Consider the following 57,528-nt stretch of genomic DNA (forward strand, 5'->3'; position numbering starts at 1 on the left):
GGTGCGCAGCGCCACCAGGGCGGACACCACGACGTCGCACAGTTCCTTCTCGACGTCGTCCCAGCCGTTGGTGACCCCCTTGCGCGGGTTCTGTCCGGTTGCGCCGATCACCGCCTGGGCGACCTCGCCGGCCTCCTCGGAGAGCTTGAGGATGCGCAACAGCCGTTCCTCGCCCGGCGGCAGGGCGCTCGCCCCGTCCAGCCAGCCGACCAGCCGGTCGATGCTGTCCCAGCTGCTGCTCTCCATACGGGCGGCTCCTGTGCGGTGCGGTGGTCGCGGGGGCTCCCACCGTACGGGAGGCGCACGGCCGCGGGGGAGGGCGCAGGGGTGCCGGGGGGCGCCGGGAAAGCCGATTGATCGGCCTAGGCCCGGTGCGCGAGGATGGCCCGCCGGCACTGCGCCGGATCCGTCCGACGGCGTACGGGACTCCACCGCCCCGCCATCCCGGAGGATCCGCATGCGTGTCACCCCGCAGTCCGTCCGCGACCTGCCCGTCCTCGCCGTCGCCGTGGTGTGGGGGTCGAGCTTCCTCGCCGTGAAGCAGGTCGCCGACCCGGGCACGGTGGTGGCGGTGCTGGTGCTGCGCTTCGCCCTGGTGCTGCCGCTGCTCGGGGCCGCCGCGTGGCGCCCGCTGCGCGGGCTGAGCGCCCGCGAGTGGCGCGGCGGGGCGCTGCTGGGGCTCGTCCTGGCGGGCATCTTCCTGCTGGAGACGTACGGTGCGGTGCACACCTCGGCGACCAACGCGGGCCTGATCATCAGCCTCACGATGGTCTTCACGCCGCTCGCGGAGAGCGCGCTGCGGCGCACCGCGCCGTCGCGGGTGTTCCTCGCCGCGGCAGGGCTCTCGGTGCTCGGCGTCGCGCTGCTGACCGGCGGCGGGGGCCTGGAGGCGCCGGGCCCCGGCGACCTGCTGGTGCTGGGCGCGGCCGTGGTGCGGACGGTGAACGTGCTGGCGACGGCGCGCAGCCGGGCCGTGGCCGGCACCGACGTGCTGGCGCTGACCTGGGTGCAGCTCGCGACGGCGACCGCGGTCTTCGCGGCCGTCGCGCCCTTCGCGGGGCCGTCCCCGCTGGCGGTCGCGGCGTCCTTCGGCCCGGCGCAGTGGGGGTACCTGCTCCATCTGTCGCTGCTGTGCACGCTGTTCGCGTTCTTCGTGCAGATGTGGGCGGTGCGGTCGACGTCGCCGTCGCGGGTGAGCCTGCTGCTGGGCACCGAGCCGCTGTGGGCGGCGGTGTTCGGGGTGGCCCTGGCCGGCGACCACCTGGGCGTGGCCGGCGTGCTCGGTGCGCTGTGCGTGCTGGCGGGCACCGAGTGGGGCCGCCGTTCGGCGCCGGGTGCCGCGCCGGTGACGGACGCCGCGCTGCCGGAGGCCGGGGACGGCCGGGGCCACCGTCACGAAGTCCTGGCCGGCGTGCGGCACCGTGAGGCCGTGGCGGGCGGCAGCGGTGCGGACCGGCAGGCCGATCACGCCCGCTGAGCGGTGCGGGCGGGCCCGCACCCGCGGAGTGCCCCGCCGCGGTGTGCCCCTCCCCGGCGGCCGGGGCCCCGGCTCCTGGCTCCTGGCCCCCGGCTTCCGGCCCCGGATCCCGGCCCCGGCCGCCGCTCCGGGCCCCTGGAAGAGCCGCCGCAGCGCCGAGTTGCCGACGGGCCGGCCGATCACCCGGGGGCCGTCCGGCGGGCCGCCGCCGTCGCCCTCCTCGCCCTTCACGATCACCCTGCCGCGGGCCCGTCGGAGGGCCGCTTCGTGCGCTTGTGAAGGAAAGGTCAATCGGGCGCCGCAGCCCCACCCCCGGGAGGGTGAGTGGCTATATCACGTCAACTGGATCATGCAGAAATTTGCGGTAGGCGCTGCATGATTGATATAGCCGCAACGCTCTGACCAGTCGCTTCACCGGTGAATGCGACTGTTTGTGACCATTCGTGCCCTATGGGTGTTTGAGGTGCGACTCAGCCCGCTTGGTGGGTGTTTGCGAGGTGGCGCAGATCACAAAGATCGTTCAGAACCGCGTGTCGCAGATCACAAGCCGACAGGCATAGGATGCGGGCGATCCGGGCTTTGTGAACTGCCTCACATGGAGGTGATCTCACGAAGTGGATCACGGGTTCACCGCAGTGTGACCTGGTAGTTCCTATCTGCAGTCAAGGACGACTGGACGGAGGGAGCGGGGGCTATGAATGCCTACGCGCCGATCCTCGTACTCGGTGCCATCGCGGCGGCGTTCGCGGTCGGCTCCGTCGTGATGGCCTCGCTGACCGGCCCGAAGCGCTACAACCGGGCCAAGTTGGAGGCGTACGAGTGCGGTATCGAGCCGACCCCGCAGCCGGTGGGCGGCGGTCGGTTCCCGATCAAGTACTACCTGACGGCGATGCTCTTCATCGTCTTCGACATCGAGATCGTCTTCCTCTACCCCTGGGCGGTCAGCTTCGACGCCCTGGGGATCTTCGGGCTGGTCGAGATGCTCCTGTTCATCGCCACCGTCTTCGTCGCGTACGCCTATGTCTGGCGTCGCGGCGGTCTGGAGTGGGACTGACCGCTGACTTTGTGAACGGGCGGACAAGCCACCGGACTTGAGGGCATTGAGAGGGATCTGATGGGTATCGAGGAGAAGCTGCCGAGCGGCTTTCTGCTCACCAGCGTGGAGGCCGCCGCTGGGTGGGTGCGGAAGGCGTCGGTCTTTCCCGCCACCTTCGGTCTGGCCTGCTGCGCGATCGAGATGATGACGACCGGCGCCGGCCGCTACGACCTGGCCCGGTTCGGCATGGAGGTGTTCCGCGGCTCGCCGCGGCAGGCCGACCTGATGATCGTCGCCGGACGCGTCAGCCAGAAGATGGCGCCGGTGCTGCGGCAGGTCTACGACCAGATGCCGAACCCGAAGTGGGTCATCTCGATGGGCGTCTGCGCCTCCTCGGGAGGCATGTTCAACAACTACGCGATCGTCCAGGGCGTCGACCACATCGTCCCCGTCGACATCTACCTGCCGGGCTGTCCGCCCCGCCCGGAGATGCTGCTGGACGCGATCATCAAGCTCCACGACAAGATCCAGCACGAGAAGCTCGGCGTGAACCGCCGCCGCGAGGAGGAGCAGGCCGAGGAGTTCGCCCTGCAGGCCACCCCGGTCAGCGAGATGCGGGGGCTGCTGCGATGAGCGAGCCCGGCACCACCCCGCCCGGCGGCACCCCCGAGACCGTGCCCGCCACCCGCAAGGAGATCCCGGTCGAGGTCGTCGGCCGCCGCCAGGGCATGTTCGGCGCCCAGGGCACCGGTGACACCTCCGGCTTCGGCGGCCTCGCCCGCCCGATCGTCCTGCCGCCCGCGAGCACCCGCCCGTACGGCGGCTGGTTCGACGAGGTCGCCGACGAGCTGGAGGGCGCCCTGGAGGAGCAGGGCCTCGACCCGGCGGAGGTCATCGAGAAGACCGTCGTCGACCGCGGCGAACTCACCTTCTCCGTCGCCCGCGAGCACCTCCTGCAGACCGCCCGCACCCTGCGCGACGACCCCGCGCTCCGCTTCGAGCTGTGCCTCGGCGTGAGCGGCGTCCACTACCCGGCCGACACCGGCCGCGAACTGCACGCCGTCTACCACCTGCGTTCGATCACCCACAACCGGCTGATCCGCATCGAGGTCACCGCGCCGGACGCCGACCCGCACGTGCCGTCCGTCGTCAGCGTGTACCCCACCAACGACTGGCACGAGCGCGAGGCCTACGACTTCTTCGGCCTCGTCTTCGACGGCCACCCCGCCCTCACCCGGATCATGATGCCCGACGACTGGCTGGGCCACCCGCAGCGCAAGGACTACCCGCTCGGTGGCATCCCCGTCGAGTACAAGGGCGCCCAGATCCCGGCGCCCGACCAGCGGAGGTCGTACAGCTGATGACCACTCAACACTTCGAAGAGGCCGGCGCCCGCGACACCACCGAGGGGCGCGTCTTCACCGTCACCGGCGGCGACTGGGGCGAGGTCGTCGACGCCGTCGCCCGCGCCGACGACGAGCGGATCATCGTCAACATGGGCCCGCAGCACCCGTCCACGCACGGCGTGCTCCGGCTCATCCTGGAGATCGACGGCGAGACGGTCACCGAGGCCCGCTGCGGCATCGGCTACCTGCACACCGGCATCGAGAAGAACATGGAGTTCCGGAACTGGGTCCAGGGCACCACCTTCGTGACCCGCATGGACTACCTGACGCCGCTGTTCAACGAGACCGCCTACTGCCTCGCCGTCGAGAAGCTCCTCGGCATCACCGACGACGTACCCGAGCGCGCGAGCGTCGTCCGCGTTCTCATGATGGAGCTCAACCGCATCTCCTCGCATCTCGTGGCGCTCGCCACCGGCGGCATGGAGATCGGCTCCACCACCCTGATGATCTACGGCTTCCGCGACCGCGAGCTGATCCTCGACGTCTTCGAACTCGTCACCGGCCTGCGGATGAACCACGCGTACATCCGCCCCGGCGGCCTCGCCCAGGACCTGCCGCCCGGCGCCGTCGACCAGATCCGCGAAGCGGTCAAGCTCTTCCGCTCCCGCATGCACGAGTACGACAAACTCGCCACCACCAACCCGGTGTTCAAGGCCCGGCTGGTCGACGTCGGCCACCTCGACCTGGCGGGCTGCCTCGCCCTCGGCGCCACCGGCCCGATCCTGCGCGCCACCGGCCTGCCGCACGACCTCCGCAAGTCCGACCCGTACTGCGGGTACGAGAACTACGACTTCGAGGTCGCCACCGCCGACACCGCCGACTCCTACGGCCGCTTCATCATCCGGCTGGAGGAGATGAAGGAGTCGCTGCGGATCGTCGAGCAGTGCCTCGACCGGCTCGCCCCCGGCCCGGTCATGGTCGGCGACAAGAAGATCGCCTGGCCCGCCCAGCTCGCCGTCGGCCCCGACGGCATGGGCAACTCCCTCGACCACATCCGGAAGATCATGGGCACCTCCATGGAGGCCCTGATCCACCACTTCAAGCTGGTCACCGAGGGCTTCCGGGTGCCCGTCGGCCAGGCCTACGCGGCCGTCGAATCGGCCAAGGGCGAACTCGGGGTGCACGTGGTCAGCGACGGAGGCACCCGGCCCTACCGGGTCCACTTCCGCGACCCCTCGTTCACCAACCTGCAGACGATGGCGGCGATGTGCGAGGGCGGCCAGATCGCCGACGTCATCGTCGCAGTGGCCGGGATCGACCCGGTGATGGGAGGCGTGGACCGGTGACCAACGTCGAACTCGGGCTGCCGGCACTGCCGGCCAAGCCCTACCCCGCGGAGGTGCACCAGCGCCTCGCCGCCGACGCCGCCGAACTCGTCGGCCGCTACCCCCAGGCCCGCTCCGCACTGCTCCCGCTCCTGCACCTCGTGCAGGCCGAGGACGGCTGCGTCACCCCGACCGGCATCCGCTTCTGCGCCGAGCAGCTCGACCTCACCACCGCCGAGGTCACCGCCGTCGCCACCTTCTACACGATGTACCGCCGCCGGCCCGCCGGCGACTACCACGTGGGCGTCTGCACCAACACCCTGTGCGCCGTCCTCGGCGGCGACCAGATCTTCGACGAGCTCAAGCAGCACCTCGGCGTCGACAACAACGAGACCACCGCCGACGGCGCGATCTCCATCGAGCACATCGAGTGCAACGCGGCCTGCGACTACGCCCCCGTGGTGATGGTCAACTGGGAGTTCTTCGACAACCAGACGCCCGACAGCGCCCGCAAGCTCGTCGACGACCTCCGGGCCGGCCGCGAGGTCAGCCCCACCCGCGGCGCCAAGCTCTGCTCGTTCAAGGAGACCTCCCGCATCCTCGCCGGCTTCGCCGACGCCCGCCCCGGCGCCGTCGACGAGTCCGGCGCCGGCGGGGACGCCTCCCTCGCCGGCCTCCGCCTCGCCAAGGGCGAGGCCCTGCCCGGTACCCCGGGCGCCAAGGTGGTCGCCCCCCGGCACGAAGGGACCGAAGCGTGATGACCTCCGCCGAACCGGCCGAGAAGCTCCTGACGCCGGTCCTCTCCGCATCCTGGGACGACGACCGCCCCTGGACCCTCGCCACGTACCTCCGCCACGACGGCTACGCCGGCCTGCGCGCCGCCCTCGCCATGCCGCCCGACGACGTCATCGCCCTCGTCAAGGACTCCGGTCTCCGCGGCCGCGGCGGCGCCGGCTTCCCCACCGGCATGAAGTGGCAGTTCATCCCGCAGAACGACGGCAAGCCGCACTACCTCGTCGTCAACGCCGACGAGTCCGAGCCGGGCACCTGCAAGGACATCCCGCTGCTCTTCGCCAACCCGCACAGCCTGATCGAAGGCATGATCATCGCGTCGTACGCGATCCGCTGCAACCACGCCTTCATCTACCTGCGCGGCGAGGTCGTGCCCGTGCTGCGGCGCCTCCAGGCCGCCGTCGCCGAGGCCTACGAGGCCGGCTACCTCGGCAAGGACGTCCTCGGCTCCGGCACCGACCTCGACATCACCGTGCACGCCGGCGCCGGCGCGTACATCTGCGGCGAGGAGACCGCCCTCCTCGACTCCCTGGAGGGCCGCCGCGGCCAGCCCCGGCTGCGCCCGCCGTTCCCCGCCATCGCCGGCCTGTACGCCTGCCCGACCGTCGTCAACAACGTCGAGTCGATCGCGTCCGTGCCGCCGATCCTCAGCCGGGGCAAGGAGTGGTTCAAGGGCCTCGGCAGCGAGAAGTCACCCGGCTTCACGCTCTACTCGCTCTCCGGCCACGTCACCAACCCCGGCCAGTACGAGGCGCCGCTCGGCATCACCCTGCGCCAGCTCCTCGACATCACCGGCGGCGTCCGCGCCGGCCACCGGCTCAAGTTCTGGACCCCGGGCGGCTCGTCCACCCCGATGTTCACCGACGCCCACCTCGACGTGCCCCTCGACTACGAGGGCGTCGCCGCCGCCGGCTCCATGCTCGGCACCAAGGCCCTCCAGGTCTTCGACGAGACCACCTGCGTGGTCCGCGCCGTCACCCGGTGGACCGAGTTCTACGCCCACGAGTCGTGCGGCAAGTGCACGCCCTGCCGCGAGGGCACCTACTGGCTCGTCCAGCTCCTCAAGCGGATCGAGGCGGGCCAGGGCCACGAGGGCGACCTGGAGAAGCTCCTCGACATCGCCGACAACATCAACGGCAAGTCCTTCTGCGCGCTCGGCGACGGCGCCGCCAGCCCCATCGTCTCCTCGCTCCAGTACTTCCGCGAGGAGTACGAGCAGCACATCACCGAGCGCCGCTGCCCGCTCGACCCGGCCGCCTCCACCGTCTGGGCCGGCCGGGCCACCACCCACGAGTCCGCCACCGAGAGGGAGGTGCACGCGTGACCGTCACCGAGACAAGCACCGACCTCGTCACGCTCACCATCGACGGCGTCGAGGTCCAGGTGCCCAAGGGCACCCTGGTCATCCGCGCCGCCGAGCAGATCGGCACCCAGATCCCGCGCTTCTGCGACCACCCGCTGCTCGACCCCGCCGGCGCCTGCCGCCAGTGCATCGTCGAGATCGAGGGCCAGCGCAAGCCGGTCGCGTCGTGCACGATCCCGGTCGCCGACGGCATGGTGGTGCGCACCCACCTCAGCTCGCCCGTCGCCGAGAAGGCCCAGCGCGGCGTCATGGAGCTGCTGCTGATCAACCACCCGCTCGACTGTCCGGTCTGCGACAAGGGCGGCGAATGCCCCCTGCAGAACCAGGCCATGTCGACCGGCGACACCGACACCCGCTTCGACGGCATGAAGCGCACCTACGCCAAGCCCGTGCCGATCTCCGCCCAGGTGCTGCTCGACCGCGAGCGCTGCGTGCTCTGCGCCCGCTGCACCCGCTTCTCCCAGCAGATCGCCGGCGACCCCTTCATCGACCTCGTCGAACGCGGCGCCCTCCAGCAGGTAGGCACCGGAGAGGGCGACGACTTCCACTCGTACTTCTCCGGCAACACCATCCAGATCTGCCCGGTCGGCGCACTCACCTCCGCCGCCTACCGCTTCCGCTCCCGCCCGTTCGACCTCGTCTCCTCCCCGAGCGTCTGCGAGCACTGCTCGTCCGGCTGCTCGCTGCGCACCGACCACCGCCGCGGCAAGGTCATGCGCCGCCTCGCCGGCGAGGAGCCGGAGGTCAACGAGGAGTGGAGCTGCGACAAGGGCCGGTTCGCGTTCCGCTACGCCCAGCAGCGCGACCGCCTCGGCACCCCGCTCGTCCGCGACCCCGCCAGCGGTGAACTCGTCACCGCCTCCTGGCCCGAGGCCCTCGCCCGCGCCGCCGAAGGCCTGCGCGGCGCCCGCACGGGCGTCCTCGCGGGCGGCCGCACCACCGTCGAGGACGCCTACGCGTACGGCAAGTTCGCCCGGGTCGTGCTCGGTACCAACGACGTCGACTTCCGGGCCCGCCCGCACAGCGCCGAGGAGGCCGACTTCCTGGCCGCCGCCGTCGCCGGGCACGGCGTCGACCTCGACGGCACCGGCGTCTCCTACGCCGCACTGGAGGACGCCCCGGCGGTCCTCCTCGCCGGGCTGGAGCCCGAGGAGGAGTCGCCGATCGTCTTCCTGCGCCTGCGCAAGGCCGTCCGCGCCAAGGGCCAGCGGGTGTACGCGATCGCCACCCACGCCACCCGCGGCCTGACCAAGCTGCGCGGGGCCCTGCTGCCCGCAGCCCCCGGCACCGAGGCCGAGTGGCTGGCCGCGCTGGCCGGCGACGAGGTGCTCGCCGACGACGCCGGCCGGGCCGCCGACGCGCTCCGCTCGCCCGGCTCGGTGATCCTCGTCGGCGAGCGGCTCGCCGCCGTCACCGGCGGCCTCACCGCCGCCCTGAAGCTCGCCCACGCGACCGGCGCGACGCTCGCCTGGATCCCCCGCCGGGCCGGCGAGCGCGGTGCCGTCGAGGCCGGCGCACTGCCCGGGCTGCTGCCCGGCGGCCGCCCGGTGACGGTGCTCGCCGCCCGCGCCGAGGCCGCCGCCGTCTGGGGCGTGCCCGGCCTGCCGTCCCGGCTCGGCCGCGACACCGACCAGATCCTGGCCGCCGCCGCCGGCGGCGACCTCGACGCGCTGCTCGTCGGCGGTGTCGGACTCGACGACCTGCCGGACCCGGCGCTCGCCGACGAGGCGCTGACCCGCGCCGCGTTCGTCGTCTCCCTGGAGCTGCGGCCGTCCCCCGTCACCGCGCACGCCGACGTGGTGCTGCCGGTCGCCGCGGTCGCCGAGAAGGCCGGCACCTTCCTCGACTGGGAGGGCCGGGCCCGGATGTTCGAGTCGGCGCTCAAGCCCGACCAGCTGATGCAGCGCCAGCTGCACTCCGACATCCGGGTGCTGAACATGCTGGCCGACGCGCTCGGCACGCCGCTCGGCCTGCCGGACGTCCGCGCCGCCCGCCTGGAGCTCGACCGCCTCACCCCCTGGACGGGCGACCGCACGGCGGCCCCCTCCACGCATCCCGCCCCGCTGCCCCGCCCGGCCACCGGCCAGGCCGTGCTCGCCGGCCACCGGATGCTGCTCGACCACGGCTCCCTCCAGGACGGCGACACCCACCTCGCCGCCACCCGGCACCCCGTCGTCGCCCGGATCTCGCCGACCACGGCCGCCGAGATCGGCGCGGGCGCGGCACTGCGGGTCACCGGCCCGGCCGGCTCCCTGGTGCTGCCGCTGGAGATCACCGACGGGCTGCCCGACCGCACCGTCTGGCTGCCCCTCAACTCCACCCCGGGCGGCGCGCGGCGCACGCTCGGCACCACCGTCGGCCACCTGGTCACCATCGCCCCGGCACAGGAGGCGTGATGCACACTCTCGCTGCCTACGAGACCCTCGGCTTCTTCGGCCGCGACCCCTGGTGGCTGGTGCTGCTGAAGGCGGTCTTCTGCTTCGCGTTCCTGGTCGGCACCGTGCTGATCGCGATCGTCTGGGAGCGCAAGGTCGTCGCCTGGATGCAGCTGCGCATCGGCCCGAACCGGCACGGCCCCTGGGGCCTGCTGCAGTCGCTCGCCGACGGCATCAAGCTGGCCCTCAAGGAGGACCTGGTCGTCACCGGGGCCGACAAGGTGGTCTACGTCCTGGCGCCGATCGTCGCGGCGATCCCCGCGTTCATGGCCTTCGCGGTGATCCCGTTCGGCCCGGCCGACAACGAGGTGTCGATCTTCGGCACCCGCACCCCGCTGCAGCTCACCGACCTGCCGATCGCCCTGCTGTACATCCTGGCGACCGCCTCCGTCGGCATCTACGGCATCGTGCTGGCCGGCTGGTCGTCCGGGTCGACGTACCCGCTGCTCGGCGGCATCCGTTCCTCCGCCCAGATGATCAGCTACGAGATCGCGATGGGCCTGTCGTTCGCGGCGGTCTTCATCTACTCCGGCTCGATGTCGACCTCGGAGATCGTCGCCTCGCAGCAGCCCACGTGGTTCGCCGTGCTGCTGCCGGTGTCGTTCATCGTCTACGTCGTCGCGATGGTCGGCGAGACCAACCGGGCGCCGTTCGACCTCCCGGAGGCCGAGGGCGAGCTGGTCGGCGGCTTCAACACCGAGTACTCCTCGCTGAAGTTCGCGATGTTCATGCTCGCCGAGTACGTCAACATGGTCACCGTCTCCGCGGTCGCGGCCACGCTCTTCCTCGGCGGCTGGCGCGCCCCCTGGCCGATCTCGACCTTCTGGGAGGGCGCCAACCACGGCTGGTGGCCGATGCTGTGGATCGTCCTGAAGATCCAGCTCCTGCTGTTCTTCTTCATCTGGCTGCGCGGCACCCTGCCCCGCCTGCGCTACGACCAGTTCATGAAGCTCGGGTGGAAGGTCCTCATCCCGGTCTCGCTGGTGTGGCTGGTGATGGTGGCCAGCGTCCGGGCGCTGCGCAACGAGGGCTACGACTTCGCCAACGTGGTGCTGTACGTGGGCGCGCCGATCGCCGCGGTGCTGCTGCTGGCCCTGGTCCGGGACCTCGTGCGGCGCAAGCCCGAGGCCGAACAGCCCGCCGTGCCCGCCGCGTTCGACCCGATGGCGGGCGGCTACCCGGTGCCGCCGCTGCCCGGCCAGGAACTGCCGCCGGTGCCCCGCCGGCGCAGTCGCGCCCCGCAACTCCAGGACGCCCTCAACGGGGCCGACCATTCCGAAGGGAGCTGAGCCGGTATGCCGTCCGACGACACGGACAAGCCCTCGATCCTCGGCCCGGCCGCCGGCTTCGGCGTGACCTTCAAGGCCATGTTCAAGAAGCGGCTCACCGAGCAGTACCCGGAGCAGAAGAAGGACACCGCTCCCCGCTTCCACGGTCGCCACCAGCTGAACCGGCACCCCGACGGCCTGGAGAAGTGCGTCGGCTGCGAGCTGTGCGCCTGGGCCTGCCCGGCCGACGCCATCTACGTCGAGGGCGCCGACAACCACGACGACGAGCGGTACTCGCCCGGCGAGCGGTACGGCGCCGTCTACCAGATCAACTACGCCCGCTGCATCCTGTGCGGCCTGTGCATCGAGGCCTGCCCGACGCGGGCGCTCACCATGACCAACGAGTACGAGCTGGCCGACTCCTCCCGGGCCGACCTGATCTTCACCAAGGAGCAGCTGCTCGTCGGGCTCACCGAGGGGATGGTCGACAGTCCGCACGCCATCCACCCCGGCACCGACGAACAGGCCTACTACCGGGGCGAGATCACCGCGGCGGCGCCCGGCACGGTGCAGCAGGAGCGGCACCAGCACGAGAAGGAGGCGCAGTCATGACCTCCACCGGAGAGGCCGTCCAGTTCTGGATCCTCGCGGTGATCGCCGTCGGCGGTGCGCTCGGCATGCTGCTGATGAAGAAGGCGGTGCACAGCGCACTCTGCCTCGCCGCGACGATGCTGGCGCTGGCGGTCTGCTACCTGGCGCAGGGCGCGGTGTTCCTGGGCGTGGTGCAGATCGTCGTCTACACCGGCGCGATCATGATGCTCTTCCTGTTCGTCGTGATGCTGGTCGGCGTCACGAGCGCCGACTCGCTGAAGGAGCAGCTGAAGGGCCAGCGGGTCGCCGCGGTGCTCTGCGGGCTGGGCTTCGGCGTGGTGCTCGTCGCCGGCCTCGCCAACGCCAAGCTGAAGGACTTCACCGGCCTCTCCGAGGCCAACGCCGAAGGCAACGTGCAGGGCCTGGCCCGGCTCATCTTCACCAAGTACGTCTGGGCGTTCGAGGTGACCGGCGCACTGCTGATCACCGCGGCGATCGGCGCCATGGTGCTCACCCACCGCGAGCACGTGAAGGCCCCGAAGACCCAGCGCGAGCTGGCCGCGCAGCGCGTCCGCGACAACATCCAGGTGCCGCCGATGCCCGCCCCCGGCGTGTACGCCCGGCACAACGCGGTCGACGTGCCGGGCCTGCTGCCCGACGGCACGGTCGCCGAGGACTCGGTGATGGCCACCCTGCGCGAGCGCGGCCAGATCCGCGACGTCAGCCAGGAGATGCTCCGGCGGATGGCCGAGCTGGAGGAGACCACCGCCGACCGGCTCGGCCGCGCCCCCTCGTCCCGCCCGACGCCCCCCGAGCCGCGCAAGGCTCTGGAGACCGTCCCGAAGAAGGAGGAGGGCGAGGCGTGAACCCGGTCAACTACCTGTATCTCTCCGCCCTGTTGTTCACCATCGGCGCGTCCGGTGTGCTCGTCCGGCGGAACGCGATCGTGCTGTTCATGTGCGTGGAGCTGATGCTCAACGCCTCGAACCTCGCCCTGGTCACCTTCTCCCGGATGCACGGCAACCTGGACGGCCAGATCATCGCCTTCTTCACCATGGTGGTCGCGGCGGCCGAGGTCGTGGTCGGCCTCGCCATCATCGTGAGCATCTTCCGGACCAGGCACACCGCCTCGGTCGACGACAGCAACCTGATGAAGCTGTAGGCGGAGGGCCACGGTGAACTCACTCATTCCGCTGCTGGTCGCGGTCCCGCTGGCCGGCGCCGCCCTGCTGCTGCTCGGCGGGCGCCTGCTGGACCGCACCGGCCACTGGATCGGCACACTGGCCGTCCTGGCGTCCTTCGGGATCGGCCTCGCGCTGTTCTCCGACATGCTCGGCCGCCCCGGCGAGGACCGGGCCGTCACCGAGCACCTGTACAGCTGGATCCCGGTGAACGGCTTCCAGGCCGACGTCGCCTTCCAGCTCGACCAGCTGTCGATGACCTTCGTCCTGCTGATCACCGGTGTCGGCACGCTGATCCACGTGTACTCGATCGGCTACATGGCGCACGACGAGCGCCGCCGCCGCTTCTTCGGGTACCTCAACCTCTTCCTGGCCGCCATGCTCCTGCTGGTGCTGGCCGACAACTACCTGCTGCTGTACGTCGGCTGGGAGGGCGTGGGCCTCGCCTCGTACCTGCTCATCGGCTTCTGGCAGCACAAGCCCGCCGCCGCGACGGCCGCCAAGAAGGCGTTCATCGTCAACCGCGTCGGCGACATGGGCCTCTCGATCGCGATCATGCTGATGTTCGTGGAGTTCGGCTCGTTCACCTTCGGCCCGGTCTTCGGCGCGGCCGACACGGCGAGCGAGGGCAAGCTGACGGCGATCGGCCTGATGCTGCTCCTCGCGGCCTGCGGCAAGTCGGCCCAGGTGCCGCTGCAGTCGTGGCTCGGCGACGCGATGGAGGGCCCGACCCCGGTCTCGGCCCTCATCCACGCGGCGACCATGGTGACCGCCGGCGTCTACCTGATCACCCGCTCCTCGGCGGTCTTCGACCTGGCGCCCGACGCCCGGCTCGCCGTCGTCGTGGTCGGGGCGGTCACGCTGCTCTACGGTGCGATCGTCGGTTGCGCGAAGGACGACATCAAGAAGGCGCTGGCCGGCTCGACCATGTCGCAGATCGGCTACATGATCCTCGCGGCGGGCCTCGGCCCGATCGGCTACGCCTTCGCGATCATGCACCTGGTGACGCACGGCTTCTTCAAGGCCGGGCTCTTCCTCGGCGCCGGATCGGTCATGCACGGCATGGGCGACGAGGTGAACATGCGCCACTACGGCGGCCTGCGGAAGTACATGCCGGTCACCTTCGTGACCTTCGGCCTCGGCTACCTCGCGATCATCGGCTTCCCCGGCCTGTCCGGCTTCTTCTCCAAGGACAAGATCATCGAGGCGGCGTTCGGCGCCGGCGGCACCGAGGGCTGGATCCTCGGCCTGTGCACCCTCGTCGGTGCGGGCGTCACCGCGTTCTACATGACCCGCGTGATGATCCTGACCTTCTTCGGCGAGAAGCGCTGGCAGCCCGACCCGGAGACCGGCGAGGAGCCGCACCCGCACGAGTCGCCCGCCGTCATGACGCTGCCGATGGTCGTGCTGGCCTTCGGATCGGTCTTCCTCGGCGGCCTCTTCACCTTCGGCGAGGGCTTCCTGCACTGGCTGGAGCCGGTCACCGGCTTCGAGGAGGGTCACTCCCCGCTCTCCGCGACGACCGTCACCCTGATCACCACCGTCTGCATGCTGGCGGGCGTCGGCCTCGCGTACACCATGTACGGCCGCTCCCCGGTGCCGGTCGTCCCGCCGGTCGGCTCGGCGCTCACCCGCGCCGCCCGCCGCGACCTCCTGCAGGACGACATCAACCACGCCGTCCTGGTCCGGCCGGGCACGGCCCTCGCCGCGACCCTGGTCTGGTTCGACAGCCGCGGCCTGGACGGCTTCGTCAACGGGCTCGCCGCCGCCGTCGGCGGGATCTCCGGCCGGCTGCGGAGGGTGCAGACCGGCTTCGTCCGCTCCTACGCCCTCTCCATGTTCGGCGGCACGCTGGTGCTGGTCGCCACCACCCTGCTGATGAGGTCGGTCTGATGGGAAATCACATGAGTGCTGAGGGAGGCCGGCCGTGAGCTACCTGCTGACCGCCACCTGCGCCGTCCCCGCGGCCGGCGCGGTGCTCACCGCCGCCCTGCCGGCCGGGTCCAGCGAGTCCCGGCGGCGCACCACCAAGGGCGTCGCGGTGGCCGTCGCCGCGGTGACGCTGGCGCTGGCCGCCGTCGTCGTGGTCCGCTTCGACCCGGGCGGGCCCCGCTACCAGCTGACCGAGTCGTACAGCTGGATCCGCTCCTTCGGCATCAGCTTCTCGCTCGGCGTCGACGGCATCGGCGCCGTGCTGGCCCTGCTCACCGCGGTGCTCGTGCCGCTGGTGATGCTGGCCTCCTGGCACGACGCCGACCCGGCGCCGGCGCCCGAGGGCACCTTCGAGAACAAGCGCCGCACCCAGGGCTTCTTCGCCCTGATCCTGGCCGTCGAGGCGATGGTGCTGGTGTCCTTCCTGGCCACCGACGTCTTCGTGTTCTACGTGTTCTTCGAAGCCATGCTGATCCCGATGTACTTCCTGATCGGCGGCTTCGGCGACCGCGCCGGCGGGCCCGACTCCGCCCGGCAGCGCAGCTACGCCGCGGTGAAGTTCCTGCTCTACAACCTGCTCGGCGGCCTGGTGATGCTCGCCGCGGTGATCGGCCTGTACGTGATCGCCGCCGACCAGAACCTCGCCACCTTCGACCTGCCGACCCTCACCGGGGCCGTCGCCGACGGCAGGCTCGTCATCGACCCGGTCGCGGAGAAGGCGCTGTTCCTCGGCTTCTTCTTCGCCTTCGCGGTGAAGGCCCCGCTGTGGCCGCTGCACACCTGGCTGCCGAACGCGATGGGGGAGTCCACCGCCGGAACGGCCGTGCTGATCACCGCGGTGGTCGACAAGGTCGGCACGTTCGCGATGCTGCGGTTCTGCCTCGGCCTCTTCCCCGACGCCTCGAAGACCTTCGCCCCCGCGATCCTCGTGCTCGCCCTGGTCGGCATCGTCTACGGCGCGCTGGTCGCGATCGGGCAGAAGGACATCAAGCGGCTCGTCGCGTACGCCTCGATCTCGCACTTCGGCTTCATCATCATGGGCATCTTCGCGATGACCAGCCAGGGCCAGAGCGGCGCGACCCTGTACATGGTCAACCACGGCATCTCGACGGCCGCGTGGATGCTCGTCGCGGGCTTCCTGATCTCCCGGCGCGGCTCGCGTCTGATCGCCGACTACGGCGGCGTGCAGAAGGTCGCGCCGGTGCTCGCCGGCACGTTCCTGATCGGCGGGCTCGCCACCCTGTCGCTGCCCGGCATGGCGCCGTTCGTCAGCGAGTTCCTGGTGCTGGTCGGCACGTTCAGCCGGTACCCGGCGATCGGCATCGCCGCGACCTTCGGCATCGTGCTCGCCGCGCTCTACGCGCTGCTGCTGTACCAGCGCACGATGACCGGCCCGGTCAAGCCCCGCATGGAGGGCATGCCCGACCTGAAGGTCCGCGAACTCGCCGTGGTGGCACCGCTGGTGGCACTCACCCTGCTGCTCGGTGTCTACCCGAAGCCGCTGACCGACATCGTCAACCCGGCGGTGGACGCGACGCTGTCGCAGGTCCACCGGACCGACCCGGCACCGGCCCACCCGGTCGCCGCCACCACCGGAGGTGAGCACCAGTGAGTCCGACCCATTGGCTCGCTGCTGCGGGCGGCAACAGCCCCAGCATCCCGGCCCCGCACGTCGAGTACGCCCAGCTCTCCCCGATGCTGATCGTCTTCGGCGCCGCGATCGCCGGCATCCTCGCCGAGGCGTTCCTGCCGCGCCGGGCCCGTTACGGCGCCCAGCTCGGCATCGCCCTGCTCGGCATCGGCGCCGCCTTCACGGCCGTGGTCGTGCTCGCCGTGCAGGGCCACGCCACCACCAGGGCGGGCCTGCTGGCGATGGGCGCGGTCGCGATCGACGGCCCGGCGCTGTTCCTGCAGGGCGTCATCCTGCTCACCGCCGCGCTCGCCGTCCTGACCTACGCGGAGCGCCGGCTGGAACCCCGCCTGAACGGGTTCGGCGTCGACGCCTTCACGGCGCAGGGCGCCTCGGTGCCCGGCGGCGAGCAGGAGCGCGAGGCCGTCCGGGCGGGCTTCACCACCACCGAGGTCTTCCCGCTCACGCTGTTCGCGGTCGGCGGCATGCTGCTCTTCCCGGCCGCCAACGACCTGCTGACGATGTTCGTGGCGCTGGAGGTCTTCTCCCTCCCGCTCTACCTGCTCTGCGCGCTCGCCCGGCGCCGCCGGCTGCTCTCGCAGGAGGCCGCGCTCAAGTACTTCCTGCTCGGCGCGTTCGCCTCGGCGTTCTTCCTCTTCGGCATCGCCCTGCTGTACGGCTACGCGGGCAGCGTCCAGCTCGGCGACATCGCCGACGTCGTCTCCGGCGTCGCACCGGTCACCCCGGCGCTCGCCGTCACCACCCAGAACGACGTCCTGCTGCTCATCGGCCTGGCGATGGTCTCGGTCGGCCTGCTCTTCAAGGTCGGCGCCGTGCCCTTCCACTCCTGGACCCCGGACGTGTACCAGGGCGCCCCGACGCCGGTCACCGGCTTCATGGCGGCGGCCACCAAGACGGCGGCGTTCGGCGCCTTCCTGCGGCTGTTCTACGTGGCGTTCCCCGGCCTGAAGTGGGACTGGCGGCCGGTCATGTGGGGCGTCGCGATCCTCACCATGGTGGTCGGCGCGATCCTGGCCGTCACCCAGCAGGACGTGAAGCGGCTGCTCGCGTACTCGTCCGTCGCGCACGCCGGCTTCATCCTGACCGGTGTCATCGCCACCAACCGGCAGGGCCTGGGCGCCGTCCTCTTCTACCTGCTCGCGTACTCCTTCGTGACGCTCGGCGCGTTCGCCGTGGTCACCCTGGTGCGCGACTCGAAGGGGGAGGCGACGCACCTGTCCAGCTGGGCGGGGCTCGGGCGGCGCTCGCCGCTGCTGGCGGCGGTCTTCGCACTGTTCCTGCTGGCCTTCGCGGGCATCCCGCTGACCAGCGGTTTCACCGGCAAGTTCGCGGTCTTCCAGGCCGCGGCGGCGGGCGGCGCCACGCCGCTGGTGATCGTCGGTGTGCTCAGCTCGGCGGTCGCGGCGTTCTTCTACATCCGGGTCATCGTGCTGATGTTCTTCTCCGACCCGCAGCCGCAGGGCGCGTCCGTGGCGGTGCCCAGCCCGCTCACCGCCACCGTCATCGGTTTCGGTGTGCTGGTCACCCTGGGTCTCGGCCTGCTGCCGCAGTACTTCCTGGACCTCGCGTCGAAGGCGTCGCTCTTCGTCCGCTAGGCCCGTCCGCGGTCCCGTCCGTGCCCGTCCGGCCCCCGCCACCACGGCGGGGGCCGGACTGCTGTTCGGGGGGTGAATCCGCACCCGGTGAAACGGTTCGCCGTTCGTCGACCGTTCCAGGCTCGGCCCATACACTGGGCTCAGGGAGGTGACCATGACCGCCGAACCGCTCGACTGGATGTACCCGCCCGCCGACGGCTGGACGTACGACCAGGTCAAGAACCTCGATCTGCCCTTCGAGTTCGACCTGGTGGACGGGGCGATCGTGGTCCGCGGCATGACCGATCAGTGGCACGACACGGTGCGGGACGAGATCTTCTTCGCCCTGCGCGGCTCCCGGCGTGACCCGTACGAGGTGAACTCCGAGCGCTGCGTCCTCGTCGACGCCTACAACCCGCCGAAGCCGGACGTCGTGGTCTTCGACCGCACCGGGCTCGACTTCTTCACCCTGGAGTGCGTCCCCGTCGCCTCCGTCGCCCTCGCCGTCGAGGTCGTCTCGCACGGCTCCCGCGGCGACGACCGCTTCCGCAAGCCCGGCCTGTACGCCGAGGCCGGCGTCCCCTTCTTCTGGCGGGTCGAGCGCGGCGAGGACGACCTCCCGGCGGTCCACGAGTTCCACCTCGACGAGGAGACCGGCGTCTACGCCCCCGCCCCCGGCACCGCCGTGCACACCGGCAGGCTGAGCACCGCGCACCCCTTCCCGGTCGAGATCGACCTCGCCCGGATCTTCCCGTCCTGACCCGGACCCGGCCGGTCTCCTGACCTGCACACGACGGGCCGGGCCCCGCCGGACCCGCACGCCCGTGCAGTGATCCACTCCCGACCGGATACCCTGCCTAGTACGTGCAGGAGGCGGCGACCAGGGACCAGGCCGCTGGGATCGACCAGGGACAGGAGTGGTCTTCGTGACCGTCGTGGGGCCCTTCGGGCTGACCGTGCAGGACCGCGATCTGACCCGGGACGTCCAGGCCGGGATGGACGCCGTCGAAGCGGCGCTCGCCGAGACCGTCAAGAGCGAGGTCCCGTTCATCACCGTGACCGCCAGCCACCTCATCGAGGCGGGCGGCAAGCGGTTCCGTCCGCTGCTGGTGATGCTCGCCGCGCAGTTCGGCGACCCGTACGCGCCCGGCGTCGTGCCGTCCGCCGTCGTCGTCGAGCTCACCCACCTCGCGACGCTCTACCACGACGACGTGATGGACGAGGCCCCGGTGCGCCGCGGCGCCCCCAGCGCGAACTCCCGCTGGGACAACTCCGTCGCCATCCTCACCGGTGACTTCCTCTTCTCCCGCGCCTCCCAGGTGCTCGCCGACCTCGGCCCCGAGGCCGTCCGCATCCAGGCCGACGCCTTCGAGCGGCTCGTCACCGGCCAGATCCTGGAGACGGCGGGCCCCCGCCCCGGCGACGACCCGCTGCAGCACTACCTCGACGTCATCGCCGGCAAGACCGGCTCGCTGATCGCCGTCTCCGGCCGCTTCGGCGCCCTCATGGCCGGCGCCGAGCCGTGGATCGTCGAGATCCTCACCCAGTACGGCGAGCGCATGGGCACCGCCTTCCAGCTCGCCGACGACGTCCTCGACATCGCCAGCGACGGCCACGAGTCCGGCAAGACCCCCGGCACCGACCTCCGCGAGGGCGTCCCCACCCTGCCGGTGCTCCTCCTGCGCCAGACCCCGGCCGACCAGGACGACCCCGAGGACGCCCGGCTGCGCGAGCTGCTCGCCGGCGACCTCGCCGACGACGACGCCGCACACGCCGAGGCCCTGCGCCTGCTGCGCCGCCACCCGGCGCTGGAGCGGGCCCGCCGCGAGACCCTCCGCTACGCCGAGGAGGCCCGCGCGCTCCTCGCCCCGCTGCCGGAGTGTCCCGCCAAGGCCGCGCTGCAGGGCCTGTGCGATGCGGTGGCCATTCGTACCATGTGACCGCCGGGGATGCGGAAGACTGGGCCCGGTCCCGTCCCGCTCCACCGAAGGGCCACCAGCCATGCTGCGCGTCGTCATCGCCGAGGACTCCGTACTCCTGCGGGAGGGCCTGACCCGGCTCCTCACCGACCGCGGCCTGGAGGTCGTCGCCGGCGTCGGGGACGGCGAGGCGCTGCTGAAGGCCGTCCACGACCTGGCCGCGGCCGGCGCCCTGCCCGACGTCGTCGTCGCGGACGTCCGGATGCCGCCCACCCACACCGACGAGGGCGTCCGCGCCTGCGTGGCGCTGCGCGGCCTCTACCCGGAGCTCGGCGTGCTGGTGCTGTCGCAGTACGTCGAGGAGCAGTACGCGGGCGAGCTCCTCGCCGGCTCCACCCGGGGTGTCGGCTACCTGCTGAAGGACCGGGTCGCGGAGGTCCGCGAGTTCGTCGACGCCGTGGTGCGGGTCGCCGGCGGCGGCACCGCGCTCGACCCGGAGGTCGTCCAGCAGCTGCTCAGCCGCAGCCGCCGCGGCGACGTGCTGCAGGGCCTCACCCCGCGCGAGCGGGAGGTGCTGGGGCTGATGGCCGAGGGCCGCACCAACGCGGCCGTCGCCCGGCAGCTGGTCGTCTCGGACGGCGCGGTGGAGAAGCACGTCAGCAACATCTTCCTCAAGCTCGGCCTCGCCCAGAGCCCGGAGGACCACCGCCGGGTGCTCGCGGTGCTCACCTACCTGGAGTCCTGAGCCGGGCCGTGTCCAGAGCGACGGGCCTGCCATCGGAGATGGCGCATCCGGCGATTCGTCCTGTGCGAGTTACGGTCCCGTGATCCCCGCCCGCCTTAGGATGCGAAGGGTGCACCAGGCGGACGGGGCACACGGCTCACGCCCGCGGCTGGCGCGCACGAGGAGGTCCGCGGCAGTGACCAGTCAGGTCGATCAGTCAGAGGCAGTGGACGGCTCGGACGGGGGCGAGGGCCGCGCGGGCTCGGCGCCGCCATCGGCCCGGCAGGGACGGCCCGTCAAGCCGGTCCGTCGGCTGGACCGGGTGATCATCCGCTTCGCGGGGGACTCCGGCGACGGCATGCAGCTCACCGGTGACCGCTTCACCTCCGAGACCGCGTCGTTCGGCAACGACCTCTCCACCCTGCCGAACTTCCCCGCCGAGATCCGGGCGCCCGCGGGCACCCTGCCGGGCGTGTCCAGCTTCCAGCTGCACTTCGCGGACCACGACATCCTCACCCCCGGCGACGCGCCGAACGTCCTGGTCGCGATGAACCCGGCCGCGCTCAAGGCCAACCTGCCGGACGTGCCGCACGGCGCCGAGCTCATCGTCAACACCGACGAGTTCACCAAGCGGGCCCTCGCCAAGGTCGGCTACGCCGCCGACCCGCTGGCCGACGGCTCCCTCGACGCCTTCCGCCTGCACCGGGTGCCGCTGACCACGCTCACCCTGGAGGCCCTCAAGGAGAGCGGCCTCGCCCGCAAGGACGCCGAACGCGCGAAGAACATGTTCGCCCTCGGCCTGCTCTCCTGGATGTACCACCGGCCCACCCACGGCACCGAGGCGTTCCTGCGGCAGAAGTTCGCCAAGAAGCCCGACATCGCCGAGGCCAACATCCTCGCCTTCCGGGCCGGCTGGAACTTCGGCGAGACCACCGAGGACTTCGCCGTCTCCTACGAGATCTCCCCGGCCCGCCTCCCGGCCGGCACCTACCGCAACATCTCGGGCAACCTCGCCCTCTCGTACGGACTGATCGCGGCCGCCGAACGCTCGGGGCTCCCGCTGTTCCTGGGCTCCTACCCGATCACCCCGGCCTCCGACATCCTGCACGAGCTGTCCCGGCACAAGAACTTCGGCGTGCGCACCTTCCAGGCCGAGGACGAGATCGCCGGCATCGGCGCGGCGCTCGGTGCGGCGTTCGGCGGCGCCCTCGGGGTGACCACCACCTCCGGCCCCGGCGTCGCGCTCAAGTCGGAGACCATCGGCCTCGCCGTCTCCCTCGAACTCCCGCTGCTCGTCGTCGACATCCAGCGCGGCGGCCCGTCCACCGGCCTGCCCACCAAGACCGAGCAGGCCGACCTCCTGCAGGCGATGTTCGGCCGCAACGGCGAGGCCCCGGTGCCGATCGTCGCCCCCGCCACCCCCGCCGAGTGCTTCACCGCGGCCGTCGAGGCCGCCCGCATCGCGCTCGCGTACCGCACCCCGGTGCTGCTGCTCTCCGACGGCTACCTGGCCAACGGCTCCGAGCCGTGGCGCATCCCGGACGTCGACGAACTCCCCGACCTGGCCGTGGACTTCGCGACCGGGCCGAACCACGAGCTGGAGGACGGCAGTCAGGTCTTCTGGCCCTACAAACGCGACCCCCGGACCCTCGCCCGCCCCTGGGCGGTGCCCGGCACGCCCGGCCTGGAACACCGGATCGGCGGCATCGAGAAGCAGGACGGCACGGGCAACATCTCCTACGACCCGGCCAACCACGACTTCATGGTGCGCATCCGGCAGGCCAAGATCGACGGCATCGAGGTGCCGCCGCTGGAGGTCGACGACCCGGCGGGCCGGGCCCGCGTCCTGGTGCTCGGCTGGGGCTCCACCTACGGCCCGATCACCGCGGCCGTCCGGCGGGTCCGCGCCGACGGCGGCCACGTCGCCCAGGCCCACCTGCGCCACCTCAACCCCTTCCCCGCCAACCTCGGCGCGGTGCTGAAGGCCTACGACCGGGTGATCGTGCCCGAGATGAACCTCGGCCAGCTCGCCCTGCTGCTGCGCGCCAAGTACCTGGTCGACGCGCAGTCCTACAACCAGGTCCGCGGACTCCCCTTCAAGGCGGCCCAGTTGGCCGACGTCCTGCACGCGGCGATCGGCACCCTCGAAACGGAGGACCAGCGATGACCGAATACCGTTCGCTCCACCTGGTGCCCAAGGCCGAAGCGCTGCAGACCGCCAAGGAGTTCAAGACCGACCAGGAGGTCCGCTGGTGCCCGGGCTGCGGCGACTACGCGATCCTCGCCGCCGTCCAGGCGTTCATGCCCGAACTGGGCATCCGCCGCGAGAACACCGTCTTCGTCTCCGGCATCGGCTGCTCCTCACGCTTCCCGTACTACATGAACACCTACGGGATGCACTCGATCCACGGCCGCGCCCCGGCGATCGCCACCGGCCTCGCCGCGTCCCGCCGCGACCTCAGCGTCTGGGTGGTCACCGGTGACGGCGACGCCCTCTCCATCGGCGGCAACCACCTCATCCACGCCCTCCGACGCAACGTCAACCTGAAGATCCTGCTGTTCAACAACCGGATCTACGGGCTGACGAAGGGCCAGTACTCGCCCACCAGCGAGGTCGGGAAGATCACCAAGTCGACGCCGATGGGATCCCTCGACGCGCCCTTCAACCCGCTGTCGCTGGCGGTCGGCGCGGAGGCCACCTTCGTCGCCCGCACCATCGACTCCGACCGGCAGCACCTGCAGTCCGTGCTGCGGGCCGCCGCCGAGCACGAGGGCACCGCACTGGTGGAGATCTACCAGAACTGCAACATCTTCAACGACGGCGCCTTCGAGGTGCTCAAGGAACCGGGCACCCGCGACGAGGCCCTGATCCGCCTCGAACACGGCCGCCCGATCCGCTTCGGCACCGACCAGGGCGTCTTCCGCGGCACCGACGGCGAACTCCACGTCGACCGGGTCACCACGGAGAACGAGGCGGCCGTCCTCGTCCACGACGCGCACGCGGCAGGCCCCGCCACCGCCTTCGCCCTCACCCGGCTCGCCGACGCCGACACCCTGCACCACACCCCGATCGGCGTGCTGCGCAGCGTGCAGCGGCCGGTCTACGACACGCTGATGGCCGAGCAGCTGGAGCGCGCCGAGGCGGCCCGCGGGCGCGGCGACCTGGCATCGCTGCTGCACGGCAGCGACACCTGGACGGTGGTCTGACCGCCCGTCCGCCCACCGCCGCAGGCCCCCGGGAACGCCTCCCCGGGGGCCTGCGGCCGTACAAGCCATGTCGTACAGACCCCTGCCGTCAGGCCCGGCCGCCGGCCGAGGCCATGCCGAGCCAGGTGTGCGGGTTGCCCTCCCAGCACCAGCCGAGCTTCGGCGCGCCCTTGCTGATCCACAGGGCGGGCACGCGCTTGTCGCCGCAGCGCGAGGCGCCGAGCGAGAAGCACTTGTTGGTGGCGAGCAGCTCCGGGTGCTGCGTGACGAGCGCGACGCCCTCCTCGATGGTCAGCAGGGTCCGCCCGCGGTCGGCGACCACGGCCATCGCGTCGCGCGGGACGGCGCCGCAGAACTCCTCGCCGCGCTCGACGTCGAGCAGCAGGTAGGCGGCGGCGCCCGGCAGCTCGACGGTCGGCACGAAGCGTTCGAGGTCGCCGGGGGCGTACAGCCGGTCGACGATCCCCGGCCGGGTCCTCCCGGCGAGGGTGGTCAGCGGCACCGCCTGCTCGACGGGCACCAGGCTGCGCCGCAGCACCAGCAGGAACGGCACCCGGCCCTCGGCGGGCGGGTCCGCCGCGGCGCCTCCTCCGGCTGCGGCGGCCGCGGCCTGCTCGGCGGCGGGCCGCAGCGGTGCGAGCAGGGCGGTGAACTCCTCGGTGGACAGCCCGGCCAGGGCGGGGTGGCCCAGGTCGACGAGCCGTTGCAGTTGTCGGTCGAACGCGGTCATGCGCCTCCAATTCAACGTACTAAGTACACTGTACACCGTACGGAGAAAGAGGGTGGAAGAATTCCCGCCATGGCCACCGACCGCACCAGTGCAGGCGACCCCGCCCGGACCCTCGCGCTGCTCTGGGGCGAGACCGGGCCCTCCACCGGCCGCCGCGGCCCCCGCCAGGCCCGGACCGTCCCCGAGATCGCCGCCGCGGCCGTCGCCCTCGCCGACGCCGAGGGCGCCGAGGCCGTCACCATGCGCCGCGTCGCCCAGGAGCTCGGCCTCTCCCCGATGGCGCTCTACACCTACGTGCCCGGCAAGGCCGAACTGCTCGACCTCATGCTCGACACCGTCTACGCCGCCATGCCCCGCCGCGCCCCGGCCGACGACGGCTGGCGCGCCCGCCTCACCGCCGTCGCCGAGGACAACGCCGCCCTCCACGCCACCCACCCCTGGGTCGCCGGCATCGCCACCACCCGCCCCCCGCTCGGGCCCGGCCTGATGGCCAAGTACGAGTACGAGCTGCGCGCCCTGGAGGGCCTCGGCCTCGGCGACGTCGAGACGGACGCCGCGCTCACCTTCCTGCTCGCCTTCGTGCAGGGCTGCGCCCGGGCGGCCGCCGACGAGCGGGCGGCGCAGCAGGAGAGCGCCGTGAACGACGCGCAGTGGTGGGAGGGCAACGCCGGGCTGCTCGCGAAGGTGCTCGACCCGGAGCGCTTCCCGACCGCCGTGCGGGTGGGTTCGGCGGCGGGGGAGGCCTACGGCGGGGCGTCCAGCGCCGCGCACGCGTACGCCTTCGGTCTCCGGCGCGTGCTGGACGGGCTGGCGGCGCTCGTCGGTCCTTGAGGTGGCGTCGGTCCTTGAGGTGGCGTGGGGCCGTGAGGTGGCGTGGGGTCGTGAGGGGTCGCCGGGCGGTGCGGGGTCGTCGGTCGCGGAGCCGCCGGGTCAGCGGCTGTCGTAGGCGTGCCGGGCCGCCTCCACCGCGGGGAGCGCCCGCTCCACCCAGTGGCCCAGGCCGCCGACGATCTCGGCGGCCTGCTCCCCGAGGGGCGTCAGGCTGTAGTCGACCCGCGGCGGGATCACCGGATGCGCCTCGCGGTGCACGAATCCGTCGCGCTCCAGCGTCTGCAGGGTCTGCGCGAGCATCTTCTCGCTGACCCCGGCGACGGCCCGGCGCAGTTCGCTGAAGCGGTAGCCGCGCTCGCGCAGGGCGATCAGCACCAGTACGCCCCAGCGGCTGGTCACGTGCTCCAGAACCCCGCGGGAGGGGCACATCCGGTCGGTGACGTCGCCGGTGAGGGGCGGGAGTGCGGGAGCGGGCGCGGGTGGGGTGCTTACCTGCATGTAAGTACCCTACTTCGAAGTGCGTACTTTCGAAAGGTTAGTGCTCGCCCTACGGTGGTGGTTGAAGGTGAAACCACCGCGGGGCCGCCGCCCAGCACTGCACGAGGAGCACGCCATGATCGTCGTCACCGCCGCCACCGGACAGCTCGGCCGCCTGGTCGTCGAAGGACTCCTGGCCCGGGTGCCCGCCGAGGATCTGGCCGTCGCCGTCCGCTCGCCCGAGAAGGCCGCCGCCTGGGCCGCCCGCGGCGTCGAGGTCCGCGAGGCCGACTACAGCAGGCCCGGGACGCTCGCGACCGCCTTCCGGGCCGGCGACACCGTCCTGCTGATCTCCGGCAGCGAGGTGGGCGCCCGGGTGGCGCAGCACACCGCCGTGGTCGACGCGGCCGCCGCCGCGGGCGCGGCCCGCATCGTCTACACCGGCGTGCTCGGCGGCGACGAGGCCGGCTTCGACCTCGCGGCCGAGCACAAGGCCACCGAGGCGGCGGTCCTCGCCTCCGGCCTCCCCTACACCTTCCTCCGCAACGGCTGGTACACCGAGAACTACACCGACCAGGCGGCCGGGGCCGTCGAGCGGGGCGTCGTGCTCGGCAGCAGCGGCGACGGCCCGGTCGCCTCCGCGACCCGCGCCGACTACGCGGCCGCCGCCGTCGCCGTCCTCACCGGCGAGGGCCACGAGAACCGCGCCTACGAGCTCAGCGGCGACGAGGCCTGGACCCAGAGCGCGTACGCGGCGGAGCTGGCCGCGCAGTCCGGCCGCCCGGTGGCGTACGTCGACGTGACCCCGCAGGAGCATCGGGCGGCGCTGGTCGGCGCGGGCCTGCCGGAGGGCTTCGCGGACATCCTGGTGGACGTCGACGCGGCGATCGGCCGCGGCGAGCTGGCCCGCGACCGCGGTGTCCTCTCCACCCTGATCGGCCGGCCGACCACCCCGCTCGCCGACTCGGTCAAGGCCGCGCTCGGCGCCTGATCCGGGCGGTTCCGCCGCCCGGTCCGGACCGCACCCGGCCGACGGCCCGGAGCGGGCGCCGGCCGGGTGCGGACCGGGCCGGGCGCCGGGCCCGGCCGGGGCGGCTGTCATGACCAAAACGTGGATACGGGCGTGACATCCCGCCCTCCCGCCCGCTACGGTCGACCCGACACCGGCGCGCGTGGAGGGCAGGGCGGCATGACGGACCAGGACGAGGTGCGCCGCGGATTCTGGTCCGGCGCCGCCGCCTACGGCATGTGGGGCCTCTTCCCGCTGTTCTGGCCGCTCCTGGAGCCCGCCGGCGCCGCCGACATCCTCGCCAACCGCATGCTCTGGTCGCTCGTCGCCGTCGTCGTGATGCTCCTCGTCCAGCGGCGCTGGGCGTGGATCCGGCCGATGCTCTCCCAGCCCCGCCGCCTCGCCCTCGTCGCCGGGGCCGCCGCCGTCATCACGGTCAACTGGGGCGTCTACATCTGGGGCGTCAACTCCGGCCACGTGGTCGAGACCAGCCTCGGCTACTTCATCAACCCGCTGGTCACCATCGCCTTCGGCGTCCTCCTGCTCCGCGAGCGCCTCCGCCGCGCCCAGTGGGCCGCGGTCGGCATCGGCCTGACGGCCGTCGTCGTCCTCGCCGTCGGCTACGGCCGGCCGCCGTGGATCGCCCTCACCCTCGCCTTCTCCTTCGCCACCTACGGGCTGCTGAAGAAGAAGGTCGCGCTCGGCGGGCTGGAGAGCCTGGCGCTGGAGAGCGCCGTGATGTTCCCCTTCGCGGCCGCGTTCCTCGTCCACCTGCAGCTGCAGGGCACCGGCAGCCTCGGCCACCAGGCCGGCTCCACCTCCGCCTGGGCGCACTCCGGCCTGCTGGTGGTCAGCGGTGTCATCACCGCCGTCCCGCTGCTCTGCTTCGGTGCCGCCGCCGTCCGGGTGCCGCTCACCACGCTCGGCCTGCTCCAGTACCTCGCGCCGGTCTTCCAGTTCCTCATCGGCGTCACCGTCTTCCACGAGTCGATGCCGCCCGCCCGCTGGGCCGGCTTCGCCCTCGTCTGGGCCGCCCTCGCGGTGCTCACCTTCGACGCGCTCCGCCGCGTCCGTGCCGACCGGGCGGCGCTCGTCGCCGCGGCGGAGGCCGCCGCGTCCGTGAAGCCGCCCGCGGCCGCCGCGGCGGTCCGCGCCGCAGCCGGGGAGGTGCCCGCGGCCGGCCCCGTTCCGGCCCCTCCGGCCGACCCCGCCGTCACCCGCTGAGACCGTCCGACTGCGTTCTGCGCGGGGGCCGTTCGCATCGGCACTCCCGCTGTGAAGAACTCGTTTCCGGATCTCCTCAAGGCCCGCCCCGGGCTGCTAACGTCCGACGTGCCACCGCCGGAGCCGACGGAAACCCCGTCCTTCCCGGGCGTCGCAGGGCCACAGGAGGGTTGTGATGGTTCACCTCACGGGTCAATTCACAGGGCAGCTCGCCCGGCCGTTCCGCCGTGCCGTACCGAGTCCCCGGCCCGCCGCGTTCACCCTCCAGGAGAGCGCCGACGACCTGCTCGCCCGCGGCACCGATCTGAGACTCCCCGCCGTCCGGCGTGAACTCGACGCCGCCGAGACCGGTGAGCTCGTCATCACCGGCGCCCCCGCCGCCGGGCGCGTCCGCATCCAGTGGCAGCGGCACGGCCGCCCGGCGATAGGCCTCGACGGCCCGTACCGCCTCGACCGGGTCGAGCTCAAGGGCTCGCACCGCGCCCGCCTGCACGGCCTCACCGCCGGCATCCGGCTCGTCTGCCCCGACTGGTCGCCGCTCTTCCTCATCGCCCCCGCCCAGCTGCCGGTCCTCGCCTGCGCCGTCGCCACCTCGCGCGTGCTGCCCGTGCTGCCCGTGCACTGAAGCCTGCCCGTGCTGCCCGGGCACTGAGCCCGCCCGTGCACTGAGCCTGCACCGGCGGGCCTGCACCGGACCGCTCCCGCCCCCTCCCGTCCCCGTTCCCGTCCCCGCTCCCCAGGGGACGGGCCACGGCGCACCGGCAGGGCCGGCCCGTCCGCGTCACCCCGCCGCATGCGTGCGGCGGGGGCCGGACCCCCGGAGGGCCCGGCCCCCGCCGGCCGCGTCACCTGAGGTCAGCTCACGCCTTCACCCCGGCCGCGGACTGCAGGACGGGCAGCGTCACCGCTCCCGCGAAGACCCGGCCGTCGTCGGTCACCAGCACGTTCAGCACCTTCGTCGAGACCAGGGTGCCGCCGCCGACCGGCTTGCCGATCATCTTCACCAGCGGCTGCAGCCCGTCCGCGACGGCTTTCCGCCCGGCCGGTGCACCGGGTGCCGAGGGCAGCCCGTCGGGCAGCCGCGACGACACCACGGTCCGCCAGCCCTCACCGGTCACCTGCAGGTCCGGGGCCGCACCCGACCCGAGGGGCCCGCCCGGGGCCTTCACGTCGGCGGCCGCGTGGTCGCCGTCGGCCGGCCGTTCGGTGACCTTCGCACCCTTCGGCGGGGTGAACCGGAACGTCGACGCCGCCGGGGCGCCGTACGCGAGCTTGCTGAAGTGCGTGTCCAGCACGGTGCCGCCGGCCGTCGCCGTCACCTGCACGCCCAGCGGCACCCCGCGCTCGGCGTCCACCGCGATCCGCACCCGGGCGATGGTCGACCCCTGCCCCTTCGGCACCAGGCTCAGCCGGTACGCGTCCCGGCCGGCCACCCGGGTCGTGCCGTCCACCGCCACCGTCGTGGTGCCGTCGGCGAACTGCAGGAACTGCTTCGCCGCCTCCTGCGGGGTCACCGCGGCCGCCGACGGCAGCGCGGACCCGCGGTGGCCCGCACCCTGCGGGTCCGTCAGGTGCACGGCTTCGTTCGACGCGCCGTTCCACGCCCACAGCTCGGCACCGTCGTGCACCAGCTCGTAGCCGCCGCGCCCCTCCGTCAGCGTGATCCGCTGCCGGTCCGGCCCGTCCACCGCGACCTGCACGGCGTGCTGACCGCCCAGCAGCGAGGCCAGCTCCGCCTCCGGCCCCGCGGAGCCGCCGTCCGTGCCCGGCCCGCCGGCCAGTGCGCCGCCGGCCGCGCCGAGCAGCGCGGACGGCAGGCCGAGATCGGCCTTCACCTGCACCGTGCCGGACAGCGCCTGGGTGTCCGCACCCAGGATCTTCGCCACCAGCTGCTCCGCCGACACGGCGGGCAGCTTCGGCCCCGGACCGTCCGCCAGGGCGGGCACCAGCCCGATGCCGGCGGCCACCGCGGCGGCCACCGCCACCGGCACCGCGACCCGTACCGCCGTGCGGCGCCCCGACCGCTGCGGTGCCTCCGCCCCCGCCGGGCCCTGCTCCGCCGCCTGCGTCTCCTGCTCCGCCATCTCCCCAGCCCCTCCGTACGGTCGACGTCCTCCCTCACCATTACAGGCGCACCCGGCCGCGGGGGCATCGCCCCGAAGGGCTGGATCGCCGTCAGACTCCGGGCGCAGGCGACCCTGACGCGGGCTCAGGGTCGCCTCCGCCCGTAGGCGGAACCCGCCGTACGGGCCGGGGACCGTCCGGTGCGGCCGGTACGGCCGGGTGCCGCCGCGGGCCGAGGCCCGACCTCGCCGCCGGTCCGCTCGAATCTTCGAATACAGTGCAGGCTCCTGGACCGTCCCGGACGAGAGGCAACGACCCGTGATGCCCCTGTGGTCACGCACCCAGCAACAGGACTACCGAAGCCGGGTCCGGGGCTGCCTGCTCGGCGGCGCCGTCGGCGACGCCCTGGGCGCCGGGATCGAGTTCGACTCCCTGGAGAAGATCCGGGCCGCCCACGGACCGCTCGGGGTGACCGGCTTCGTACCCGCGTACGGCCGCCGGGGTGCGATCACCGACGACACGCAGATGACCCTCTTCACGCTGGACGGCCTCGTACGGGCCCACATCGCCCGGGACACCGGCAGCTGGCACCCGCCGACCGACGTGCACCGCGCCTACCTGCGCTGGCACGCCACCCAGCAGGACTGGGGCCCGGACGAGCGCCGGCCGGACCTCGGCTGGCTGGGCCGCGAGGAGTGGCTGTACGCGCAGCGCGCGCCCGGCCAGGCCTGCCTCACCGGACTGTCCGGCCCGGACGCCGAACGGCTCGGCACCGTGGACGCCCCCCGCAACCCGCACTCCAAGGGCTGCGGCACCGTGATGCGGGCCGCGCCGTTCGGACTGCTGACCGCCTGGGATCCGGCGCTGGTCTTCCAGCTCGCCGTGGAGTGCTCCGTCCTGACGCACGGCCACCCGACCGGTTACCTCTCGGCGGGCGCGTTCGCGGTCGTCGTCCACGCGGTGGCCCGCGGCGGCACCCTGGAGGAGGGGGTGCACCTCGCCCTGGCGCTGCTCTCCGAGCGGCCCTCGCACGAGGAGACCACCGCCGCCCTGCGGGCCGCGCTGGACGCCGTCCGGGCCGGGGAGCCGTCGGCCGAGCGGGTCGAGGCGCTCGGGGAGGGCTGGATCGCCGAGGAGGCGCTGGCCATCGGCCTGTACTGCGCACTGGTGGCGGAGGACGTGAAGTCGGGGCTGCTGCTGGCCGTCAACCACTCCGGTGACAGCGACTCCACCGGTTCGATCTGCGGCAACCTGCTGGGCGTGCTGCACGGGGAGACGGCACTGCCCGCCGACCTGGTGGCGGAGCTGGAGGGACGCGGCACGATCCTGGAGCTGGCGGACGACTTCGCCCTGGAGCTGATGCACGGGCCGGAGCTGCACGGCACGCCCGGGTGGGCCGTGCGCTACCCGACCGGCTGAGCCCGCCGGGTAGCGCCGGAGTCGTGACGCGGCGGTCAGACCTCGCCGAAGGCGCCGCCCGCGACGTCCGCGGCGAAGGCGGCCCAGGCCGCGTTCGAGAAGCGCAGCTGAGGGCCCTCCGGGTCCTTGGAGTCGCGCACGGCGATCGAGCGGGTGTCCGGGACGGCGATCTCCACGCAGGCTCCGTTGCCGCCGCTGTGGCTGCTCTTGCGCCAGGTCAGATTGGTCGTGGACGTGGTGGTCATTACTTGAACCCCTCTGCAATGGTGTGCATCAGTGACCGACTGTCCGCGACACTCAGCGCCGCGGCCCGCAGGTGGTCGTAAAGATTGGTATAGCGGCGCACGTCGGCGTCCTTCTCCAGGTAGAGATCGCTCGTCACTCCTTCGAAGTAGACAACCGTGGAATCGGCTGACTCCGGGAACTCCATGAGGGAGAATGTCCCGGTCATGCCGGGATGCGCACCGTGACTGAACGGGATCACCTGCACGTTGATGTTGGGCCGCTCGCTCAGCGTCAGCAGCTGGCAGAGCTGGTCGGCCATCACGGCCCTGCTCCCGACCTCCCGCCGGAGGACGGCCTCGTCTATGACCACCCACAGACTGCCGAGCCGGTCGTCGCTGTCGCCGTTTATCCGCAGCTGGCGCTTCATGCGCACCTCGACCCGGCGCTTGACCGCCTGCGTGTCGTAGTCGGGGAACGTGCCGGCGACGACGGCCTCCGCGTAGTCGCGGGTCTGCAGCAGCCCGGGCACGAACGACGACTCGTACGCGCGGATCGAGGAGGCCTCGGCCTCCAGCCCGATGTAGACGCTGTACGGGATGTCGCCGAACTCGTGCCACCAGCCGCGCTGGCGCGACTCGCGGGCCATCTCCATCAGTCCGGCCCGCACGCGCTCGTCGCCGACGTCGTAGACGTCGCACAGGTCCCGGACGTCGCGCTGGCTGATGCTGCGGCGGCCGTTCTCCAGCCGGCTGATCTTCGACTGGGAGACCATGAGGCGGCCGGCCACCTCCTCGGCGGTCATGCCCCGCAACTCGCGCAGGCGCCGGAGTTCGGCGCCGAGCCTGCGTCGGCGCACGGTGGGATTGACGCTGGCGGACACATCGACCTCCGGCCGGACCTCTGGCGCGGACGACGGCACCGCGCCTCGGAACAGTGTGGAAATTGCTACCGACCCCCCCTGACGTGGAGAGCATGCCATCTCACCTCTGCTCCGTGCGGTGGAATCCCATCGACGCACTAGAACAGATCATCGGAAAAACGTTCAATTGGGATGACATGACTTGCATGTGTCGAACCATCACGGTAAAAGAGCGGACATCGCACGACGGTCCCGCGAACCGGCCCGCCGAACGCCCGCGCCACGCCGCGCACCCCGCCCGGACACGACGAAGGGGCGGCCCGCCCGGCAGTCGTTCTGCCGGGCGGGCCGCCCCCCACCCGCCGGGGTCACCGCCCGCCCCCCGCAACGTGGCCCCCCCCCCGGGCGGGCGCTCCACCCCGGGCCCGCCGGCGCGGGGGGGGGGGGGGGGGGGGGGGGCCCCGCGGGGCGGGGGGCCGGCCCCCGCCGCCGCACGTCGCCCTGCGGGCCGCCGCCCGCAGGGAAGTCGTCGTCAGTTCTGGTTGGTGGTGGGGAGTTGGGCTTGGATGAGGTTCATGACGGAGGAGTCGGCGAGGGTGGTGGTGTCGCCGATCTCGCGGTTCTCGGCGACGTCGCGCAGGAGGCGGCGCATGATTTTGCCGGAGCGGGTCTTGGGGAGTTCGTTGACGACGAGGACGCGCTTGGGTTTGGCGATGGGGCCGAGGGTGCGGCCGACGTGGTTGCGGAGTTCTTCGGTGAGGGCGGGGTCGTGGTCGGGGGTGCCGCGGAGGATGACGAAGGCGACGATGGCCTGGCCGGTGGTGGGGTCGGTGGCGCCGACGACGGCGGATTCGGCGACCCTGGGGTGGCCGACGAGGGCGGATTCGACTTCGGTGGTGGAGATGTTGTGGCCGGAGACGAGCATGACGTCGTCGACGCGGCCGAGGAGCCAGATGTCGCCGTCGTGGTCCTTCTTGGCGCCGTCGCCGGCGAAGTAGCGGCCGGGGAAGCGGGACCAGTAGGTGTCGATGTAGCGCTGGTCGTCGCCCCAGACGGTGCGGAGCATGGAGGGCCAGGGTTCGGTGAGGACGAGGTAGCCGCCGGAGCCGTCGGGGACCTCGTTGGCGTCGTCGTCGACGACGGTGGCGGCGATGCCGGGCAGGGCGCGCTGGGCGGAGCCGGGCTTGGTGTCGGTGACGCCGGGCAGGGGGCTGATCATGATGGCGCCGGTCTCGGTCTGCCACCAGGTGTCGACGACGGGGCAGCGGTCGGCGCCGATGTGTTCGCGGTACCAGATCCAGGCTTCGGGGTTGATGGGTTCGCCGACGCTGCCCAGGACGCGGAGGGTGGTGAGGTCGAAGGCGGCGGGGATGTCGTCGCCCCACTTCATGAAGGTGCGGATGGCGGTGGGGGCGGTGTAGAGGATGGTGACGCCGTACTTCTGGACGATTTCCCAGAAGCGGCCCTGGTGGGGGGTGTCGGGGGTGCCTTCGTAGATGACCTGGGTGGCGCCGTTGGCGAGGGGGCCGTAGACGATGTAGGAGTGGCCGGTGACCCAGCCGATGTCGGCGGTGCACCAGTAGACGTCGGTGGCGGGTTTGAGGTCGAAGACGGCGTGGTGGGTGTAGGCGGTCTGGGTGAGGTAGCCGCCGGTGGTGTGGAGGATGCCCTTGGGTTTTCCGGTGGTGCCGCTGGTGTAGAGGATGAACAGGGGGTGTTCGGCGTCGTGGGGCCGGGGGGTGTGTTCGGTGCTCTGGCGGTCGACGGTCTCGTGCCACCACAGGTCGCGGTCGGGGGTCCAGGCGGTGTCCTGGCCGGTGCGGCGGACGACGAGGACGTGTTCGACCTGGGGGCACTTGGTGAGTGCTTCGTCGATGGCGGGTTTGAGGGCGGAGGGCTTGCCGCGGCGGTGGCCGCCGTCGGCGGTGATGACGAGTTTTGCGTCGGCGTCCTGGATGCGGGAGGCGACGGCGTCGGCGGAGAAGCCGCCGAAGACGACGGAGTGGGTGGCGCCGATGCGGGCGCAGGCGAGCATCGAGATGACGGCTTCGGGGATCATCGGGAGGTAGATCGCGACGCGGTCGCCCTTGTGGATGCCGAGTTCCAGCAGGGCGTTCGCGGCGCGGGAGACCTCGTCCTTGAGCTGGGCGTAGGTGATGGTGCGGCTGTCGCCGGGTTCGCCCTCGAAGTGGAGGGCGACGCGGTCGCCGTTGCCGGCCTCCACGTGCCGGTCGACGCAGTTGTAGGCGACGTTGAGGGTGCCGTCGGCGAACCACTTCGCGAACGGGGGGTTCGACCAGTCCAGGGTCTCGGTCGGCTCGGTGGCCCAGCTGAGGCGGCGTGCCTGCTCCGCCCAGAAGGCCAGCCGGTCCTCCGACGCCCGCCCGTAGGCGTCCGCGGTCACGTTGGCCGCCGAGGCGAGCTCCGCGGGAGGCGCGAAGCGACGCTCCTCCTTGAGCAGGTTGGCCAGGCTCTCGTTGCTCAACGCGCACTCCTCATCGACTCTGATGTACCGGGAGATCCCGTGCGGAGGGATTGTCCCGTGTGTCCCAGCACACAGCTCACCAGGCGAACGGGCGTGTTGACAAGAGTCTCCCGAAAATTGGTGTAGACCTTTGATGCGTGAGGGGCCCGGACCGGCCCAGCCGTCCGGAACCGCCCGTCGGTGCCGGTGTCATACCCCGCCCTCCGGTCGGCGCGATCAGGGGCGGGGCTGCCGCCGGTCCGCAGCCCGGGCGTCTCGTGGACACCCTGCTCCTCGGCGCCGCCCCTGGCCCGAGCCGTCCCCTTCCGGGCCGTGCGCCCCGGTGCTGTGCCGTCGGGGCGCACTCCTCCCGGCGCCGACCGCGGACGCAGCCGCCCGCGTTCCGCCGACGCGTTCCGGTGCGCGAGTACTTGACGGTCCGGCGGATCGGTACTCCACTGACCAGGCGGGCCTGTGGCCATCGCCGCAGGCCCGACCATCGAAGCCCTTCCTCGCGACGGAGCTCCGAGCCGTGACGCAGACATCCCCTCTTGCACCTCACGGCCTTCCACCTCACCGCCTTGCGCCGCGGCTGTCCCGGGCTATCCCGGGCCATGCCAGGCGATTCAGCGGCCGTCCGGATGGCCGGACAGCGTGCGGCCCAGGTGGCCGCGGCGCGCAGCTACGCGGGTGTCCCCTGCAGCGCGGCCGACTGCTTCGCGCCGGCCGCGCACCGCTTCCGTCTGTCCTTCGGCCCATTCGCCAAGGGGGACGTGGCGGACAGCCGCCACATGATCTGCTCCCAGCTCGTCGACCGGTGCTACCTGGACGCAGGGGTCACCTCTTCTCGGCCGACCGGTGGCCCGGGTGTGTTGACCCCGGCCGACCTGTGGAGCCTGCTGCGGAGCTGACGGGTGGTGCCCCGGGGCTTCCCGGACCGCACCGACGGGTGTCCCGGAGGCCCCGGACCGTCAGGCGGTGACCGCCGTCCGTTCGGGGCGGAGCGCCTCGTGGAGCTCGGCCGACACGGGGGAGAAGCGTCCGCTCGGACCGTCCAGGACGTAGGCCTGGGCGGTCGCGAAGTCGAAGTACATGCCGACCAGGCGCAGGCTTCCGTCGGCGACCCGGCGTTCCACCGCCGGGTTGGCGAGGAGCTGGTCCAACTGCTGGACGACGTTGGTGATGCAGAGTTCCTCGACCTGGTCGGTGGCCGGACGGTCGGCGAACCGGGCCGGGGCGCGCCTGAGCCGGGCCAGCGACCCCCGCCCGTTGCGCAGCCAGCGGCTGAGCGGCGTGGGGGTTCCGGGTTGTTCGTGGAGGCCGTCCAGCAGGGCCTTCATCGCACCGCAGCCGGAGTGGCCGCAGACCGTGATGGAGCGGACTTCCAGGACGTCGACCGCGTACTGCACCGCGGCGGCCACCGAGTCGTCGGCGGCGCCGGGCTCGTGCGGCGCGGGCACGAGGTTCCCGACGTTCCGCACGGTGAACAGGTCTCCCGGGCCGCTACTGGTGATCATGCTCGTGACCATCCGGGAGTCTGCACAGGTCAGGAAGAGCTGGGAGGGGGTCTGGCCCTCCCTCGCCAGGCGCGCGAGTTCGTCACGGACCAGGGGTGCCGTGTGCTGCTGGAAGCCGCGGACACCGTCGAGCAGGCGCCCGTGCGGGTCGACGGGGTCCTGGTCGATGCAGTGGTGGCCCATCCAGGGTGTCCACGCCCGGCAGTGGTGGGGGCCCGCGGTCGCGTCGTGGCGCACGATGCCGTCGGGATCCAGGGGTTCCGCCGTGCGGTGCTCCGTCACCAGCGAGACCCGCCCGCCCGCGGCCTGGTACATCGCGCGCCAGGTGTGCAGTGCCTCGTACGCGGCGTGGTCGAGGAAGGATCCGTCGTGGTGGACGGTCACCGCGGCGCCTGGCGGGATCTGCGCCAGGGTCCGGCTGAGTGCGGGCACGGCGGCGAAGGTCAGCGGCCCGTACGTCCGGACGTGGTGCGAGCCGTCCGGTTCGGTGCTCGTGTCGACGTGGGCCCGGGTCAGCCGGTGCAGTGCGAGGAGGGCGGCGACGGTGCCGCCGAGGGCGACGCCCAGCGGGACGCCCAGGGCGACGACGCCGACCACGGTCGCCAGGTAGACGGGGAACTCGCGGTGGCGGTGGATGCGCCGGATGTGCGCGAAGCTGACCATCTGGATGCCGACCACGAGCACGAGGGCGGCCAGCGCGGCGAGCGGGATACGGCTCAGCCCGCCCGCCAGTGCGAGCGCGGCGAGCACCACCCAGCATCCGTGCAGCACGGCGGACCACCGGGACACGGCCCCGGCCTGCACGTTGGCGGTGCTCCGCACCGCGCCGCCCGCGACCGGCAGGCCGCCGAGGACGCCGGATGCCATGTTCGCGAGCCCCTGGCCGCGGAGCTCCCGGTCGAGGTCGCTGGTCGTGTGGGTCATCCGGTCGACCGCGACGGAGGACAGCAGGGACTCGACGCCGGCCACCGCGGTGACTGTCAGTACGAGGGCGACGAGCGACGGCCACTGGGCGGCGAGCAGTTGCCCGGTGGGCGCCTCGGCGAGGGCGTGGTGCTGCCAGCCGGGCAGTTCGACGCGGGCGAGCCGCAGGCCGAGGCCGAGCGAGAGGACCGTCCCGGCGGCCACGGCGACCAGCGCGGCCGGGATCCGGGCGAGTCGGTGACCGACGCGCCCTGCGGCCCCGGGGAGTCGGCCGAGCCGCGGCCAGGCGACGAGCACGGCCACCGCGAGCGCGCCGACCGCCAGTGCGGGCAGGTGCGGGCCGGCGACCTGGCCGGGGAGCGCGATCAGGTTGGCGAGCGCCGAGCTCTGCGGGGCGCCGCCGAGGACGACGTGCAGCTGTGCGAGGGCGATGGTGAGGCCGACACCGGCGAGCATGCCGTGGACGACGGCGGGGGAGACGGCCAGGGCGGCGCGGGCGACGCGGAGCGAGCCGAGCAGGAGTTGCAGCAGCCCCGCGGCGACGGTCACGGTGCAGGCGATGCGCCAGCCGTACTGCGCGACGATGCCGGCGGTGATGACGGTCAGGGCCGCGGACGGTCCGCTGACCTGGAGCGGGGTGCCGCCGAGGAGCCCGGCCACGAGGCCGCCGGCGGCGGCGGCGACGAGTCCTGCGGTCAGCGGCGCGCCGGTGGCGAGTGCGATGCCGAGCGAGAAGGGCACGGCGATCAGGAAGACCGCCAGCGATGCGGGCAGGTCGTGGAGGAGGTGTGAGTGGCGGCGGCCCCGGCCCGGGCGGCCGGGCTGCGGCGGTGGCGCGTGGTCCGTGGTGTCCGAGGCGATGGGGGCGGTGGAGATGTCGAGAGTCATGGTGTCCCGTCTGTCCGGGGGAACGAACGCAGTCAGGTCCGGCTTGTGAAGGCACGCGGGCGGATCGGCTGTGTGGATCGCGACGGCTGGGCGGGATGGTGAGGACGCGGCGGTAGATTCCCGCGGGGACCTAAGACCATCTGGAAGCCGGTGTACCAAGAGTCGGTAAACCGAGAGTAATGGAATCTTTGCACGATGTGACGGCGGGTGGCGTGCCGGAACGGTGGATTCACCTTTACGGGTGGAGGTGCGCCGCGGGGGGAACTCGCAACGGGAAGGGCCGGTGAACGCCCAGGTGGGAGCGTTCACCGGCCCTGTCGGCCGCGGTGCGGCCGGCTGCCCGGGAGGGGTCAGGCGTGCGCGGCGTCCAGGTCGTCGGCACCGAGCACGAAGCCCGCGTCGACCTGGGTGGAGAGATCGCGCCCCGTCTTGGCGTTGCCCCAGCTCTCCGCGTTGCGGAGGTGGAAGTGGACGGCCTGCGCGGTGTACTTGTGCGGATCCCGGAGCGCGTGGGCGGCGTCCGCCTCGGCCTGCAGCCGGGCCAGCACCGTGCGGTTGGCGGGTTCCAGTGCGCCCAGCGCGGGCTCGGAGCCCTGCTCCAGGCGCCGCACCCAGTCGGACTGGCCGAAGGCCGCCAGGAGGTCCTCGCCGACCTCGCGGCGGAGGAAGGCGAGATCCTCGGCCCCCTGCACCTTGTTGCCGACCACCCGCAGGGCGACGCCGAAGTCCCGCGCGTACTCCTTGTACTGCCGGTAGACCGACACGCCCTTGCGGGTCGGTTCGGCCACGAGGAAGGTCAGGTCGAACCGGGTGAAGAGGCCGGAGGCGAAGGAGTCCGAACCCGCCGTCATGTCGGTGACCACGTACTCGTCGCGGCCGTCGACCAGGTGGTTGAGCAGGAGTTCGACCGCGCCGACCTTGGAGTGGTAGCACGCGACGCCGAGGTCCTCCTCGGCGAAGGCTCCGGTGACCATGAGCCGGACCGATCCCTCGTCGAGGGCGACCGGGCGGGCGCACGCGCTGTAGACCGGGTTCTCCTCGATGATCCGCAGCAGGCGTGAGCCGCGACCGGGGGGAGTGGTTTTGATCATCTCGTCGGAGGAGCCGATCAGCGGGTTGTCGCCGCGCAGGTACTCCTTGATGTCCGGCAGGTGGGCACCGAGGGCGGGCAGCCGGGCGGCCTGGTCGTCGGTCAGGCCGAGTGCCGGGCCCAGGTGTTGGTTGATGTCGGCGTCGACGGCGATCACCGGGCGGCCGGCGGCGGCCAGGTGGCGGATGAACAGTGCGGACAGCGTCGTCTTGCCGCTGCCGCCCTTGCCGACGAAGGCGATCTTCATCTGAGGCTCCGGCTCCCGCCGCGGCGACCCCTGGCCGCTCGGCTGTGTTGGAAATCGTTATCGTCACCGATAGCGGTCATGCTAGCGGTGGTTTGGTGGGCGGCACATGCGGGAATGGCGGATTGCCTCGATCGGGTGACACCGGGGTTGCTGTGCAGGGGGTGCGGAGGGAGTCATTACCCTCTGGTAGGTGAGCACTGGAACTGATCCCCTCGCCTCGCTGGCCGTCCTGCCCGGAGTGCCCGAGGCCGTCGCCGAGGTACGCAAGGCCGTCGACCGCCTCTACGGGCACCGGGTGATGCGCCGGCGGGCCGGCGAGGTCACGTCCGAGGCCGCCCTCCGAGGTGCCAGGGCCTCGGCGGCCCTGGACGGCGCCGACTGGCCGCTGGAGGAGATCCGCCGGCGCAGCGACTTCAGCGGCGACGAGCAGGCGCGCGCGGTCGGCGGTGCCCTGCGGATCTCGGCCGAGGCCGGGCAGCTGCTCGGCGTGTGGCGGCACTCCCCGCTGCAGGTCCTGGCGCGGCTGCACCTGCTCGCGACGGGCGACGCGGACGCCGCCACGGGCCGTCCCCGCCGGGCCGACGAGACCGCTGCGCCGCTCTTCCCGCTGGAGATCGCGGCGGCGGAGGGGTTCGACCGTTCGGCGAAGGGGGTGGAGCTTCCCGCCGCCCCGGGCGCGGACGAGGCTGCGGCGCGCCTCGACCAGCTCGCCCGGCTGCTGGCCGGCCGGGCGGAGGGCGCGGCGAGCGGCACGCCCGCTCTCGTGGTGGCCGCGGTGGTGCACGGCGAGCTGCTCGCGCTTCGCCCCTTCGCCTCGCACAACGGCGTCATCGCGCGGGCCGCCCAGCGGATCGTCCTGATCGCGGAGGGCCTCGACCCCAAGGCCATCTGCCCCGCCGAGGTCGGCCTCGCCGAACTCGGGACCGCGGCCTACCGGGACGCCCTCGCGGGCTACCTCGGCGGCACCGGCGAGGGCATGGCCCGCTGGATCGCGCACTGCGCCGAGGCCCTGCGGCTGGGCGTCCGGGAGAGCACCGCGGTGTGCGAGGCCATGCAGCGCGGCATGGTCTGACAGGGCGGGAGAGTGCGCAGATGCGGCGGCACCCGATCCTGCCGGGTGCCGCCGCTGGTACAGGTGCCGGGTTACCAAGCATGCACCGGAAGTGCCCATCAGGTGGGGATCTGGCCCGTTCACCTGGTGCGGCGGCCCGTCAGCGGGTCGGCTGCATGTGGGTGCTCGACTATCTGTACGCGGTCCGTGGGCCTTAACTGCGTTGTCGGATCGACCCCTTAGGGTCCTGACCGGGTCTCGCGGGCCGTATGTCCTTTCTATCGCGGATCGCTGCAAAGCGGAACCCGAAAGAAGAAGTTTTTCCCGCTTGTCCGATTTGGCGGGATGTGCAGGTCCGGCCGTCAGGCGGACGGGCGGCGCTGCTTCGCCGCGTACCAGAGCAGGCCGGCGGTGACGACTGCGGTGCCGAGCGCCACCCCCAGCAGCACCGTCCTGCTGGGGGTGGAGAACTCCGGTAGCCGGCTGCGGAGTTCGACCGGCCGGTTGAACACGAGCACCGGCCACTCGCGGGCCGCGGCCTCCTTGCGGAGGGCCCGGTCGGGGTTCACGGCGGAGGGGTGGCCGACGGCCTCCAGCAGGGGCAGATCGGTCGACGAGTCGCTGTAGGCGTAGCAGTCGGCCAGGTCGTAGCCCTGCTCCGCGGCGAGCTCGCGGATCGCGGCCGCCTTGTTCTCGGCGTAGGCGTAGTACTCGATCTCGCCGGTGTAGCGCCCGTCCTCCACCTTCAGCCGGGTGGCGATGACGTGATCGGCCCCGAGCAGGCGGCCGATCGGCTCCACCACCTCCGAGCCGGAGCTGCTGACGATCACGACGTCGCGCCCGGCGGTGTGGTGCTGCTCGATCAGCGAGGCGGCCTCGTCGTAGATGATCGGGTCGATCAGTTCGTGCAGGGTCTCCGCGACGATCTCGCGGACCTGCTGCACGTTCCAGCCCCGGGTGAGGGCGGACAGGTACTGCCTCAGCTTCTCCATCTGGTCGTGATCGGCGCCGCCCAGGAGGAAGACGAACTGCGCGTACGCACTCTTCAGCACGGCCCGACGGTTGATCAGTCCGCCCTGGTAGAACGGCCGGCTGAACGCGAGGGCGCTCGACTTGGCGATGATGGTCTTGTCGAGGTCGAAGAAGGCCGCCGTGCGCGGGCCGCCGGGCAGGCGGACGAGGGCGGACCCGAGGGCGACCGCCTTCGCGGCGGAGGTCTCGCCGGACGCGGGCCGGCCGGCGTCGGGGCGCGGCTCGGCGGACTGTCCGGAGGCGGGTGCCGCGGGCCCCTCCGTGCCGGTTCCGCTCGCTGGATCGGCGTCGGGGCCGACGGTGCCGGAGTTCTCGGTGCTGTCCACGGGACCGAGGATAGAGGGCGGGGTAATGCCCGCCGCCATTCGGTGTACGTGAGGGCGCGCGGGTTTGTGTTTCTGGCCGCTCGGGTACACCATGGAAGTCACGGATCGTTCGCGACCGTGCTAACCCGGTCCGGCTCCTCCCCCCCGAGTCGGACCGTGGATAGACGACCCCCGCTCTCCCCCCCGGCGGGGGTCGTCGCACGTCCGGGCCCGTTTCGAGGGCCTGTTGACACAGCCGGTGGCCGCTCGGCGCGGTTCCGTCACAGGGATTGCGCACGGCATCCCCATCATCACCACGACTGCACTTCTGTCACTCTCGGTGACTGCTTCATCGGTGAAAAATCGGTTCGTTTCCCGACCCGGTGAATGGCCAGCAGCCCGCGGTGAACGTCAATTCCCCGATGCAATACCCCCCGGTCGGGTGAAGAAGTTATCCACAGCCCCCCAGTTGTCCACAGGCATTCCGCAGCCGCCGGGCCGCCGCCCCCGGAGCCGCAGTCTGGTGACCGGGCAGCCGACCTCCGGGCCACCGGAAGGAGCGGAACGCCCTGCCGACCTGCGCCAGGGCCGAACCTGCCCGGGCCCGCTCGGCACCACACCGGACAGCGACCCCTGGGGGAGACCGCAATGTCGACACCCATCACCGACTCCCAGCCGACCGGCCGGCCGGCGCAGCCCCGTCCCCTCATCGTGACCGGCGACGCGTCCGTCGCCGAACACCTCACCCGGATCTGCGCCGCCGCCGGGGCCGAACCCGACGTCCTCGGCGACGCGCCGCCCAGGTCGACGTGGGAGAACGCACCGCTCGTCCTGGTCGGTGACGACCTCGCCGAGCGGTGCAGCGGGCTTCCCCGTCGACCGGGCGTCCTCCTCCTCGGCATCGACCTCGACGACGGCGGCGTGTGGGTCCGCGCCGTGCGGGTCGGCGCCGAGCACGTCCTCTTCCTGCCGGACGCCCAGGCCTGGCTGCTGGACCGGATCGCCGACGCCACCGAGGGCGTCGGGCCGTCCGCGCTCACGGTCGGCGTGCTGGGCGGCCGCGGCGGGGCGGGCGCCTCCACACTCGCCTGCGCGCTGGCCGTGACCGCGGCACGCGCCGGACACCGCACGATGCTCGTCGACGCCGACCCGCTCGGCGGCGGCCTCGACGTCCTCCTCGGGGGTGAGGCGGCGGACGGGCTCCGCTGGCCCGACCTCGCAGCCTCCCGGGGCCGGCTGAGCGGCGCCGAACTCGCCAAGGCACTGCCGGAGCTCCGAGGACTCAGCGCGCTCTCCTGGGACCGCAGCGACTGCCTGACCATCCCGCCGGAGGCGATGCAGAGCGTGCTCGCCGCCGCCAGGCGGCGCGGCGGCCTCGTCGTCGTCGACCTGCCCAGGCAGCTCGACGCGGCCGCCGCGCAGGCCCTGGAGCAGGTCGACACCGGGCTGCTGGTGGTGCCCGCGGAACTGCGCGCGCTCGCCGCGGCCGACCGCGTGGCCGCCGCCGCCAGAATGCGCATGACCGACCTGCGGGCCGTCGTCCGCACACCCGGCCCGGTCGGGCTGACGGCCGTCGAGATCGCCCGGAACCTCGGGCTGGCCTTCGCCGGTGAACTCCCGCCCGAGCCCGGGCTGGGTCTCGACGTCGAGCGCGGACTGCCGCCCGGCGCCCGCGAGCGCGGTCCGCTGGCACGGTTCTGCAGCGGCTTCCTGGACGAGGTCATGCCGCCGGTCGCGGCGGCCGGCGGCGGTGCGGTGTGACGGGCCGCCTGATGCTGCGAGGACTGCGGTCCGGCACCGGAGCCACCGCCGGACCACGGCGGGCCAGGACCGGGGAAACGGCCGTGCGGACCGCTCGGGAGACTCGACGCCCCCGCGGTTCCGAGGCGCCGCCGTCCGGGCCCCCGCCCGGCAGCCGCGACGCGCTCTGGGCTGCGTCCCAGGCCCGGTCCGGCGACGGGGCGCAGCAGCCCGTCGCGCTGCTCGACGCCGTCCGGCTCCGGCTGGCGGAGACCGGGACTCCGCCCACCACCGGGTCCGTCGCCGCCGCGCTCCGTGCCAGCCGGCCCACCCTGGGCGGAGGCGACGTCCTCGACACGGTCCGGGCCATCCAGGCCGAGCTGATCGGGACGGGCCCGCTCCACCAGCTCCTCGAACGTCCCGACGTGACGGACGTTCTCGTCAACGCGCCGGACGAGGTGTGGATCGACTGCGGCCGCGGGCTGCAGCGGGTGCCCGAGGTGCGGTTCCCCGGCCCCGACGCCGTACGGCACCTGGCCCACCGGCTGGCGACCGCCGCGGGCCGCCGACTCGACGACGCCATGCCGTGGGTGGACGCCCGGCTCCCGGACGGCACGCGCCTGCACGCCGTCCTCCCGCCGATCGCGACCGGCTGCACCCACATCTCGCTGCGCATCTGCCGATCCAGCCCGTTCACCCTCGACGAGCTGACCCGCGGCGGCACGGTCTCCGCGTCAGGCGCGGAACTGCTCGCCGGGGTGCTGAAGGCCAGGCTCTCACTGCTCGTCAGCGGTGGTACGGGCTCGGGGAAGACCACCCTCCTCTGCAGCCTGCTCGGCCTGGTCGACCCCCGGGAGCGCATCGTCGTCGCCGAGGACTCGGCGGAGCTCCGCCCCGACCACCCGCACGTCGTGCGCCTGCAGAGCCGGCCGCCGAACCAGGAAGGCCTCGGCGAACTGACCCTCCGCGAACTCGTACGGCAGGCGCTGCGCATGCGCCCCGACCGGCTCGTCGTGGGCGAGGTCCGCGGTGCCGAGGTGGTGGACCTGCTCGCAGCACTGAACACCGGCCACGAGGGCGGATGCGGCACCGTGCACGCGAACGCGGCTGCGGACGTCCCGGCCAGGCTGGAGGCGCTCGGATCGCTCGCCGGCCTCGACCGCTTCTCGCTGCACAGCCAGCTCCGTGCAGCCCTCGACGTGGTGATCCACCTCGTCCGCGACCCGCAGACCGGGCAGCGCCGCGTCGCCGAACTCCACATCGTGGAGGGAGACAGCCGGGGGCTGGCCACCACCCGCCCCGCCGTCCGCTTCGGCCCCGGCCGATCCGAGACCGGCCCCGGCTGGCCGACGCTCCAGCGGGCCTGCGCGGAACGCGGCGTGATCCTCCCCGGGAGGTTCGCGTGACGCTCGGTCAGTTCGAGGTGATCTGGGTCATGGCCCTGTGCGGTGCCGCCGCTCTCGCCTGGTGGCTGCTGGAGTACGCCGGCCGGCCGCCGAAGGACCGCGGCACCGGGGACGGCCCGGGAGGCACGCCGTGAACGCGTACCTGATGCCCTGGGCCGGGATGTTCGGCGGGCTGTCGGCAGCCCTGCTGCTCGGGCACCGGCGGCGCAGGCGTTCCGGTGGACGGGCCACGGTCGTGCTCCGCGGCGCAGCCCGCGGCGGCCGCCCACGAGGGTGCGGAGCGGCGCCCGCGGCTCGGGGCACCCGATGGAGGAACCGCCTGCCGGGAGCTGTGCCCGAGCTCGCCCTGCTGCCCGTCGGGCTGTTGGCGGCGCACGCCGTCGACTCCCCGGTGCCGGTCCTCGCGGCAGCCGTCGGCGTCGTCCCGCTCCGCAGGTGGCGCGCCCGCCGCCGCACGGCGGAGCAGGCACGGCGACGAGCCGCCGCCGTGATCGACCTCTGCACCGGTCTGGTGGGAGAACTGCGCAGCGGGGCCACCCCGGAGCAGGCCCTCCACGTGGTCATGAGCAGGGAGGCGGCGTTCCGCGGCGATCTCGGGGCGGAGGCCTCGGCCAGGCTCGCGGCAGCGCCGTACGGGGCGAACGTCCCCGCGGCCCTCCGGCTGATCGCCGAGCTGCCCGGCGGCCGCGGCGCGGCTGCCCTGGCCGCGTGCTGGCAGGTCGGCAGCGACAGCGGCACCGGTCTCGCACACGGACTGGACCGGCTCGCCGATGCGCTGCGGGCCGAGCGCGCCCTGGCGGAGGAGATCGCCGGCGAACTCGCCGGCTGCCGGGCGACCACCGCACTGCTCGCGGTGCTCCCGGTGCTCGCCCTGTTGCTCGGCGCCGCTCTGGGGGCGCATCCGCTCACGACGCTGCTGCACACCCCGGTCGGTCTCGGCTGCCTGGCGGCGGGCGTGCTGCTCGAAGCGGCCGGGCTGGCCTGGACGTCGCGGATCGTCCGGGACGCCGAGGGCGGCCCCCGGAAGCAGCCGGAGCGCGCCGCGCCGTCCGGCTCCTGCGGACTGACCCGGCGTCGGGACGTCCGACAGGATCCGGTCGGCAGCAGCGGTCCGGGCCACGGACACGTCGGGGCGGAACGGTGAACGCCACCCCGGCCGTGCTGTCGGCGCTGGCCGTGTCCGCCGCCCTGCTCCCGGGACCGGTCGGGCGCAGGACGGCCAGGCGCCGGCTCCGGGGCCTCCGTACGGCCGCCTGCCGCGACTCCCGGTACGGACAGGGCGTGCGCCGACTGCGGCCGCCGCGGGAACGCCTACGGGCCAGGGCCTGGCTGCTGCCGGCCGCGGCCGGGCTGGCCGTGGCGGCCCTGACCGGCGGGGCGGTCGGACTGGTCGCCGGATCGCTCGCCGCCGCACTGGCGTACCACCGGCTACCGCGTCCGCCGCTTCCACAGGAGGCAAGGGCAGCTCGGGAGCAGGACGACCTGCTGCGCCAGCTCCCACTCGCGGCGGAACTCCTGGCAGCCTTCCTGGCCGTCTCGTCGTCGCCCGGCGGAGCCGCGGCGGCCGTCGCGGCAAGCCTTGAACCGCCCATGCGCGAGCGCCTCGATGCGGTCGCCGCCCACCTGGCTCTGGGGGCCCCGCCGGATGCCTGCTGGGAGCAGCTCGCAGCCGACAGCCCGTCACTCGCACCGCTGGCGCGCTGCCTGGCGCGTACGAGCCTTGGCGGGGCGCCGCCGTCCGCCGCCCTGGCCGGTCTGGCCCAGGCCCAGCGAGCCGCCGCCGTAAGGGCCGCACACGCCAGGGTGCGCCGGGCCGGCGTCCTCGCCACCGCGCCGCTCGGCCTCTGCTTCCTGCCCGCCTTCGTCCTGATCGGCGTGGTGCCGGTGGTCACGGGCCTCACCGCCGGGTACCTCCGGAACGCCTGAACCGTTCCCTCCGCGCCCTCGTCCCGCCTACCTCGTCCCGCATACCTCGCCCTGACCGTTCCGTGTTCCCCGTCCGAAGGAGTACCCCCATGCCTCTGCCCACTGCCCGCAGCACCCAGCTCCCGGCCGGCCGTCCGCGTCACCGGCGCTGCACCGACAGGCCGCTGGGGCGTCCCGCGCGCCGGCTGGCCTGGAGGCTGCGACGCCTCACGGTGGGCCCGCCGGACGCCGGAATGACGACCGCCGAGTACGCCATCGGTACGGTCGCCGCGTGCGGATTCGCGGCCGTCCTCTACCGGGTCGTCACGAGCGGCGCCGTGTCCGGGGCTCTCGGTGAAATGCTCGACCGTGCCCTCCATGCAGTGTGAGAACGGGCGCCGCCGTCCGGTCCGCCGCCGTCCGGTGCGGCGCCGCGACGGGTGCGGGGACGGGCGCGGGGACGCAGGCATGGTGACGGCGGAGACCGCGGTGGCACTGCCGGCCATGGTGCTCCTGGCAGCCCTGTTGAGCTGGGGTGTTCTCGGCACGGTGGCGCAGATCCGCTGCGTCGACGCCGCACGGGTGGGTGCCCGGGCGGCCGCGCGGGGCGAGGCCGATCCGGCAGCCTCGGCCCGGGCCGCCGCTCCGCGGGGAGCGGTCGTCCAGGTCCTGCAGGAGGCCGACACCGTCCGGGTGACCGTCGAGTCGCCCTACCCCGGGCCCGGCCGGTTCGGCGCCGTCCTGGCGGTGCGGCTCACCGCCTCGGCGGTCGCCGCGCGCGAGGACGTCCTGGGCCGGGAAGGAGGTGCGTCGTGGCCGTCCTGAACGGGGTCCGGCGGCCCGGACCGCCGGACCGCGGCTCCGCCACCGTCTGGCTGCTCGCCCTGGGCGTGGTCGCCTGCCTGGTCTTCACGGTCGGCCTGGTGATGGGCACGGCGGTGGCTGCGAGGCACCGTGCGGAGTCGGCGGCGGACCTTGCCGCTCTCGCAGCCGCCGAGCGGCTGCTGGTCGACCCCGACGGGGGCTGCGGGCGCGCAGGCCGGATCGCCGTGGCCCAGGAGGCGTCGCTGGTCTCCTGCACGCCGGTGCCGTCCGAGGACGCCGTCGAGGTCGTGGTGGAGGTCCGTGCGGGCGCGGTCGTCACCCGGCTTCCGCTGCCGACCGGCCCGGCCAGGGCCCGATCCCGGGCCGGCCTGGTGTGGGCCGGAGGCGACGCCGCACCCGAGTCGGTCCGCGGCCGGGTCTCCCTAGCGGGGTTCGTCGCCGTCCCCCTGACCCGGCCGTCCGGCGTCCGCCGGGGCTCCGGCGAGCAGGGCGTCCAGCAGCCGTACCGCCGCCGCCTTGTCGAGCGGGTCGTTCCCGTTCCCGCACTTGGGGGACTGCACGCAGGAGGGGCAGCCGCGTTCGCACTCGCATGCGGCGATGGCGTCCCGTGTGGCGGTGAGCCACTGGCGCGCGCGGCGGAAGCCCCGCTCGGCGAAGCCGGCGCCGCCGGAGTGCCCGTCGTGGACGAACACCGTCGGCAGCCCGGTGTCGGGGTGCAGGGGCACGGACACACCGCCGATGTCCCAGCGGTCGCAGGTGGCGAACAGCGGCAGCAGCCCGATCGAGGCGTGCTCGGCGGCATGGGCGGCACCGGGCAGCTGGTCGAACGGGATGTTCGCATCGAGCAGCTGATCCTCCGTCACCGACCACCACACGGCGCGCGTCCGCAGCGTCCGGGGCGGGAGGTCCAGCTTGGTCTCGCCGAGCACCTCGCCGGTCGGGATCCGCTTGCGCAGGAATCCCACGACCTGGTTCACGACCTCGACCGCGCCGAAGTTCATCCGGGCCTCGCCCCATGCCTCGGTGATGTCGGTGGACAGCACGGAGATCGAGGTGATGTCGCGGGCGGCCGTCGTGTACGGCGGATCGGCTGCCTCGACCAGCGCGACCGAGGTCTCCAGGTCGAGGTCCCGGACGAGGTAGGTGCGCCCCTGGTGCAGATGGACGGCGCCGGTGTGGACGGTCGTGTGGGACGCGGCCGCGTCCACGGTGCCCAGCAGCCGCCCGGTCGAGGCCTCGACGATCTGGACGGGGTCGCCCCCGCCGCCGCGCAGGTCGACCTGGTCGGCGGCGCGCTCCCGCCGGGTCCAGTACCAGGCACCGTCCGCCCGCTGACGGAGCAGTCCGCGGCGCTCCAGCACCGGCAGCAGCGTCGCGGCGGACGGCCCGAACAGGCTCAGGTCGGCCTCGGCGATCGGCAGCTCGGCCGCGGCCGCGCACAGGTGCGGGGCCAGGACGTGCGGGTTGTCGGGGTCGAGCACGGTGGCCTCGACGGGGTTGTCGAACAGCGCCTCGGGATGGTGCACGAGGTAGGTGTCCAGCGGGTCGTCCCGGGCGATCAGGACGGCCAGGGCTCCCTGGGCCTCACGGCCGGCCCGGCCGGCCTGCTGCCAGAGCGAGGCACGGGTGCCCGGGTATCCGGCGATCAGGACGGCGTCCAGGCCCGACACGTCGACCCCCAGCTCCAGGGCCGAGGTGGAGGCGAGCCCCAGCAGTCGGCCGGAGTGCAGGTCGCGCTCCAGCGCGCGGCGCTCGTCCGCGAGGTAGCCGCCGCGGTAGGCCGCGACCCGCCCGGCGAGCGGGCTGCCCAGCAGGTCCTGGGCCTGGAGGGCGACGAGTTCGGCACCGCGACGGGACCGGACGAAGGCCACCGTGCGGGTGCCGGCGGAGACCAGGTCGGTCAGCAGGTATCCGGTCTCGGCCGTCGCCGTGCGGCGCACGGGTGCGCCCTGCTCGCCGACGTGTTCGGTGAGCGGGGGCTCCCACAGGGCGAACACCAGCGGGCCGCGCGGGGAGGCGTCCTCCGTCACCGCGACCGCCGGGAGGCCGGTGAGGCGCTGCGCGGTGACGGCCGGCTCCGCCGTGGTGGCCGAGGCCAGCAGGAACGTCGGCTCCGCGCCGTACCGGGCGCACAGCCGCCGCAGGCGCCGCAGCACCTGGGCGACGTGCGAGCCGAACACTCCGCGATAGCTGTGGCACTCGTCGATCACGACGTAGCGCAGGGTCTTCAGGAAGGTCGACCAGCGCGCGTGGGCCGGCAGGATGCCGCGGTGCAGCATGTCCGGGTTGGTCAGCACGTACGAGGCGTACTGGCGGACCCACTCGCGCTCCTCCACCGGGGTGTCGCCGTCGTAGAGCGCGACCCGGACACGCGGCGGTACGAGTTCGGCGGCACGCCTGCGCTGGTCGGCGGCCAGGGCCTTCGTCGGGGCTAGGTAGAGCGCGGTGGCACCGCGGCCGTTGCGGGCCTCCGTGCCGTCGAGCAGGTCGCTGAGCACGGGTGCCAGGTATCCGAGGGACTTGCCGGAGGCCGTACCGGTGGCGATCACGACATTCCGGCCGCTTTTCGCCAACTCCATCGCGGTGGCCTGATGGGCCCACGGCTCGTCCACGCCGAGCTCGCGCGCGGCCTCCCGGATTTCCGGACGGATTCCTTCCGGCCAGGAGGAGTGGCGTGCGGGACGCGCGGGAAGATGCTCCGTATGGGTGAGGCGGTCCGACCGGCCCCGGCTGGTGGACAGGGTCTCGAGCAGGGCTTCGGGCGAGTGATGACGGGGCGGCATGGGGATCCAGTGTGGCACCGGCGTGACGGAGAATCGCTGCAAGCCATCGTGCGGGCATGGCCGCAGGTGGTTGAATGAGCCCGTGACGGCCGCACGGCCGAGGGACGCACGCCGAGGCTCGTCTGCACCGGCTTGCCTCGCCCGGCCTGCGACCACGCGGTGACGGCCACCCGGCCGAGGATCGCAATGACGTAGCAAGGCAAGGTGCTGGAGGTTCCGTGGACCTGTCCCTGTCGACCCGTACGGTTGGCGATCGCACGGTCGTCGAAGTCGGCGGCGAGATCGATGTGTACACCGCCCCCAAGCTGCGCGAGCAGCTTGTCGAGCTCGTCAACGACGGCAACTACCACCTCGTTGTCGACATGGAGGGCGTGGACTTCCTCGACTCCACCGGCCTCGGCGTGCTCGTGGGCGGGCTCAAGCGGGTCCGTGCGCACGAGGGCTCGCTCCGTCTGGTCTGCAACCAGGAGCGCATTCTGAAGATTTTCCGGATCACCGGTCTGACCAAGGTCTTCCCGATCCACACGTCGGTGGACGACGCGGTCGCTTCCACCGACTGATCCGACGTCCCGTACCGGCGGGGCCGTTGATGCGGCCCCGCCGGTCGGACGGGTCCTGTACGGGCCTGTCCTCCGGGCGCGTCAGCGCCCGGCCGAGCCAGGGAGCAACCCCGGAGGGGGAGGAATGGCAACCGTCGAACTTCGATTCAGCGCGCTTCCCGAGCACGTGCGTACGGCCCGTCTGGTGGCCGCCGCAGTGGCCAGACGCGCCGGGGTCGACGAGTCGGTGCTCGACGAGGTCCGGCTCGCGGTCGGCGAGGCATGCTCCCGTGCGGTCGGTCTGCACCAGCGCGGGGACGCCCACGGGGCGATCCGCGTCGCTCTCACCGAGCAGGAGAAGCGTTTCCTCATCGAGGTCGCCGACGAGGCCGGCCCGACCCTGGTGCCGGCCCCCGCTGCGGGCGGCGGCACGGACAGCGCCGACGACGACGCGCTGGGCCTTGCCGTGATCACCGGGCTCGTGGAGGACGTCGAGGTCAGCAACAGCCTCGAAGGCGGCGTCATCCGGATGAGCTGGCCGATCTCCACCGCGCCTGTCGCGGTCTGACACCCACGTCGCCTGCACGCCGGGCACCTGCTTGCCCACGGCCCCGTGGTGCAGCCCTCGCGACGGCCGGGACATCCGGTGATGCCACCGCAATGCGACGCAGGGACGGGCGGCGACGGCAGGAGCCCCGGCATCAGGTGGCTGCGGCGCCTGAGGAGCGCGGTTGGCCCGCCAGGGTGGTGCCGCTCGGATGCGACGGCCTGTGCGCGCGTCCGGGCCGTGTGCAGAGCAGACCTCGGGTGTTCCGGGTGCCGGTGCCACCGGTGGGAGCACGTCCGGCGGGCAGCCGTGTAGGTTCGCAGATCGACGTCCGCGACCGAAAGGCCACCCGGTGAACAAGCGACTGCTGACCGTACCCGCGCTCGGCGCGCTGCTCGCGTTCGGCCCCGTCGCCTGCAGCGACGACAACACCGCGCAGCTCGACACGTGGGCGAAGAGCGTCTGCGACGCCGCCAAGGGCCCGATAGGCCAGTCGCGCGTCGCCCTGGCCGACACCGAGAAGATCATCCCCGGTGAGGTCCCCGTCGATCTGCAGAAGCGGCTGTCGGCCGACCTGGCGACTCTCGCCGGTGCCAACAACGGTCTGGCGGACGCCGTCGCCAAGGTCGGGGCCCCGAAGTCGGAGGACGGCGCCGCGTCCCAGACCTCCGCGGTCAACGAGCTCCGTCAGGCGGGGCAGGGCTACCAGGACGCGCAGAAGAAGCTGGACGCCCTGACCACGACGGACCAGGCACGGTTCGCGGACGGTCTGCGCAGCGTCGGCGACCAGGTCCAGCAGCTCGCACAGTTGTCCACCCAGGGCCTGAACCGGCTCCAGACCGGCGAGGCTGGCGATGCGATGAAGCGCCAGGCGGGGTGCAAGGCGAATGCCGCGCCGCAGCCGTCCGAGGCCACCGCCACGGCGGTCGAAGGCCAGGCCACCGAGACCGGCGGCGCCTCGGCGGCTCCGTCGGCGAAGCCGTCCGGGGGCAAGACCTCGTCGGCGCCCTCGGGCCGTGCGTCGGGTTCACCGGCCGCCACCTCGGAGGAGCCTGCTGGCGACGCGTCCGCGGAGGCCTCCCCGAGCGAGTCCTCGGGCTGACCCGGCAACCACCACCACCGGCGTGCCGGTGCTGGTGCTGGTGACGGCATGCCTGCCCCGCGCCGGGCGCCCTCGCCGGGTGCGCGTCTCGGGTGCTCGCGCCGGACGGATGCGGCGGCACGCCCCGGCGGCGGGACAATGGCGGGGTGACCAAGAGCCCAGTTCCGGACCCCACCCGCCTCGCCGCCTTCCGTGAGGCGCTGCTCGCCGCCCAGTACACGGCGGACGGCTGCCTCGACCTGCTCGGCCCCACCGCCTACGCGGCGCTCGCGCGCAGCGAGACCGTACCCGCCCTGCGGGCGACCCGCGGCGGCAGTCCGATCGAGACCCTGGTGCGGCTCTTCCTGCTGCAGGAGACCGTCCCGGAGGCCGCCGCCGCGGCGGCGCTGCCGGTCGACGACTGCCTGGCCGACGGGTGGCTCGTCCGGGACGGCGACGGGGTACGGGCGACGGTGGACGTGCGGCCGTACGCCAACGAGGTCGCCGGTCTGCCGAGCGCGGATGCCTGGGTCGTGTCGGACCTCGGCTGTGCGGTGGGCGGGGCGGGCGGCATCGGGGCGGGCGGGAGTTCGGGCGGTGTCGCGCGCAAGGACCTGGTGCTCGGCGTCGGCGGTGCGTCGACCACGCTCGCCAATCTGGCGGTGCGGCGTCCCGCGCGGTCCGTGCTCGACCTCGGCGCGGGTTCGGGGGTGCAGGCGCTGCACGCTGCCCGGCACGCCCAGCAGGTGACCGCGACCGACCTGAATCCGCGGGCCCTGCAGTTCAGCCGGCTCACGCTGGCGCTGTCCGGCTTCGACCAGGTCGACACGGCGGAGGGCAGCCTGTTCGAGCCGGTGGCGGACCGCAAGTTCGACCTGATCGTGTCCAACCCGCCGTTCGTGATCTCCCCCGGCAGCCGTTTCGTCTACCGGGACGGCGGGATGGCCGGCGACGACCTGTGCCGCAGCATCGTCCGCGGTGCCGCGGCGCACCTGGAGCCTGGCGGCTACTGCCAGCTGCTCGCCAACTGGCAGCACGTCAAGGGCGAGGACTGGCGCGAGCGCCTGGCCGGCTGGGTGGCCGGGACCGGTCTCGACGCCTGGGTGGTGCAGCGTCAGGTGCAGGACATCGCCGAGTACGCGGAGCTGTGGCTGCGTGACGGCGGCGACCACCTCGGCCGGGGCGCTGACTACCGGGCCCGCTACGGCGAGTGGCTGGACGCGTTCGAGGCGGCGGGTGTCGAGGGTGTCGGCTTCGGCTGGATCACGCTGCGTGCGGGCGGCGCGGCGGAGCCGACCGTCCGCATCGAGGACTGGCCGCACCCGGTCGAGCAGCCCCTCGGGCCGCACATCGAGGAGTGGTTCGCGCGGCAGGACTTCCTGCAGGCGCACGACGACGCCGCCCTGCTGTCGGCCCGCTACGTGCTGGCCGACGAGGTGGTGCAGGAGCAGGTCGGTGCGCCGGGCGCGGAGGACCCGGAGCACGTGATCCTGCGTCACAACCGCGGGATGCGGCGGGCGACGAAGGTGGACACCGTCGCCGCGGGCTTCGTCGGAGCCTGTGACGGGACGCTGGCGGCCGGCGACATCGTCGACGCGATCGCGCAGCTGCTGGACGAGGAGCGGGTGGTCCTCCGGGACCGGGTGCCCGAGTCCTTGCGGCTGCTCACCGAGCAGGGGTTCGTGGCCCCGCTCGTGGGCTGACCGGCCTGGCCGGGCTGACCGGCCGGCCCGGCCCGGCAGGAGGTTCGGCCGGCTACGCCCCGGCCCCGCCCTGGCTCCGCCCGGTCACGGGTGGAAGAGCTCGCTGACGGCGGTGATACGACCGGCGGAGTCGGTGGTGATGTCGTAGAAGCCGCCGTAGCAGGCGTACGGCTCGGCGACCGTGGTGTTGTGCGCGCACGCCTCGGCGTGCGCGGCGAAGTCGGTGAGCGGAACCCGCTGCGGGGCCATGACGCCGCCCATCGCGAAGAGTTCGGCGGTGGCGCCGGGGGCGAACGCGTAGCTGCGGGCGGTGCCCGCGGTGGCGTAGTAGCCGTCGTTCTCGATGTCCGGCCCGCAGACGAAACGGGTCGGCGTGGCCGAGACGCCGGTGGCGGTGGCGGCGACGACGCCGACGACCTTGTGCCCGGGGTGCTGGGCCGCGGTGGTGCAGTCCGCGGTGGGTGTGCCCGTGCCGGACGGCTTGGCGTCGGTGCTGCGGGCGGCACTGGGCTTCACGGTGGCCTTGGCGGACGGCGTGCCGCTCGGGGTGGTGCCGGTGCTGGTGGTGGGGGAGACCGGCGCCGGGGCGGTCGTCGAGGCCGTCGTACCTGCCGCGGGCGGGGCGGCGTCCGGGCCGGTGCCGTCCGGGTCGCAGGCGGTCAGCGCCAGGGTGGCGGCGGCGAGCAGGGCGGCGGTGGCGATCAGACGGTGTGCGGACATGGCGGCCCCCCGGGAATCGGCCGGTTCGGTGCCGGCCTGGTGTCGTCCTCCGGTCTACCCGCCGCCGCGGGTCGTCGGGCCTGCCGTAGCGGGGCTGTGACACCACGTCCCGGAGCCGTTACGTGCGGGTCGGGGTGGTGACACGGGGATCGGCTGCCCGGGCGCCCGGAGGGCCCCCTCCGGACGGGGCCTCCGGCCGGGCCCGGCGTCGGTCGCCGCCGGTCGCTGCCGATTGCCGCCGCCGGTCGCCGCCGCCGTGCGGACTCGGCAGCGGGTCGTTCACCTTCCCGTATCCCGGCCGTTCCCCGGTGTACGTCGAGCGTCGGTCCGGGGTTGTCCGCAGCCTGCCACGCTCCCGTCCACAGGCTGTGGGCGGGGCGGAGCAGGCAGGGGGCGGGACCGGTGGAGACGCCGACGGCGGTTGCGGCAGGGGCGGTTCTGACCCTTTTCGGCAGCGCGTTGCTGCTGTGGTGCGCCGCCGAGTTGCGCCTTCGCCACCACCTGCGCCGCCACGGCATACCGGCCACCGCCCGGGTGGTCGCCGACGGCGAGCCCTTCGGCGAGCTGTACGGCGACACGTACGGCGAGCTCGACAGTGCGCCGCTGCTCTCCTACACCGTGCTTCCCGCGGTCGGGATCCTGCCGGTCCACGACGTCCCGGACAGTGGCGGCGCCCACCTGGTGCGGGCCGCCGAGGCCGTGCTGGCCCGCCCGCGGGGCACCACCCCGCTGCGCCGCCCCGCACGGCTGGTGCCGGGGGCGATCGTGCAGGTCAGGTACGACGCGCGCCGCCCCAGCCGGGTGGTGCTGGCGGGTACGGAGATCCTCCCCGCGATGGGGAGCGACATCTTCTGGGCGCTGCTCGGCACGGCCGCGCTCGCGGGCGGCCTGAGCCTCTTCGCCTCGCTGCTGGCGCACTGACCGGTTCCCGGCGGCGGCGCCGTCCGCGGCGGGCCGTCCGGCGCACGGGTGCGGCGGCCCGGGTGCCTCCGGACGGTGCGCCGCACGCCGCGTGCACGGCGGGCCGTGCCGTGGGCGGTGCCCCACGGGTGGCGCGTTTCCGCCCCGGACCCGCCCCGGACCCGCCCGGGATCTGCCTCGGATTCGTCCGGGATCCGCCCGGGAGCGGGGGCGCACGTGCCCCGGATCCTGCCCGGATCGGTTGCGGAGCTGCCACGCGGAGCCGCTCCGGATGCATCGCTGCAGGTACGGTACGGGTGCGCAGGAGTGCCGGATGGCGGGAATTCGGTCCATGGCGCGTCCGGATTCGGCCTCGGCGGGCCGCCGGAGCCCCCTCCACGGGGCGCGCGGCCGCGTCGTCGGGTTACCGTTCGAGTGGCGTAGGTCGGCCTTGCCGGTGAAAAAGCAGGAACCGTCCGTTTGACAAGGGTGGCCAGGGTACGGTCACACTCCGCTGGTGGGCGTCGCGCAGCGACAGCCAGGACGGCGGACGGGACAGGCGGATCGCCTCCCCCGCTGCCCGCGCCGCCAGCACACGTAACGACCGGGAGAGAAGAGCGAAGGTGTCCCCGAGCAGCGAGACCGCGCACGGCATGCGACTCGTCATTGTCGAGTCGCCGGCCAAGGCGAAGACGATCAAGGGCTACCTTGGCCCCGGCTACATCGTCGAGGCGAGCGTCGGGCACATCCGCGACCTGCCCGGCACGGCGGCCGAGGTCCCCGACGAGTACACCGGCGAGGTGCGTCGCCTCGGCGTCGACGTCGACCACGACTTCGCCCCGATCTATGTGGTGAACGCGGACAAGAAGTCGCAGGTCACCAAGTTGAAGTCGCTGCTCAAGGAGTCCGACGAGCTCTTCCTCGCCACCGATGAGGACCGCGAGGGCGAGGCCATCGCGTGGCACCTGCAGCAGGTGCTGAAGCCCAAGGTGCCGGTGCACCGCATGGTGTTCCACGAGATCACGAAGGACGCCATCCAGGAGGCCGTCCGCAACCCGCGCGACCTCAACCAGCGCCTGGTCGACGCCCAGGAGACCCGCCGCATCCTCGACCGCCTCTACGGCTACGAGGTCTCGCCGGTGCTGTGGAAGAAGGTCATGCCGAAGCTGTCGGCGGGCCGCGTGCAGTCCGTCGCGACCCGG

52 protein-coding genes and 1 pseudogene (2 of these 53 cut by a window edge) are annotated in these 57,528 nt (G+C 73.0%); 41 read left to right on the forward strand and 12 right to left on the reverse strand.

The window, feature by feature from the left end; all coding sequences use genetic code 11:
- Positions 1-246 carry the 5' portion of a MazG-like family protein gene (locus tag SNE206_RS05005; RefSeq protein WP_407912117.1) on the reverse strand. The gene continues 84 nt to the left of window position 1, outside the view, so only the first 246 of its 330 coding nucleotides appear in the window; the start codon lies at positions 244-246; its stop codon lies beyond the left edge, outside the window.
- A 211-nt stretch (positions 247-457) separates the two neighbouring features.
- Between SNE206_RS05005 and SNE206_RS05010 the strand changes: the two genes are divergently transcribed.
- The 20 genes from SNE206_RS05010 to SNE206_RS05105 all read left to right on the forward strand — a co-directional run bounded on the left by SNE206_RS05010 (position 458) and on the right by SNE206_RS05105 (position 23,821).
- Positions 458-1,477 carry a DMT family transporter gene (locus SNE206_RS05010; RefSeq protein WP_407912118.1) on the forward strand — a complete coding sequence of 340 codons (1,020 nt, stop codon included), beginning with the start codon at positions 458-460 and terminating at the stop codon, positions 1,475-1,477.
- A 694-nt stretch (positions 1,478-2,171) separates the two neighbouring features.
- Positions 2,172-2,531, forward strand: a complete 360-nt coding sequence (locus SNE206_RS05015; RefSeq protein WP_014137597.1) for an NADH-quinone oxidoreductase subunit A — start codon at positions 2,172-2,174, stop codon at positions 2,529-2,531.
- Between the two features lie 60 nt (positions 2,532-2,591).
- Positions 2,592-3,146, forward strand: a complete 555-nt coding sequence (locus SNE206_RS05020) for a NuoB/complex I 20 kDa subunit family protein (protein ID WP_405011953.1) — start codon at positions 2,592-2,594, stop codon at positions 3,144-3,146.
- On the forward strand, positions 3,143-3,874 hold the full coding sequence (locus SNE206_RS05025; RefSeq protein WP_407912119.1) for an NADH-quinone oxidoreductase subunit C: 732 nt from the start codon (positions 3,143-3,145) through the stop codon (positions 3,872-3,874). Before SNE206_RS05020 ends, SNE206_RS05025 begins: the two co-directional genes overlap by 4 nt.
- A complete protein-coding gene (locus SNE206_RS05030; protein WP_407912120.1) occupies positions 3,874-5,205 on the forward strand; it encodes an NADH-quinone oxidoreductase subunit D in 1,332 nt (443 codons plus the stop codon). Before SNE206_RS05025 ends, SNE206_RS05030 begins: the two co-directional genes overlap by 1 nt.
- Positions 5,202-5,942, forward strand: a complete 741-nt coding sequence (gene nuoE / locus SNE206_RS05035) for an NADH-quinone oxidoreductase subunit NuoE (RefSeq protein WP_407912121.1) — start codon at positions 5,202-5,204, stop codon at positions 5,940-5,942. The genes SNE206_RS05030 and nuoE overlap by 4 nt, the downstream gene beginning before the upstream one ends.
- Entirely contained in the window at positions 5,942-7,300 is a 1,359-nt protein-coding gene (gene nuoF / locus SNE206_RS05040) for an NADH-quinone oxidoreductase subunit NuoF (protein ID WP_407912122.1), read from the forward strand. The genes nuoE and nuoF overlap by 1 nt, the downstream gene beginning before the upstream one ends.
- Positions 7,297-9,735, forward strand: coding sequence for an NADH-quinone oxidoreductase subunit G (locus SNE206_RS05045; protein ID WP_407912123.1), 2,439 nt, complete (start codon positions 7,297-7,299; stop codon positions 9,733-9,735). Before nuoF ends, SNE206_RS05045 begins: the two co-directional genes overlap by 4 nt.
- Positions 9,735-11,063, forward strand: coding sequence for an NADH-quinone oxidoreductase subunit NuoH (nuoH, locus tag SNE206_RS05050; protein ID WP_407912124.1), 1,329 nt, complete (start codon positions 9,735-9,737; stop codon positions 11,061-11,063). Before SNE206_RS05045 ends, nuoH begins: the two co-directional genes overlap by 1 nt.
- Positions 11,064-11,069: 6 nt before the next feature.
- Complete coding sequence (nuoI, locus tag SNE206_RS05055; protein ID WP_405011946.1) at positions 11,070-11,654, forward strand: NADH-quinone oxidoreductase subunit NuoI; 585 nt, start codon at positions 11,070-11,072, stop codon at positions 11,652-11,654.
- Positions 11,651-12,499, forward strand: a complete 849-nt coding sequence (locus tag SNE206_RS05060) for an NADH-quinone oxidoreductase subunit J (RefSeq protein WP_407912125.1) — start codon at positions 11,651-11,653, stop codon at positions 12,497-12,499. Before nuoI ends, SNE206_RS05060 begins: the two co-directional genes overlap by 4 nt.
- Complete coding sequence (nuoK, locus tag SNE206_RS05065; protein WP_405011944.1) at positions 12,496-12,795, forward strand: NADH-quinone oxidoreductase subunit NuoK; 300 nt, start codon at positions 12,496-12,498, stop codon at positions 12,793-12,795. The genes SNE206_RS05060 and nuoK overlap by 4 nt, the downstream gene beginning before the upstream one ends.
- A 13-nt stretch (positions 12,796-12,808) precedes the next feature.
- Positions 12,809-14,707: an NADH-quinone oxidoreductase subunit L gene (gene nuoL / locus SNE206_RS05070; RefSeq protein WP_407912126.1), complete on the forward strand. Its 1,899-nt coding sequence runs from the start codon at positions 12,809-12,811 to the stop codon at positions 14,705-14,707.
- Between the two features lie 34 nt (positions 14,708-14,741).
- The gene (locus SNE206_RS05075; RefSeq protein ID WP_407912127.1) at positions 14,742-16,358 is read left to right on the forward strand and encodes an NADH-quinone oxidoreductase subunit M; all 1,617 of its coding nucleotides are present in this window, start codon (positions 14,742-14,744) and stop codon (positions 16,356-16,358) included.
- Complete coding sequence (nuoN, locus tag SNE206_RS05080; protein ID WP_407912128.1) at positions 16,355-17,992, forward strand: NADH-quinone oxidoreductase subunit NuoN; 1,638 nt, start codon at positions 16,355-16,357, stop codon at positions 17,990-17,992. Before SNE206_RS05075 ends, nuoN begins: the two co-directional genes overlap by 4 nt.
- A gap of 154 nt (positions 17,993-18,146) precedes the next feature.
- On the forward strand, positions 18,147-18,731 hold the full coding sequence (locus tag SNE206_RS05085; RefSeq protein ID WP_407912129.1) for a Uma2 family endonuclease: 585 nt from the start codon (positions 18,147-18,149) through the stop codon (positions 18,729-18,731).
- 166 nt (positions 18,732-18,897) lie between these two features.
- Entirely contained in the window at positions 18,898-19,911 is a 1,014-nt protein-coding gene (locus tag SNE206_RS05090) for a polyprenyl synthetase family protein (protein WP_407912130.1), read from the forward strand.
- A 64-nt stretch (positions 19,912-19,975) separates the two neighbouring features.
- On the forward strand, positions 19,976-20,635 hold the full coding sequence (locus tag SNE206_RS05095; RefSeq protein WP_407912231.1) for a LuxR C-terminal-related transcriptional regulator: 660 nt from the start codon (positions 19,976-19,978) through the stop codon (positions 20,633-20,635).
- A 175-nt stretch (positions 20,636-20,810) separates the two neighbouring features.
- On the forward strand, positions 20,811-22,781 hold the full coding sequence (locus tag SNE206_RS05100) for a 2-oxoacid:acceptor oxidoreductase subunit alpha (RefSeq protein WP_407912131.1): 1,971 nt from the start codon (positions 20,811-20,813) through the stop codon (positions 22,779-22,781).
- Positions 22,778-23,821, forward strand: a complete 1,044-nt coding sequence (locus SNE206_RS05105) for a 2-oxoacid:ferredoxin oxidoreductase subunit beta (RefSeq protein ID WP_407912132.1) — start codon at positions 22,778-22,780, stop codon at positions 23,819-23,821. Before SNE206_RS05100 ends, SNE206_RS05105 begins: the two co-directional genes overlap by 4 nt.
- Positions 23,822-23,909: 88 nt before the next feature.
- On the opposite strand, the gene SNE206_RS05110 is transcribed toward SNE206_RS05105, so the two are convergent.
- Positions 23,910-24,551, reverse strand: a complete 642-nt coding sequence (locus SNE206_RS05110) for a DUF5701 family protein (protein ID WP_407912133.1) — start codon at positions 24,549-24,551, stop codon at positions 23,910-23,912.
- A 69-nt stretch (positions 24,552-24,620) separates the two neighbouring features.
- Here SNE206_RS05110 and SNE206_RS05115 point away from each other — a divergent pair, with 69 nt between their 5' ends.
- Positions 24,621-25,382, forward strand: coding sequence for a TetR/AcrR family transcriptional regulator C-terminal domain-containing protein (locus SNE206_RS05115; RefSeq protein WP_407912134.1), 762 nt, complete (start codon positions 24,621-24,623; stop codon positions 25,380-25,382).
- Between the two features lie 99 nt (positions 25,383-25,481).
- On the opposite strand, the gene SNE206_RS05120 is transcribed toward SNE206_RS05115, so the two are convergent.
- Positions 25,482-25,880, reverse strand: a complete 399-nt coding sequence (locus tag SNE206_RS05120; RefSeq protein ID WP_407912135.1) for a winged helix-turn-helix transcriptional regulator — start codon at positions 25,878-25,880, stop codon at positions 25,482-25,484.
- A 115-nt stretch (positions 25,881-25,995) separates the two neighbouring features.
- On the opposite strand from SNE206_RS05120, the gene SNE206_RS05125 reads away from it, so the two are divergent.
- The 3 genes from SNE206_RS05125 to SNE206_RS05135 all read left to right on the forward strand — a co-directional run bounded on the left by SNE206_RS05125 (position 25,996) and on the right by SNE206_RS05135 (position 28,717).
- Entirely contained in the window at positions 25,996-26,850 is an 855-nt protein-coding gene (locus SNE206_RS05125) for an NAD(P)H-binding protein (RefSeq protein WP_407912136.1), read from the forward strand.
- 198 nt (positions 26,851-27,048) lie between these two features.
- On the forward strand, positions 27,049-28,092 hold the full coding sequence (gene rarD / locus SNE206_RS05130) for an EamA family transporter RarD (protein ID WP_407912137.1): 1,044 nt from the start codon (positions 27,049-27,051) through the stop codon (positions 28,090-28,092).
- Positions 28,093-28,267: 175 nt separating this feature from the next.
- On the forward strand, positions 28,268-28,717 hold the full coding sequence (locus SNE206_RS05135) for a hypothetical protein (protein WP_407912138.1): 450 nt from the start codon (positions 28,268-28,270) through the stop codon (positions 28,715-28,717).
- 235 nt (positions 28,718-28,952) lie between these two features.
- On the opposite strand, the gene SNE206_RS05140 is transcribed toward SNE206_RS05135, so the two are convergent.
- Positions 28,953-30,176: a LolA family protein gene (locus tag SNE206_RS05140; RefSeq protein ID WP_407912139.1), complete on the reverse strand. Its 1,224-nt coding sequence runs from the start codon at positions 30,174-30,176 to the stop codon at positions 28,953-28,955.
- A 301-nt stretch (positions 30,177-30,477) separates the two neighbouring features.
- On the opposite strand from SNE206_RS05140, the gene SNE206_RS05145 reads away from it, so the two are divergent.
- On the forward strand, positions 30,478-31,575 hold the full coding sequence (locus SNE206_RS05145; protein ID WP_407912140.1) for an ADP-ribosylglycohydrolase family protein: 1,098 nt from the start codon (positions 30,478-30,480) through the stop codon (positions 31,573-31,575).
- 35 nt (positions 31,576-31,610) lie between these two features.
- Here SNE206_RS05145 and SNE206_RS05150 read toward each other — a convergent pair whose 3' ends face one another.
- The 3 genes from SNE206_RS05150 to acs all read right to left on the reverse strand — a co-directional run bounded on the left by SNE206_RS05150 (position 31,611) and on the right by acs (position 35,144).
- Positions 31,611-31,820, reverse strand: a complete 210-nt coding sequence (locus SNE206_RS05150; protein WP_405011927.1) for a DUF397 domain-containing protein — start codon at positions 31,818-31,820, stop codon at positions 31,611-31,613.
- Positions 31,820-32,680, reverse strand: coding sequence for a helix-turn-helix domain-containing protein (locus SNE206_RS05155; protein ID WP_407912141.1), 861 nt, complete (start codon positions 32,678-32,680; stop codon positions 31,820-31,822). Before SNE206_RS05155 ends, SNE206_RS05150 begins: the two co-directional genes overlap by 1 nt.
- Positions 32,681-33,191: 511 nt before the next feature.
- On the reverse strand, positions 33,192-35,144 hold the full coding sequence (gene acs, locus SNE206_RS05160) for an acetate--CoA ligase (RefSeq protein ID WP_407912142.1): 1,953 nt from the start codon (positions 35,142-35,144) through the stop codon (positions 33,192-33,194).
- 593 nt (positions 35,145-35,737) lie between these two features.
- On the opposite strand from acs, the gene SNE206_RS05165 reads away from it, so the two are divergent.
- Positions 35,738-36,034, forward strand: a complete 297-nt coding sequence (locus SNE206_RS05165) for a hypothetical protein (protein WP_407912143.1) — start codon at positions 35,738-35,740, stop codon at positions 36,032-36,034.
- A gap of 60 nt (positions 36,035-36,094) precedes the next feature.
- On the opposite strand, the gene SNE206_RS05170 is transcribed toward SNE206_RS05165, so the two are convergent.
- Positions 36,095-38,452: a SulP family inorganic anion transporter gene (locus tag SNE206_RS05170; RefSeq protein WP_407912144.1), complete on the reverse strand. Its 2,358-nt coding sequence runs from the start codon at positions 38,450-38,452 to the stop codon at positions 36,095-36,097.
- 350 nt (positions 38,453-38,802) lie between these two features.
- The gene (locus SNE206_RS05175; RefSeq protein WP_407912145.1) at positions 38,803-39,789 is read right to left on the reverse strand and encodes an ATP-binding protein; all 987 of its coding nucleotides are present in this window, start codon (positions 39,787-39,789) and stop codon (positions 38,803-38,805) included.
- 190 nt (positions 39,790-39,979) lie between these two features.
- On the opposite strand from SNE206_RS05175, the gene SNE206_RS05180 reads away from it, so the two are divergent.
- A complete protein-coding gene (locus SNE206_RS05180) occupies positions 39,980-40,861 on the forward strand; it encodes an oxidoreductase (RefSeq protein ID WP_407912146.1) in 882 nt (293 codons plus the stop codon).
- A 341-nt stretch (positions 40,862-41,202) separates the two neighbouring features.
- Here SNE206_RS05180 and SNE206_RS05185 read toward each other — a convergent pair whose 3' ends face one another.
- Entirely contained in the window at positions 41,203-42,012 is an 810-nt protein-coding gene (locus SNE206_RS05185) for an HAD family hydrolase (RefSeq protein WP_407912232.1), read from the reverse strand.
- Positions 42,013-42,825: 813 nt separating this feature from the next.
- Between SNE206_RS05185 and ssd the strand changes: the two genes are divergently transcribed.
- The 8 genes and pseudogenes from ssd to SNE206_RS05225 form a co-directional block, all read left to right on the forward strand.
- A complete protein-coding gene (gene ssd / locus SNE206_RS05190) occupies positions 42,826-43,938 on the forward strand; it encodes a septum site-determining protein Ssd (protein WP_407912147.1) in 1,113 nt (370 codons plus the stop codon).
- An 83-nt stretch (positions 43,939-44,021) separates the two neighbouring features.
- The gene (locus SNE206_RS05195; RefSeq protein WP_407912148.1) at positions 44,022-45,323 is read left to right on the forward strand and encodes a TadA family conjugal transfer-associated ATPase; all 1,302 of its coding nucleotides are present in this window, start codon (positions 44,022-44,024) and stop codon (positions 45,321-45,323) included.
- Positions 45,320-45,457 (forward strand): hypothetical protein, encoded by a 138-nt coding sequence (locus SNE206_RS05200; RefSeq protein WP_407912149.1) that lies wholly within the window; start codon positions 45,320-45,322, stop codon positions 45,455-45,457. Before SNE206_RS05195 ends, SNE206_RS05200 begins: the two co-directional genes overlap by 4 nt.
- Before the next feature lie 197 nt (positions 45,458-45,654).
- Positions 45,655-46,467 (forward strand): type II secretion system F family protein, encoded by an 813-nt coding sequence (locus tag SNE206_RS05205; RefSeq protein ID WP_407912150.1) that lies wholly within the window; start codon positions 45,655-45,657, stop codon positions 46,465-46,467.
- The gene (locus SNE206_RS05210; RefSeq protein WP_407912151.1) at positions 46,464-47,249 is read left to right on the forward strand and encodes a type II secretion system F family protein; all 786 of its coding nucleotides are present in this window, start codon (positions 46,464-46,466) and stop codon (positions 47,247-47,249) included. The genes SNE206_RS05205 and SNE206_RS05210 overlap by 4 nt, the downstream gene beginning before the upstream one ends.
- 89 nt (positions 47,250-47,338) lie before the next feature.
- Positions 47,339-47,617 carry a DUF4244 domain-containing protein gene (locus tag SNE206_RS05215; protein WP_407912152.1) on the forward strand — a complete coding sequence of 93 codons (279 nt, stop codon included), beginning with the start codon at positions 47,339-47,341 and terminating at the stop codon, positions 47,615-47,617.
- A 79-nt stretch (positions 47,618-47,696) separates the two neighbouring features.
- Positions 47,697-48,053 carry a TadE family type IV pilus minor pilin gene (locus SNE206_RS05220; RefSeq protein ID WP_407912153.1) on the forward strand — a complete coding sequence of 119 codons (357 nt, stop codon included), beginning with the start codon at positions 47,697-47,699 and terminating at the stop codon, positions 48,051-48,053.
- A pseudogene (locus SNE206_RS05225) lies at positions 48,041-48,409 on the forward strand (Rv3654c family TadE-like protein); the annotation flags it as partial. The gene SNE206_RS05220 and the pseudogene SNE206_RS05225, both read left to right, overlap by 13 nt.
- 66 nt (positions 48,410-48,475) lie before the next feature.
- Here the strand turns inward: SNE206_RS05225 and SNE206_RS05230 are convergent.
- Positions 48,476-50,836 (reverse strand): DEAD/DEAH box helicase, encoded by a 2,361-nt coding sequence (locus tag SNE206_RS05230; RefSeq protein ID WP_407912154.1) that lies wholly within the window; start codon positions 50,834-50,836, stop codon positions 48,476-48,478.
- Between the two features lie 218 nt (positions 50,837-51,054).
- On the opposite strand from SNE206_RS05230, the gene bldG reads away from it, so the two are divergent.
- From bldG to SNE206_RS05250, 4 genes are all read left to right on the forward strand, one after another.
- Positions 51,055-51,396, forward strand: coding sequence for an anti-sigma factor antagonist BldG (gene bldG / locus SNE206_RS05235; RefSeq protein WP_405012600.1), 342 nt, complete (start codon positions 51,055-51,057; stop codon positions 51,394-51,396).
- 124 nt (positions 51,397-51,520) lie between these two features.
- A complete protein-coding gene (locus tag SNE206_RS05240; protein ID WP_407912155.1) occupies positions 51,521-51,943 on the forward strand; it encodes an ATP-binding protein in 423 nt (140 codons plus the stop codon).
- A 331-nt stretch (positions 51,944-52,274) separates the two neighbouring features.
- A complete protein-coding gene (locus SNE206_RS05245) occupies positions 52,275-53,024 on the forward strand; it encodes a hypothetical protein (protein WP_407912156.1) in 750 nt (249 codons plus the stop codon).
- Positions 53,025-53,170: 146 nt separating this feature from the next.
- A complete protein-coding gene (locus SNE206_RS05250) occupies positions 53,171-54,706 on the forward strand; it encodes a methyltransferase (RefSeq protein ID WP_407912157.1) in 1,536 nt (511 codons plus the stop codon).
- 84 nt (positions 54,707-54,790) lie between these two features.
- On the opposite strand, the gene SNE206_RS05255 is transcribed toward SNE206_RS05250, so the two are convergent.
- Positions 54,791-55,426 (reverse strand): hypothetical protein, encoded by a 636-nt coding sequence (locus SNE206_RS05255; RefSeq protein WP_407912158.1) that lies wholly within the window; start codon positions 55,424-55,426, stop codon positions 54,791-54,793.
- 402 nt (positions 55,427-55,828) lie between these two features.
- Between SNE206_RS05255 and SNE206_RS05260 the strand changes: the two genes are divergently transcribed.
- Positions 55,829-56,347: a hypothetical protein gene (locus SNE206_RS05260; RefSeq protein WP_407912159.1), complete on the forward strand. Its 519-nt coding sequence runs from the start codon at positions 55,829-55,831 to the stop codon at positions 56,345-56,347.
- A gap of 602 nt (positions 56,348-56,949) precedes the next feature.
- A protein-coding gene (gene topA / locus SNE206_RS05265; protein ID WP_407912160.1) for a type I DNA topoisomerase crosses the window boundary here: on the forward strand, positions 56,950-57,528 show its 5' portion. Its footprint extends 2,289 nt past the window's final position; only the first 579 of its 2,868 coding nucleotides appear in the window; the start codon lies at positions 56,950-56,952; its stop codon lies off the right edge, out of view.

This window comes from Kitasatospora sp. NE20-6 (assembly GCF_045862635.1).

Coding starts and splice junctions, on each gene's coding strand:
- SNE206_RS05010 (WP_407912118.1), top strand. CDS start 458: ATGCGTGTCACCCCGCAGTCCGTCCGCGACCTGCCCGTCCTCGCCGTC.
- SNE206_RS05015 (WP_014137597.1), top strand. CDS start 2,172: ATGAATGCCTACGCGCCGATCCTCGTACTCGGTGCCATCGCGGCGGCG.
- SNE206_RS05020 (WP_405011953.1), top strand. CDS start 2,592: ATGGGTATCGAGGAGAAGCTGCCGAGCGGCTTTCTGCTCACCAGCGTG.
- SNE206_RS05025 (WP_407912119.1), top strand. CDS start 3,143: ATGAGCGAGCCCGGCACCACCCCGCCCGGCGGCACCCCCGAGACCGTG.
- SNE206_RS05030 (WP_407912120.1), top strand. CDS start 3,874: ATGACCACTCAACACTTCGAAGAGGCCGGCGCCCGCGACACCACCGAG.
- nuoF (WP_407912122.1), top strand. CDS start 5,942: ATGACCTCCGCCGAACCGGCCGAGAAGCTCCTGACGCCGGTCCTCTCC.
- nuoH (WP_407912124.1), top strand. CDS start 9,735: ATGCACACTCTCGCTGCCTACGAGACCCTCGGCTTCTTCGGCCGCGAC.
- nuoI (WP_405011946.1), top strand. CDS start 11,070: ATGCCGTCCGACGACACGGACAAGCCCTCGATCCTCGGCCCGGCCGCC.
- SNE206_RS05060 (WP_407912125.1), top strand. CDS start 11,651: ATGACCTCCACCGGAGAGGCCGTCCAGTTCTGGATCCTCGCGGTGATC.
- SNE206_RS05085 (WP_407912129.1), top strand. CDS start 18,147: ATGACCGCCGAACCGCTCGACTGGATGTACCCGCCCGCCGACGGCTGG.
- SNE206_RS05105 (WP_407912132.1), top strand. CDS start 22,778: ATGACCGAATACCGTTCGCTCCACCTGGTGCCCAAGGCCGAAGCGCTG.
- SNE206_RS05110 (WP_407912133.1), bottom strand. CDS start 24,551: ATGACCGCGTTCGACCGACAACTGCAACGGCTCGTCGACCTGGGCCAC.
- SNE206_RS05115 (WP_407912134.1), top strand. CDS start 24,621: ATGGCCACCGACCGCACCAGTGCAGGCGACCCCGCCCGGACCCTCGCG.
- SNE206_RS05120 (WP_407912135.1), bottom strand. CDS start 25,880: ATGCAGGTAAGCACCCCACCCGCGCCCGCTCCCGCACTCCCGCCCCTC.
- SNE206_RS05125 (WP_407912136.1), top strand. CDS start 25,996: ATGATCGTCGTCACCGCCGCCACCGGACAGCTCGGCCGCCTGGTCGTC.
- rarD (WP_407912137.1), top strand. CDS start 27,049: ATGACGGACCAGGACGAGGTGCGCCGCGGATTCTGGTCCGGCGCCGCC.
- SNE206_RS05135 (WP_407912138.1), top strand. CDS start 28,268: ATGGTTCACCTCACGGGTCAATTCACAGGGCAGCTCGCCCGGCCGTTC.
- SNE206_RS05140 (WP_407912139.1), bottom strand. CDS start 30,176: ATGGCGGAGCAGGAGACGCAGGCGGCGGAGCAGGGCCCGGCGGGGGCG.
- SNE206_RS05145 (WP_407912140.1), top strand. CDS start 30,478: ATGCCCCTGTGGTCACGCACCCAGCAACAGGACTACCGAAGCCGGGTC.
- SNE206_RS05150 (WP_405011927.1), bottom strand. CDS start 31,820: ATGACCACCACGTCCACGACCAATCTGACCTGGCGCAAGAGCAGCCAC.
- SNE206_RS05165 (WP_407912143.1), top strand. CDS start 35,738: ATGCCAGGCGATTCAGCGGCCGTCCGGATGGCCGGACAGCGTGCGGCC.
- SNE206_RS05170 (WP_407912144.1), bottom strand. CDS start 38,452: ATGACTCTCGACATCTCCACCGCCCCCATCGCCTCGGACACCACGGAC.
- SNE206_RS05175 (WP_407912145.1), bottom strand. CDS start 39,789: ATGAAGATCGCCTTCGTCGGCAAGGGCGGCAGCGGCAAGACGACGCTG.
- ssd (WP_407912147.1), top strand. CDS start 42,826: ATGTCGACACCCATCACCGACTCCCAGCCGACCGGCCGGCCGGCGCAG.
- SNE206_RS05215 (WP_407912152.1), top strand. CDS start 47,339: ATGCCTCTGCCCACTGCCCGCAGCACCCAGCTCCCGGCCGGCCGTCCG.
- SNE206_RS05220 (WP_407912153.1), top strand. CDS start 47,697: ATGGTGACGGCGGAGACCGCGGTGGCACTGCCGGCCATGGTGCTCCTG.
- SNE206_RS05230 (WP_407912154.1), bottom strand. CDS start 50,836: ATGCCGCCCCGTCATCACTCGCCCGAAGCCCTGCTCGAGACCCTGTCC.
- SNE206_RS05240 (WP_407912155.1), top strand. CDS start 51,521: ATGGCAACCGTCGAACTTCGATTCAGCGCGCTTCCCGAGCACGTGCGT.
- SNE206_RS05255 (WP_407912158.1), bottom strand. CDS start 55,426: ATGTCCGCACACCGTCTGATCGCCACCGCCGCCCTGCTCGCCGCCGCC.